The organism is Thermodesulfobacterium thermophilum DSM 1276, from assembly GCF_000421605.1.
GTDB classification, from domain to species: Bacteria; Desulfobacterota; Thermodesulfobacteria; order Thermodesulfobacteriales; family Thermodesulfobacteriaceae; genus Thermodesulfobacterium; species Thermodesulfobacterium thermophilum.
In genome coordinates, this window is record NZ_ATXI01000004.1 from 1 (window position 1) to 57,671 (window position 57,671).

A 57,671-nucleotide genomic window follows, 5' to 3' on the forward strand; every position below is an offset into this window, starting at 1 on the left:
GCATCTTAACTGCGATGATATACAATACTATTCCTATAACTTTTTTAACCTGAGGAGCAGTTAACCTTTTTCTCATAAGATAGTTTCCAAGCAATGCACCAGCTATTGAACCTATGGCGCATAAAACAAGAAGATAAGGGTCTATGTTCCCCACAGAAATATGCCCTAAAAATCCTGAAAAAGAAGAAAAAATTACGATAAAACTGGTGGTGGCTGAGGCTTTTTTAGGGTCAATACCAAGCCAAACAAGAGCTGGAACTATAAGATTCCCTCCACCTACTCCCAAAAGCCCTCCTATATAACCCGCAAATCCACCAACCGCAACTCCATAAATAATAAGCTTTTTACTATCTGAAATCTCCCTTTTTTTGGGTTTATACCAAAGCATCATAGACCCTGCAAAAATTAGAAAACCAACAAAAAGCCATAAAAGCAGGGTTCTTGAAAGATGTTCTGCTGTGATAGCACCAACTGGAGAAAACACCGAAGCAAATACTAAAATAGGTAGGGCTGTTTTATAAACCATTAAAAGCCCTGAGAGGCCTTCTAAAACCTCTCAGGGCTTAAGTTTTTAGATATTAACTAAATCTTATCCGTGAGAAGAAGGAAAGAAGGTATAACTAACCCAAACTAAAACAATCAAAAGTACTATTCCTAACCCTATAGTCCATTTTACCAGTTTGCTTTCTATAGGTAACCATGGATCATATTGCATCTTCTGAAGTTCTTCTATCAACCTTGCTTCTTTTTCTTCTGCCATAATAACCTCCTTTAGTAAAGTTTTTCAACCAAAAACTACTGTCCTATTATAGGTGGTTTAACTCCATGGAAGAAAATATAAGAAATCAACAATCCAATCCAGATGATAAATCCAAACAAGCATACCAGATAAACTACTGCTAAACGCCCTATTCCTTCTTCCCAGAGTTTTCTGAAGTCAGAGATAATACCGATAGTAAAGAAAGTAAGTAGGAACATAATCTTTCTCAAGTTATTCAAACCACTAGTAGCTGTTTTGGTTTGGTCAACTATCTTTTTGGAATCTTTTATACTAGCTTTTAATTCATCAATTTCAGCTTTTTTGGTAGCTATTTGCTGAGCTAACTGCTCCTTAATGGCAGGGTCGATAGCTGTAGCAGCTTGTTTTTCAAGCTTTTCTAATTGTTTCTGAATAGCTTTGATTTGATGTTCCGCTGTTCCTACTTTAGGAGCATGAGGAGCAGAAATGATTAAGAAAATCACAAAGCCAAGGGCATAAGCTAAAACAAATTTGGGGAATCTATGCCAAATCTCTTTGGCGGTAACTGTTTGCCCTTCTTTACACTCTATGTGTGCGCACCAAATATAAGCTAAAATAAAAGCCCAGATACTTATAAAAATGTCGATGAAAAGTTTGGTGGTAGCGGCAGCCATCAGGATCCAACCAGGTTCATATTTAATACCAGCTACCGCTTCAGCCTTACCTCTTATTAAAGCATCCACTATAGCACCAGAGGCAAAAGCTGCTCCATCAGTCTTAACCGCAAGCCCCATCCAAGCACCAGCAACCATAGGTTCTTGCCATAAAAATTCACGAGCTAAGAAAGGTAAAATAAGCAACTCAATCACAGCAAAGATAACTACTAAAGAAGAAACCATAACAGGAACAACAGGTCTTGCTTTAATGGCACCTCCTGTGGCAATAGCTGCAGAAACACCACAAATAGAGATACCTGAAGCTAAAGGAGCTGCCCACTCTTTACTAAATTTAAAATATTTTCTTGCAAGCCAATATACAAGAGCCCAGTAAATAAGATAAGCCTCAACTATAGCACAAAGTCCTCTGAAAAGAACTGCAGAGGCAAGACCAAAAGCTTCAGCTGATTTTAATCCCAAAACAGCTCCCATCAAACCAATACCTGTCTTAACATAAAACTCTGGTAAAACCGCTTCTTTTATAAAATTGGCAAAACCTCTAAAAAAGTTACCTATAATCAAACCTAAAATTAAAGCAAAAATAAGTCCACCTTCCCCGGTAAGTTTGAGAGACCAGGGAATTTTGTGTTTAGTTGGGTCTGTAGCAGCAAAATAGGCATAATGTCCTAACAACCAGCATGCATAACTAAGCCAAAAAACAAAAAAGAACCCAACTATAAACCTTCCTACATTAAGGCCTAAGAAAGCTGCTCCAATAGCAAAAAATACCGTTAAAAACAACCAGGTTAAGATTAAAGATACACCACCTGAAATACCCACTTTTTTACTAAGTGGAGCGAGAGCTTTATCAAAAGATAGCCACTCGGAGGTCTTCACCGTCCAACCAAAAGGATCTATCCCTAAATAAGATAGAAAAGAAATTATTATTAAAGCCACAGCTAAATAAAAGGCTAACCAATCTTCATTAACCAGCCCCTTCTTCTTTCCTTCTACCATACAATCTCCTCCTTTTTGTTAATATTTTTAAAAATAGAGGCAAACAATTCCTTAAACTTCAACCTTTTTTCATAATCTCACCCCCCCTAATTTGTCTTTATTCTGTTGTAAAAATTGCAAAAACTATACCAATTATTTTGTTATTTTATTTTTTATAAATATGTAGAAAAATCTAAAGTTTAAGACCCTATTAATTTGTGACCTAATTTTGCATGTTACCTAATGGTAACATATTTTGAAGATTGTGTTTCTTTTGGGTAACTCAAAGTTAAAAAACTAAGAGCTACTCTTCTGATTGGATTGCATCCTCTGAGTGATGGTAAAGAAGGTTAAATTTTTTGAGTTTTTGCCATAGGGTTTTTCTACTGATACCTAATTTTTTGGCTGCTTCGGTTTTGTTCCAGTTGGTTTCTATTAAAGTTTTAAGTATAAATTCTTTTTCTATAGATTCCTTAGCAAGCTTATAATCCGAAACATCTTTTGCTTCTGATTTAAAACTCTGGCTTATTTCCTTAGGTAGATGGTCAAGAGTAATCTTACCGTCTACGGCTAATAAAACCGCCCTTTCTATGGCGTGCTTGAGTTCCCTTACGTTACCAGGATAATCATATTTTATCAAAGCTTGAAAAGCTTCTTCTGTTATCTGAGGTAAAGATCTTTGAAACTCCTCAGAAAAATATTTTAAATAATAATTAATTAAGATGGGAATATCTTCTTTTCTGTCTCTAAGGGGAGAGATCTCTATAGACATTACGTTTATTCTGTAGTATAGATCTTCTCTAAATTTGCCTTCTTTTACCAACTGTTTTAGGTCTTTACTGGTTGCATAGATGAACCTTACATCAACCTTAATAGGTTTATCTCCTCCTAATCGATAAACTATTTGGTCTTCTAAAACTCTTAGAAGTTTAGCTTGTAGGTTCTGAGGTAGTTCTGCTATTTCATCCAAAAAAAGCGTTCCTTTGTTAGCCAGTTCTAACATACCTTTTTTGGAATTATGAGCACCGGTAAAAGCCCCTCTTTCATAGCCAAAAAGCTCTGCTTCAAATAGATTTTCAGGAATGGCTGCACAATTGATTTTAAGATAAGGATTTTTTGTTCTTAAGCTTAAAGCCTGGATACAATCTGCTACCAACTCTTTTCCTGTGCCACTTTCTCCCAAAATAAGCACAGGAACGTCTGTTTTGGCTACAAGCTCTATTTTATTGATTACCTCTTTTATAGCCTTACTTTCTCCTACTATTTGCCTTAAAGCCTCTTTTTCTCTTAATTTTTCTCTTAGTTCATCTACCTCTTTTCTTAAATTTTTAAACTCAAAAAACTTTTCAACTACAACCATCAATTCTTCATTACTAAAAGGTTTAGCTAAGTAATCGAAAGCCCCTTCTTTTATAGCCTGTACCGCACTTTTAACCTCAGCAAAGGCAGTAATCATTATTATCCCAGTTTGTTCTTGTTTTTCTTTAATTTTCTTAAGTAAGGAGATACCGTCTATGTCTGGAAGTTTAAGATCAAGGATGCACAGGTCAAATTTTTGTTCTGCTATTTTCTTTAAAGCATCTTCTCCTTTCTCACAAGTATCTACTTCAAACCCCTGATCTTTAAGATAATGAGACAAACCAAACAAAATTATTGGTTCGTCGTCTACTATCAGTATTCTACCTTTCATGTATCCTTCGCCCCTCTAAAGGTATTTCCACTACAAAGGTAGTTCCTTTTTCAGAGGTAGTAAACCATATTTTTCCTCCATGTTGTTCCACAATAGACTTGGAAATAAATAAACCAAGCCCGGTGCCTTTACCCAAAGGTTTAGTAGTAAAAAAAGGATCAAAAACTTTTTCTGCTACATGTGGCGGGATACCTGAACCTGTATCTGACACCTCAATAAACATTTTACTATCTTTATGATAAACTTTTATGGTTAAAACTTTTTCTTCAGAATTTTCCATAGCATCTACCGCGTTTAAAATCAGGTTAAGTAAAACTTGTTCGATTTTGTTTGAATCTAAATAAACGGGACTTAAATTTTGTTCTAATTCTATCTTTAGTTTTATACTTTTTTCTTTTAAATAATAATTTATCAATTTTAAAACATTTTCTATCAAGTCTTTAACCTCACAAACTCTAAGATTTAGCTCTGTTGTCCGAGAAAAATCAAGTAATACCTTTATTATGTTTTGAATACGGGACAATCCCTGGTTTATAAGTTCTATATGTTGATTTTTGGTTTTCTCATCCATAGAACTTCTAATAACATTATCTAAACATAAAATAATTCCACCTAAAGGATTATTTATTTCATGAGCTATGCCTGCGGCAAGTTGCCCTATAGCAGCCAATTTTTCAGTAATAGCCATCTGTTCTTCTATTCTCTTTTTTTCTGTCACGTCTTCTACGTAGTGAACTACCTTTATCACTTTACCGGTTTGATCAAATACCGGATAGAGATGGGTATAATAATAACCTCCTTCAGGTGAGCTGATATACTCTGACACAGGGTGTTTAGTTTCAATCACCTTTCTTATCAGAGCTATAGGGCAGGTTTTATTTTTGTCTGCTTTAAGTGGATCACATTCCGTATTAAAAACTGGTCCTTTTTTTTGACTTATCCATTCTTGATAGGCTTTATTACTAACCTCTACTTTACAGTTCAGATTAACCAACGCTAAAGGGTCTGTTATGTGGTTAAATATGGTCTGTAAGGTTTGAGCATAGGTTTTGATAGCTTCTTGTGCCTCAAAAAGATGATTAGCTAACTGATTAAAAGATTGAAGAAGTTCTCCTATTTCGTCCCCTCTTTCTACTTCTAATCTTTGGCTTAAAGGAGCATTTCCAGAAATAATATTTTTAAAATGGACTGTAAGTTTTTTTATAGGTCTACCTACTATAGCCCAAAAAACTCATTCTATGGTTACTAACAACAAAATAACGGTTAACATTCCAGAAATAAAAGTGATAATTGCAATGTGTTTTATTTCTAACAACCAATTTTCAAGAGGTACATAAATAGCCTCTAATCCCATCAAATCCCCAACCCTCCAGAGGAAATCTTCTTTCCGGGGATAGATCTTAAGAAGACTTTTGGGGGCGTCTTTTGTTTTACCATGACATACAAGGCATTCCCTTTCCACATGGATAGGTTTTATAACCACAAGATATTTATCTTTGTTGAAATCTACAATATTTTCCCAACGTTTAATCTCAGGATTCTGCATAAAATTTTTTAAAATTTTTCTTTCAAAATCGTTAGGTAAATGTTGTGGATTTATAGGTTTTAGAGAAACCCTTCTATAATCATAATCAACAAACTTAGTTTTAAACCTTTGCATTACTTTTGTCCTAATATGAGTGGTAGACATGGCTTCTAAAATAAAATCTTCTTTTATGTTTGATTCTTTAAAAAATCTAAAAAGAGAAGGTCTTAACTCCTCTTTTACATAATCCCCCAAGGCATCTATTTGAGTAATTAATAGTTCAGCCTCCCTTCTTGCCTCCTCCAGTGCTTGATTTTTTAAAAAGTAATAAATTATCGTAGAAAAAAGAAAACAGAAAAGAGTAATAACAAACAGAAGATACAGGATAAACTTTGTACTTAAACTTAGATTTTTAAAAATGAATTTGATTTTTTTCATCTACATATTTGATTTTAAAAGTAATGCTCCTTTTTTCAAGTAGATTATACAAACTTAATAAAAAACAACCTTGCCAAACTGAAGAAATAATTTATAATTCTATCTTATAAAAAGCGGGCGTAGCTCAGGGGTAGAGCACCAGCTTCCCAAGCTGGGGGTCGCGGGTTCGAATCCCGTCGCCCGCTCTTATTTTATTTTTAAGGATAAAATGATAGAAAAGGACTTAAAAGAAAAAATTAGAGAGCTTATTGAGACCCCTATCCTAAAAAAGGGGATAGAGCTTGTAGACCTTGAATGGAAAAGAGAAAGAACAGGTTGGGTTTTAAGGTTGTTTATCGACAAACCTGGTGGAGTTACCATAGGAGATTGCGCTAAGATTAGTGAAATGGTAGGTAAGATTTTAGATAAAGAGGACCTGATTCATCGTTCATATAATTTAGAGGTTTCCTCTCCAGGGATTGAAAGACCACTGGTAAAAAAAGAAGATTTTGAGCGATTCCGTGGAGAAAAGGCTAAAGTAGTTTTAAAAACTCCTTTAGAAGGAAGAAAAAATTTTTCAGGCATTATTTTAGGGATTGAAGAAGAATTTTTGTTGTTAGAGGTAGATCAAAAGGTTTGGAGATTGCCTTTAGGTGAGATTAAAAAAGCTAATCTTCAACCAGAGTTAAAATTTTAAAAAGGAGCATACCTTTATGCAACAAGGAGAACTAAAAAAAGTTATAGAAACTTTAAGTAAAGAAAAAGGCCTTTCTAAAGAGATTTTAATCGAAGCTCTGCTTGAAGGGATAAAAACTGCAGCCAAAAAAAAGTTTGGTAATAAAGCTAAGATTGAGGTAAAGTACAACGAGGAAAACGGAACGATCGACATTTATAGATTAAAAGAAGTGGTATCTCAGGTTTCTAACCCTGAAACTGAGGTGTCTTTAGAAGAAATACAAAAAATGGGATTAGACGCAAAGATAGGAGATTTGATAGGAGAAAAAATAGAACTTCAAGAACTTGGAAGGATTGCTGCCCAAATAGTAAAACAACTCTTTTCTCAAAAGGTAAGGTTAGCAGAAAAGCAAATCGTATATGAAGAGTTTAAACATAAGCTGGGAGATATTGTAAGTGGTTATGTCCACAGGTTTGATAAAAGAGGGGTGATCCTTTCTGTGGGTAGAGCTGAAGCCCTTTTACCTGAAGAAGAACAAGTCCCAGGAGAAAAGTACATCAGAGGAAACCGTTTAAAAGCACTTTTGATAGAGGTTTACAGACAACAGGAACCTCAATTGGTAGTGTCCCGTTCTCATCCTGCTTTTGTAAAAAAACTGTTTGAAAAAGAGGTCCCTGAAATACAAGAAGGGATTGTAAAGATAGTAGCTGTGGCCAGAGAACCTGGTTCAAGAACTAAAATTGCTGTTACCTCTAACAATCCTAACATCGACCCTGTAGGAGCTTGTATTGGGGTTAGAGGCTCTCGTATTTCGGTAATCTTAGAGGAAATAAACCTTACCTCAAAAGGAGATAAAAGAGAATATAGAGAAAAGATTGACGTAGTACTATGGGATCCAGACCCAGCCAAGTTTGTCTACAATGCCTTAGCTCCAGCAGAGTGCAGTAAAGTTATAGTAGACGAAAAAAACAAACTTTTAGAGGTAATAGTCCCTGACGATCAACTTTCTCTTGCCATAGGAAAAAAGGGAGAAAATGTTAAACTTGCCTCTAAACTTGTAGGATGGAAGATTGACATACTAAGTGAAACCCAATTTTTAAGAAGACAAGAGCCTGAGTTTTTAAAGCTTCTTAAAGTAACGGGGCTATCTGATGAAATTGCCGGAAACTTGTACGAGGTAGGAATAAAGGATCTTAAGACCCTTTTAGAAACCCCTGCTGAAAAAATAGCAGAGATTACTAAGTTAAGTTTAGACCAAGTAACCCAGATTTTAGAAAAGGCTAAAAAAGAACAAGTTGGTTAAAAAAGGACACATCCCTGAAAGGACCTGTGCCTTTTGTAAAAAGAAGGCACCTAAGTTTGAGCTTTTTAGGTTTGTAAATAAGGGAGGGGCTTTGGTTTTTGACCCTGAAAAAAAGCTTCAAGGTAGAGGTGCTTATTTGTGTAAAGAATGTTTTGAAAAGAGGGATAACCGGAAGATTATAACTAAACTTTTAAGGTCATTAAGGATAATCTCTTCTTAAAATGGATAAAGAAGAGCTAAAAAAACTAAGGCAAAAAATAGATAAGATTGACGATCAACTGCTTTACCTGCTAAAAAAACGTTTAGAGTTAGCTAAAACCATCGGCAAGATAAAAGAAGGGATTGGATCTCAAAGCTTTGACCTTAGCAGAGAAAAGGAAGTTTTAGGAAGAATTCTTAAGCAAAACCAAGGTTTTTTCCCTGAAGAAGCTTTAAAGGTAATATATTCTGAAATCATAAAAGCCTGTAGAAGCGTTCAAGAAAAAATCAAGGTAGCTTATCTTGGGCCTGAAGCTACCTTTAGTCATATCGCTACCTTAGAATATTTTGGCACCTCTGCTGAACTCATACCTGTTGAAACCATATTAGATGTGTTTGAAGAGGTATCAAGTGAGAGGGTAAAATTTGGAGTAGTTCCTATAGAAAACTCCATCGAAGGAGTGGTAGCTACCACCCTTGATGCTATCTATGAATACGGTCTAAAAGTCTGCGGAGAGGTCTATCAGTCGATTTCGCACCATCTGTTAAATCAAACCGGAAGACTTGAAGATATTAAAAAAGTTCTTTCCCATCCTCAAGCTATAGCTCAGTGTAGAAAATGGTTAAGAAAGAAACTACCCTCTGTACCTGTAGACACTGTACCATCTACAGCACTTGCTGCTAAATGGGCAGCGGTAGACGAAAAAGTTGCCGCCATAGCAAGCCTTATGGCTGCTAAGTTATACCATCTTCAGGTGGTAGCTAAAAACATCGAAGACATAAAAGGAAACTCTACCAGGTTTTGGATTATCGGAAAGGAAGAAGTTCCCTTTACTGGTAAGGATAAAACTTCTCTGATTTTTAGTGTTTCAGACAGACCTGGAGCCTTGTTTGAGGTGCTGGGGTGCTTTGCTAAAAGAAAGATAAACTTAACCAAAATAGAAAGCAGGCCTTCCAAAAATGAACCATGGAAATATATCTTCTTTCTTGATTGTGAAGGTCATATCCAGGAACCAGTGGTACAAGAATGTATAGAAGAGATGAAAAACTACTGTTTACAGGTAATCTGGTTAGGTTCTTATCCGAAAGGGAAAAGTTAAGTGTTTTATGAAGAACTTATCTATCTTTGGATAGGTTTTATACTTTTTGAACTCTTTCCAGAAACGAAACTAAGTCTTTCTCCCTTTATCTTTATTTTAAAGGAATTTCTCTTTTTTTTTAGCATTATCATCTTAAAAAAATTTTTAAAACCTCAAAGAATTTCTGGGTTTTGTATTAATTTTTTTAATATAGTTGTGTTGGTTTTATTTGTAGTTGACCTGGGATTGTTTGGTTTTAAATCCTTTTTAAATCAGTATTATTTTTCTTCTTTTTTAGGTTTCTTATGGTTTTTACATTATGTAGTACTAATAAGGGTTTTTCTTCTTGGTTTCTCTTTGTCTTATTTAAAAATAATTCTTGGTATGATGAGCCCTATAATCATTTTGGTTTTGATAGAAAGTGTTTTGGATATGCTTAATCTTAAACTGGAAAGTTATGCCTATCCTTTAATCTTTCTTCTGGTACTTTTTATTTCTCCGATTTTTATGATTAGATTATTTCCGGTAAAGGTATTAGAAGATATAAGAATAAGAGAACTAGTTTTTAGGTTTTTTCAAACCTTTGGGGTTAAAATAAAGGAAATTTATGTACTCAAAGACTTTGGCAAAAAAGTTTATACAGCTGGAGTAATAGGATTTTTTCCTAAGTTTAAGTATATTTTCTTTTCTCAACCTCTGTTAGACCTTCTAAACGAAGAAGAACTTATAGGAGTTTTAGCCCACGAACTTGGGCACATAAAAAATAAACATGCTTTTTGGTTACTTTTAGTTTTATTAGGACTTCCTTTGTGTTTAACGTCGATTTTTTGCCTGTTTTCTTTTTTTGACCAGCTTTTAGGTTTAAAGGTTTTAGCCTATCTAAAAAGTTTACCTTCTTATCATACAGAAACCCTTAGCGCCTTGGTCTTGGTTTTTTCTTCATATCTTTACTTAAGATATGTATTCGGTTATTTTTTAAGACAGCTTGAGAGAGAAGCTGATTTTTACGCCTTAACCATACTTAGTAACCCAAAAGGATTAATTGCCTCTCTCCTTAAAATAGGAGAAATTTCAGGACAGCTTTATAAAAAAAGCTGGCATCATTATGGTATCTTTGAAAGGATCTGTTTCTTACAACAGGCCTCTTTAGAGGAATTTGATTTTAAAAAATTTTGGATAAAAAACAGAGTACAAATATTCAGTTTTTTGATAGTAAACGTTACCTTAATATCTGCTTTCTTGGTTTTTGATTAATTAGATTTAAAAACTTTTTTAAACATTAAACGTAAGGATTTGAAAATATGCTAAAAGGAAAACATAAAAAATATAAAGATCTTTATACCTATATGGTTAAACCTTCCCATCCTGACTTACATCAGGTTGAGGATGAAGATTTTATAGGTTTTTGGGAAGAAGATGGAATGGGGATCTTATTTTTTCATTGTCCTAAAGAGCAATTGATAGATAATTTAGCTAAAAAATACGAATTTAAAATTTATGATAAGCAAGTTATCCCTTATAAGGAGTGGAATGAAAACAGGTTCCCTAAGCCTATAAAAGTAGGTAATATTACCATAGCTCCTGTTTGGGTTGAGGGAAACTGGGATTTAGTCTTTGACCCAAGTGTGGTTTTTGGAGAGGGGCAACATCCTACCACCGCCATGATGCTTGAGTTGAGTTGGGAGCTTTATCTCAAGTTTGAAAAACCTAAGAAGGTCTTAGACATAGGTTGTGGAAGTGGTATTTTAACACTTTTTTGGACAAAGTTAGGTGCTAACGTCACCGCGGTTGACCTTAATCCTTTATGTGTAAAGGTTACCGAACATAATTTAGAACTTAACGGTTTAAGAAATCAGGCGGAGTTAAAACAAGGAAATATTTTGGACTTGTTACCTATAAAAGCTGATTTGGTATTAGGAAATCTTTATCGACTTTTATTACTTAAACTCTTTGAAAACGAATATTTTTGGCAGGCAAAGTATTACCTACTTTCAGGGTTTAGCTTGGATATGGAAAAAGAACTTTTAGAAAAAATCTCAAACCTTCCCCTTGAAATGGTTATAAGGAGAACCTCTCAAAACTGGGTTTGCTGGTTGGTAAAAAAACTTACTTAAAGGAGGTAAGAGAGACCATGCTTCTTACCGTAGACATAGGTAACACAGCAACTACCTGTGGAGTTTTTGAAAAAGACGGACAACTAAAGGCACTTTTTAGTTTTAAAACCTATGTTCCGGTTTCTGGAGAAGAACTTTTAGTAAAGTTAAAGGCTTATTTGGACCTTTATCAAATAGAATTTAAAGAATTAGAAGGAATATCGATAGCTTGTGTAGTTCCCCCTGTGCTAAACTGGTGGGTCGAAGTAGGTAAAAGGTGGTTAGCCAAAGAGGTTTTGATTGCTAACCACGAAACGGTCAACATTCCTTTAGACCTTCTTTATCCATGTGAGGTTGGAGCAGACCGGTTAGTTAACGCTTTAGCAGGATGGAAAAAATATCAAGGTCCTTTGATCATAGTTGATTTTGGTACAGCCATAACCTTCGACTGTATCTCTTCAACGGGAGTTTATCTTGGAGGTGCTATTGCTCCAGGGATTTTTATCTCTACTGAAGCCCTTTTTAAAGGCACTGCCAAGCTTCCTAAAATAGACTTAAGTGAACCCCCTTCTCAGGCCATAGGGAAAGATACCATTTCAGCCCTAAAAAGCGGACTTTTGATAGGTTTTGCCGGACTCACAGATGCCTTGGTTAAAAAACTTTTTGAAGAGATGGGTAGCAATCCTAAGGTTATAGCCACGGGTGGTTTAGCCAAGTTTTTAGTACCTTTTACTACCACCATAGAAAAAATCGACCCTTACCTTACGTTAGAAGGCCTTTATTTCCTATGGAAAGCCCGGTTAAAATAGCTATCTTCTCTCCAGCAAGCCTTCCTACCCCAGAAGAATATAAGAAAGCTCTGGAATTTTTAAAAATTAATGAAATTGAGATTCAATCTTTTGTTGATTTTAATTCAAAAACTCCTTATGAAAAAGCTAAAGAAGTAGCTTTATTTCTTACCGACACCAAATGGGACTACCTATGGACAGTAAGAGGAGGTTTCGGATGTCTTAAGCTTCTTCCTTATCTTGATGAATTTTTGTCAGACAACGAAAATCTGTTACTTAAGCCTTGTTTAATAGGTTTTAGTGACCTTACCGCCCTTCATGTTTATCTTTATAAAAGATTTAAAAAATCAGGTATACATGCTCCCAATGTGGTTAGTTTAAACAAACTTAACCCAAAGGCCTGGGGAGAACTTTTAGATTTAATTTTGCGAAAAAAAACTAAGTTAGTTTTAGAAGGAAAGGGTTGGGTTGAAGGGGAGGCTGAAGGGGTGGTATTAGGAGGGAACTTAGCTACGTTAGCCAGTCTTTGTGGAACTCCTTATTTTCCTCTTATGGAAGAACCTTTCATTCTTTTTATAGAAGAAATCAACGAAAAACCTTATCGTATAGAAAGGTTTCTTCTTCAGTTAATTTTTACCGTTAGTAGGAAAAACCTAAAAGGTTTAGCCTTGGGAGATTTGGGAATAACAGACATAAAACCTATTTTACAGACTCTCTCTCTTTATATAAAAAAAGACCTTCCTATAGGCTATGGATTTTCTGTAGGACATATCCCAGACAATTTTCCTTTTATTTTAGGAAAAAAAGGAAGATTAAAAGTTCTTAAAGATAAGGCTATTTTTTCACAAGAACCATGGCCGTAAAAACAATTATTACAGCTTTAGTTCAACCCCCAAAAGGCTCAAAAAAATTTTTTCTCCTAAACCTTTATCACGCCTGAATGGAAAAACTTACTGTTTTAGTGATGGTTTGATTTATTTTTTAGCCTGTGGTATAGTTTTTAAATATGAAACATAAAAAATATGATGTGGTGATTGTTGGAGCTGGACCGGCAGGGATTTTTACAGCCTTAGAGCTTTCAAAAAACGAAAATCTAAAGATCCTTATCATAGAAAAAGGAAAAAGTATAGAAAAAAGAAAGTGCCCTACCCTTAAAGTAGGAAAATGTGCAAAGTGTATCCCTTGTAATATCATAAGCGGATGGGGAGGAGCCGGGGCTTTTAGTGATGGAAAACTTAATCTTTCGAGAGAAATAGGCGGATTTCTAAACGAATATTTAGACCCTAAAGAACTCTTAACCCTTATAGACTATGTAGACCAAATCTATCTCCGTTTTGGTGCCCCTGAAATGCTTTATGCTCCTGATGAGATAACCATCAAAAAAATTACTACTGAGGCTACCAAACACGGACTTCTCTTTATTCCTTCTAAGATAAGACATATAGGCACTGAAAAATGTAGAGAGGTGTTAACTAACTTTCAAAACTACCTAAAAGATAAGGTAGAACTTCTTTTTCAAACTGAAGTAGAAGAAATTCTTGTTTCTAAAAAACAGGTGAAAGGAGTAAGATTAAAAGACGGAACACAGGTGTTAGCCTCTTTTGTAGTTATAGCTCCTGGTAGATCTGGTAATGAATGGGTACAAAAGGAATGTAAAAGACTAAAACTCTCTACGGCTATCAACCCTGTAGATATTGGGGTAAGGGTGGAAGTTCCTGCTGCAATAATGGAGGACCTTACGTCCAAAGTTTATGAGCCTAAGTTCGTTTATTTTTCAAAAACTTTTGATGATAAGGTAAGAACCTTTTGTGTGAACCCCTATGGGGAAGTGGTTATGGAAAACATAGACGGCATATGGACGGTAAACGGCCATAGTTATGCTAATCAAAAAACAGAAAACACCAACTTTGCTATCCTTTGCAGCACATATTTTACCGAACCTTTTAAAGAACCTGTTTTATACGGAAAAAACATCTCTAAATTAGCCAACTTTTTAGGAAACGGGGTCTTAGTACAGCGCTTAGGAGATATAAAAAGAGGGAGAAGGTCTAACGAAAAAAGGATAGCTAAAAACTTAGTACAACCTACCTTAAAAAGCGCAACCCCTGGAGACTTAAGTTTTGTACTGCCTTATCGATACCTGGTAAATATTTTAGAGATGTTAGAAGCACTTGATCAAGTCATACCAGGTATAGCCTCTCCATATACGCTGCTTTACGGAGTAGAAGTTAAGTTTTATAGTCTAAGGATAAATCTTAGCCCTGTTTTAGAAACAGAGATTAGAAATCTCTTTGCTGCAGGGGATGGAGCAGGTATTACCAGAGGCTTAATTCAAGCTTCAGTATCAGGGGTGGTAGTAGCAAGAGAAATCTTAAGACGTTTTTCTTAAAAAACTGCAAACAACTAAATTTATGTTATAATAAGAGCAAACTTGAAACAGGGGGCACATATGCAGGTTAAAGTAGATACCTCCAAGTTAGAACGAGTTCTTAAAAACATAGAAAAAGTATCAGATAAAAAGGCTTCCATGGCAGTACTTTCTATGGTTTTAATCGAACCAAACTTAGAGGAAAACACCCTTTACTTTACGGCTACCGACCTTGAGATAGGGTATAAAGGTAAAGTTTTTGCGGAAATAGAGGGAGATTCAGCTCCTTTTTGTGTTTCTGCTAAAAAATTATACGAAATAGTCAAAAATTTTCCGGAAGACACCCTTTATCTTATAAAAGAGGAAAACAAACTGGTTATAAAAGATGAAGAAGAAAAAATTTTATATAATCTTAGCATCATGGATGGAGAAGACTTTCCGAGTTTACCAGAGTTTGGAGAGGATCACACAGTAGAAATTCCTGGAAAAACCTTGGCAGAACTTATAGATACTACAGCTTTCTGTACTTCTAAAGAGGATACCCGCTTTGTTTTGGCTGGGATTTATTTAGAACCTTTAAAAGAGGAAGGTAAACTTAGGGCTGTATCTTCAGATGGTCATAGATTAGCCCTCTTAGACAGAGAAGTTAGTGGGATAGAAAACTTTCCAGAGGGTTTTATCATAGCCAAAAAGGCAGCTAAACAAATAGAAGAGATAGCAGAAGAAGAGCTGTTGGTAAGGTTAGGATTTACTAATAACTATGTGGTTATCTGGACCTCAACGGCACTTTTTTTTGCAAGAACCATAGAAGGACCTTATCCTGATTACCGAATGGTAATACCTTCTGCATACCAAAACATTTTAAAAATAGACAGAAAACTTTTTATAGAAGCCTTAAAAAGGGTTTCGTTGGTAGCTAACGAACGTTTTAAACCTGTCACCTTAGAGTTGCTACCTAAGGAGGTTATTCTTACTTCGCAGGAAACTGAAATGGGTAAAGCTCAGATAAGGATCCCCGGAGAATATGAAGGAGAACCTATGGTGGTTAACTATAACGCCGACTACCTACTTGATGCCTTACAAATAATGAAGTCCGAAGAAGTAGAAATGAAAATAGGTGCAGGGAAAATCCCTGCTATCTTAACCGGTTATAGAGACGAAGGGTTTTTGTACCTATTGATGCCTATGGTTTTATAGTTTTAGTAAACTTCAAAAATTATCTAAAGGTGTTGTAGAGGCTATGGAGACAAAGAGAAACATGCAGTATGAAGCTCAAAGTATTAAGGTTTTATCAGGTTTAGAAGGTGTTAGGACAAGACCTGCGATGTACATAGGGTCTACTGATGTTTCAGGATTTCATCATCTGCTTTGGGAAGTCTTAGATAACGCCATAGATGAGGCCTTAGCAGGATTTGCTACTGAAATCTGGATCAGAATCCATCCTGACGGTTCTGCCAGTGTAGAGGATAACGGAAGAGGGATCCCTGTAGACCTTCATCCAGAAGAAAAAGTGCCAGGGTTGGAACTGGTTATGACCAGACTTCACGCAGGAGCAAAGTTTGACCATGGAGTTTATAAAGTCTCGGGTGGACTTCATGGAGTAGGAGTTTCGGTAGTAAACGCCCTTTCAGAATGGTTGATAGCTGAGGTTTACCGAGATGGAAAAATTTACAAACAGACCTATAAAAGAGGAATCCCAGACGGTCCTGTACAGGTAATAGGGGAAACCAAAAAAAGAGGGACTTTAGTTAGGTTTAAGCCTGACAGAGAAATCTTTGGAGATTTAGAGTTTGACTTAGATATAGTAAAAAGAAGGGTAAAGGAATTAGCCTATTTAAACCCAGACATAAAACTTTATCTTGTAGATGAAAGAATAGGTTATACAGAAAAATTTCACTATAAGGGAGGTATCGTAGAGTTAGTCAAGACATTAAACGCTAAAAAAAATCCTGTTCATTCTAAAGTAATATACATTGTAGGAGAAAAAGAAAATATAAAAGTAGAGGTAGCACTCCAATATAATTCAGGCTATACAGAAACCATTTACAGCTATGTAAACAACATCCTTACTAAGGAAGGGGGCACCCATGTTATAGGGTTTAGAACTGCTCTTACCAAAGCCATAAATCGCTATATTTCAGACGATAAAGTTCCCAAGCAGTTTAAGATAAAAATAGAGGGAGAGGATGTAAAAGAAGGGCTTTGTGCAGTAATCTCCCTTAAAGTGCCTGACCCACAGTTTGAAGGACAAACCAAAATGAAACTTGGAAACAGTGAAGTAAAACCTATCGTAGAATCAATAGTTTATGAAGGACTCTTAAAATTTTTCGAAGAAAATCCGGGAGAAGCTAAAAAAATTATCCAAAAATTGGTAATAGCTGCCAAGGCGAGAGAGGCATCAAGAAAGGCTAAAGAACTTGTCAGGAAAAAAAGTGAAATAGAAGATTTTATCGTAGCTGGTAAACTAGCTGACTGTTCAGAAAAAGCTCCAGAAAAAAGAGAACTCTTTATCGTAGAGGGAGATTCTGCAGGAGGGTCTGCCAAACAAGCAAGAGACAGAAGATTTCAGGCTATCCTTCCTTTGAAAGGGAAAATTCTTAACGTAGAAAAAGCTAACATGGAAAAAATGCTTTCTTCTGAAGAAATAAAAGGCTTGATAGCAGCTTTGGGAACTGGGATAGGTCCTGAAAGTTTTAACCCAGATAAATGTAAATATCATAAAATAATCATCATGACTGATGCCGACGTAGATGGAGCCCATATAAGGACCCTTTTACTAACCTTTTTTTACAGACAGATGTTTGAGTTGATAGAAAGAGGCTGGATTTTTATAGCTCAACCTCCCCTTTATAGGGTGGTTGATGGCAAAAAAGAAGTTTACCTAAAAAACGACGAAGAGTTAGATAAGTATATCATGAATAGGTTGGCAAAAAACGTAAAGATCTCCTTTACTAAAGATCAACAAACCTTTTTATTAAAGGATTTCAAATCTTTCTTCCTTAGTTGTGCTAAACTTGATAGACAGCTTCTTAACTTACTAAAAAAAACCTATCCCCCTCAGGTAGTACTAATTTTACTTCAGGCAGGTTTTGACAATCTTACCTATTTTGAAGATCTAAACAAGATAGAACAAATAGCTACAGATTGTCAAAAAGCAGGATTTAAAGTTTCCAGAATAAAATCCAGTAGTTATAATCCAAAATATTATGAATTTTTCGTGTTTTCTGAAAAAGAAACGACAGTTTCCTGTTTGGTAGGACCAGAGCTAATCTTAGAAAGAGACTACAGGGAGGCTTTAAAAGTATTTTCTCACCTTAAACCTAATCTGGGACAGACGATTAACATAGAGTATAAAGGAGAAAAGAAGTCTTGGAATAACTGGTTCTTCTCTATTTCTGAAATCCTTTCTTATCTTAGAGAAGAGGGAAGAAAAGGTTTATTTGTACAGAGATATAAGGGATTAGGAGAGATGAACTCAAAACAGTTGTGGGAAACCACGATGGACCCTCAAAAAAGGGTTTTAAAACAAGTAACCATCAAAGATGCTGAAAAGGCAGATGAGCTTTTTTCTATCCTTATGGGAGAAAACGTAGAACCAAGAAGAGAATTTATCTATAAACACGCCCTAGAATACAGAGAATTAGACATATAACGAGGGGCTAACATGGAAAAACCTCAACTAAAACTTGTTATATCTGAAAAAGAAATTTTACGCAAAATAAAAGAGTTATCCGATAAAATTGATAAAGATTTTAACGAAGAACCGATAGTATTTATAGGTACGTTGAAAGGAGCTTTTATGTTTCTTTCAGACCTTATAAAGCACATCAGAAATCCTAATGTAGAGGTTGATTTTGTTCGGGTTAAAAGTTACGGACTTTCTGACAAATCTTCTGGAAATGTTGAATTGGTAAAAGATTTAGAATTACCTGTAGAGGGTAAAAATGTAATCATCGTAGAAGACATTGTTGATACCGGACTTACCTTGAAATTTTTGTATGAAAGGATTAAAGAGTTAAACCCTAAAACCCTTAAAGTGTGTGCTCTCATCAACAAAAAAGAAAGAAGAGAAGTAGATGTGCCGGTAGATTACATCGGTTTTGAAGTAGAAAAAGGGTTTTTAGTAGGATATGGTTTAGACTTTGCTGAACGCTACAGACATCTCTCTGAGGTTTATGAGGTAGTAAAAGATGAATAAAAAGCAATTTATCTGGAATTATCTTAAAAACAGCCCCTGGTATTTATGGGTGATAAGGATATCAGGGGCTGTTTTTCTTGCTTATACCTTGATAAAACTACTAAAGTTAAAATAAACCACTTCAAATATAATAACGCTTTAACAACTTTTTGGTTTTGCTGTTCCACCAACTAAAAGTCAACCAGAAACCTAACACCACCAATGAGATTAAAAGAGCCCCTGAATAACCAAAATAATCTGGCAGATAAATGTTTAGATCTTTTAGTGGTCCTTGTAAGAAAGAAAGAGAGATGGTTGAGTTTAAAGCTTTATAACAGCTTAGTAAAACCCCTAAGGTAATGAAAGACTTAAGATCTCCCTCTCCTGATTTTGCAAAGAGACTTGCTCCACAAGAGCCTGCTAACAACATACCTAATCCAAAGATTATCCCCCCGACAAGACCTAAGATTCCAAAATTTGGTAAAACATAGGTATAGGGTTCTAATACCTGGTAAAATTTGAGTCCCCATATACCTAAAACCGCTAATCCTAACGTTAAAACCACAGCTTGGGTATTGATGTTTTTTTCTGAAAAGAAGGGTTCTTTTAGCGTATTCACCATACACCAGTTGCTTTTTTGTAGAACCATTCCTATAGCTGCCCAAAAAACAAGATCCCAGGATTTAAAACACAACCAAACCAAAACCCCAAGGCTTAGTAAAGCCAGCAGAGGATTTAACTTGGTAAATCTTATTTGTATCGCTCTAACCTGTTGCTTTTTTTCTAACTCTTTTAGCTGATATTTTATCCCTATAAAACCCCCTATCCACAAACCAACCAGTACCACCAAAGAACCTGCGGAAAGGTTAACAAAGGGCATTACAAAAGAGGTAATGTTGTCTCCTGTCGCTAAAAAAGCCCCTATACCCATTAAAATACCTGCCATAAAACTTTTTATCAGTTCTTGATTAGATGGAATTCTTAATCCACACTCTTTAAAAAGATTGGCAGAAAAAAATGCTCCTAACCAAAGAACAAATAAATTAAAAAAAGGTTGGTTAGTAATACCCCAGGGAGCACCAAAATATTCTCCCAAAACCAACAAGAGAGCTAATAAAATACCTCCTACCCTTACATCCATAAAAACCCTCCCTCTTTCTAAAATTTAGCCACAAACCGTTGATAAAACGCAAATTTTTCTTTAAGTGTTTCAGGTTGAGCCTTTAGCCAGTCCTCAAAAAAACCTTGAAAAATTATCTTCTGGTTTTGGACCTCTGTTAAAAAATCAGCTAAAAACACAGCCAACGGGTTTGTCTCTAAGATAATAAAAGTCACAGGTTTTGCAACCATCTTTTCTATCCACTGATAAAGCCTGTTTATATCTTCTAAATGTAGCCCTTCGAAGGGAAACTCCAAAAAAACATATTCCACCTGTTTTTTTTCAGTTAAATTTTTTATTAAAGAAAGCCTACTTTTTTCTCCTCCAGAAAGGGTCTGAACTTCTTGAGAAAGTTTTAGATACCCTAGTCCGATGTCTATTAGATGCATCAACTTTTCTTTTACCTTAGGTAGGTTTGAAAAAACCTGAAAGGCCTCTTCTATGGTAAAATCTAAAACTTCAAAAATTTTAAAACCTTTGTATTCTAAGTTTAATACCTCTAAACTTAATCTTTTACCCAAACATTCTTCACACAAAACTTCTATCGCAGTTTCTTCTTTATATATCTTTTTCCCTTTACCCTTACAACCTACACAAACTCCTTCTTTGGAAGTGAAACTAAAATGTTTTTTGCTAAGGCCTTTTACCCTTGCCGAAGGAAGTTGAACCAAAACTTCTCTTAACAAGTCCCAAAGGTTTAGATACTGGATAACCCAATCCTCTTTTTTTCTAAAAACTGAGAGATCACTGAAAACCACCTGTTTATCCTGATTGACTAAAAACTCGAAAAGTTGGTTAAACACTTTGGTTTTACCACTCCCAGGCCTTCCATAAATGAGATTTATCCGGTTAGAAAGAATCTTAACCCGACCCAAAGATAAGGAGAGATCAAGCATCTCTGCTTCTCTTGTCTTTTCTTTCTTGACAATCCTTTTTTCTCCTGAAAAATAATCTGAGGTTAAGGTGCGATTTTTTTCAAAGTATAAAGGATTAAAATCTGCTTTTACTAAGTATCCCCCTTTCTCTCCCCCCCCAACACCTAACTCGATGATAAAATCAGCTTGATAGATGAAAAAAGGATCATGTTCTACGACTAACAAAGAGTTTCCTTTTTTGACAAGATTTTTCAAAAATTCTAACACTTTAAACCGCTGTTCTACTTCAAGCCCTAAAGTAGGTTCATCAAGGATAAAAAGACAGTGAGTAAGATCTGCGGTTAAAACCTGTAAAACCTCTATCAGTTTTTTCTCCCCTACAGAAAGCTTAAACACAGGGGTGGAAGGGCTAAGATAGGCTATTCCTAAAAATTCAGCCTGTTCTAACTTATATAGCAAAAACTTTATGAAAGTTTCTAAACCTTTAATTTTAGAAAATCTTGATAAAAAATCCTTAAAAGTTTTAAGGTCTAACCTTAAGATTTCTTCTATACTAAAATCCCCTATCCTACTTTTTAAAACCTCTTCTCTTAACTTTAATCCGTTACAAGTCTCACAGGCTACCTTTTGTTTATAACCTCTACCTCCGCAGGTTTTACAATAAAACCAACCTACCGGTAGGATACTCCCGCAACGAAAACAAACAGGCCTTAAACTAAACTGAGCTTGAAGACCTTCGGTAGTTTTTAAGAAGAACCTTCCGTTACTAAGGGAAAAACTAATTCTTATGTTTTCAACCAACCTATCTCGGCCATTCCCTTCTTTAACCATCCTATCTAAAATCAAAAAAACTTCATTAAAACTTTGAGGCAGTTGTTCTTCTGAGAGGTCTATTTCTCTGTCATCTATAAGATATTTTACAAAACCCTGAGAAACTAAATATTCGATGGCTTTAGGAGTAATTTCTAAAAGTGGAACTAAAAAATAAAATTTAGTTCCTTCTTTTAAAGTTTCATACCAAGAAATAACCTGGGAGATAGAATGTACCCGGTTAAAAGCCCCACAGGAAGCACAAAAAACCTCTCCTTCAAGTAAAAATAAAACCTCTAAAACCTTAACCAATCCTAAAAACTCTCCCACAGTTTTATAGGGGAACCAATTTCTTACGCCCTGAGCTAAGGCAAAGACAGGAGGTATAGAAGAAGAAAACATAGCTTGATAAGAAGTAGTTACATAAAATTCTTTATCATAATTCAAAACTTTTAAAAGTCGACTCTTCCCTTCTTCGGCGATCGTATCTATAGCAAGGGAACTCTTTCCAGAGCCTGAAGGTCCGGTGATAACGACCAAAGAGTTTAATGGAATTTGAAGGTTAAACCCCTTGAGATTATGGGTTGAAACCTGTTGTAACTCAAGATACTCCTTTTTCACCTACGGTCTTAACCTCTTTAACCAAGATATAAGCTCTGAATAAGAAAGAGTATTTAAAACATGTCTTTTTTCACACCAACCTCTTCTTGCGGTAGCTGTCCCCAGATGTAAGTAGTCCATCTGATCTATAAAGTGTGCATCAGTACCTATGATAACAGGAACTCCCTTTTCTATGGCTGCTCTTACGTTGACATCATTTAGGTCTAACCTTTTATAATAAGCGTTTATTTCCAAAGCTTTTTGGTATTGAGCAGCTACTTCTATTACTTTGAGAAGGTTTATGGCATAAGGTTCTCTTTCTCCGATGACCCTACCTGTAGGATGGGCTATCGCATGAACTAAAGGATGTTTTAAAGCAGAGATAATCCTTTGGGTAATCATTTCTTCAGATTGCTGAAAACCTGTATGGATAGCAGCAATCACAAAGTCTATCTCTTTCAACACCTCATCAGGATAGTCTAAAGAACCATCTGAAAGTATGTCTACCTCTGCTCCAAAAATAAGTTTAACCTTTTTGGATCTTTTGTTTATTTTTTCTATTTCTCTTTTTTTCTTAAAAAGGTCTTCTACAGGCACCCCTCCCGCCACTTTTAATCCTTGAGAATGATCGCAAACTATCACCCATTCAAGCCCCATCGCTTCAGCTTTTTGAACGATTTCTGGTAAGCTTGCCGTGCCGTCACTATATTTTGAATGTACATGTCCATCTCCTTTTATTTCTTGGTACTCTACCAATTTAGGCAATCTTCCTTCAAAAGCTGCTTCTATTTCCCCGCGGTCCTCTCTAAGTTCAGGAGGTATAAAAGGAAGACCTAACACTTGATAAATCTCTTCTTCAGTCTTTCCAGCAATTTTAGTCTCACCTTTATAAACTCCATATTCATTTATTTTTAAACCTTTTTCTAAGGCAAGTTCTCTTATCCTGATGTTATGAGCCTTGGAACCTGTAAAATAAGCTAAAGCTGCCCCCCAAGAATCAGGAGCCACTACCCTTATGTCCATTTGAACACCTATTTTTAACCTAACGCTTGTTTTAGTTTCTCCAAAGGCTATTACCTCTTCCACTAAAGGTAGTTCAGTGACCTTTTTCATTACCTGCTCTGGCTTTTGAGACGTAATAAGCACATCGATGTCTTTGACAGTTTCTTTTCTTCTTCTTATACTTCCGGCTATAGCAATCTGCTCCACAGGACTTATAGTTTTAAGAGTTTGGACTATCTCTTCTGCTATAGGCAAAATCTCTCCTAAAGGTCTTCTTCCTCTTTTTTCTTTAAAAAGTTTAATTCCTTTTAGAATATTTTCTTCAGTTTTTATTCCAAAACCAGGAAGTTTAGCCAATCGATGCTCTTTACAGGCTTTTTCTAACTCGTCTAAGCTTAAAATGTTTAACTTTTCATAAAGTACTTTTACTTTTTTAGGACCAAGTCCTGGGATTTCTAAAAAAGTAAGAAGCACCGGTGGTATTTCTGACTTTAGCTCTTCATAAAGTTTTAACGTTCCTGTTTGCAAAATCTCTTTGATTTTACCTGCTAAATCTGCACCAATTCCAGGAAGTTTTTCCAACTTATTTTCTTGAGCCAGCACTTCTACATCCTGAGATAAAGACTCTATCACTTGAGCTGCCCTTTGATAAGCCCTAATCCTGTAAGGATTATCTCCCTTTATTTCTAAAAGCGCCGCTACTTTATCTAAGATATCAGCTACTTCTTTGTTTTTCATAACCAGAAACTCTAAATAATCGTAATAATATAGTAATTTATTTAAATAAACCCTGTTTCTTATTAAATTTTAACCATTCTTTGTTTTTTTTAAAGTTTTATCGTTTTTTAATATTTGACTTTTTCGGTTTTTTATAGTAATTTTAGAAAAATCTTAGAAGTTTTGACTATTTTTTTAAATCTTTTAAAATTTTTTAAGTTGTAGCGTTAAATTTAATTAAAATTTTAAAAGAAGGAGGAAACAAATGAAAAAAAACATAAAAAAATTTTTAGGATTGATTTTGTTTTTTTGCTTAATCCTCTTTGGGAAACAAGGATTGGCTGAAGACATAAACAGTTTATCTGAAATAAGTGCCATAACTGCGGTTACTTTAGATGCAACCACAGGAAAAGTTCTTTTTGCCAAAAATCCTAACCTTAAAATACCTCCTGCAAGCACGGTAAAATTAGTTACAGCAATGGTAGTTTTAGATAAGTTATCCTTAAACAAAAAAGTAACCATTTCTAAAACCGCAGCTGAAACTCCGAGTGTGGCTCCTCTTTTAAAAGAGGGGGAAGTTTACACGGTAAAAGACCTTTTGTATTTAATGCTTATGAAATCTTCCAACCAAGCTGCGGTAGCTCTGGCAGAGAAAATGGCAGGTTCTGAAGAAAACTTTACTTTTTACATGAACCGAAAAGCAAAAGAATTAGGATTAAAGAATTCTCATTTTACTTCTGCTTCCGGATTACCTGCTCCTGGACAGTATACTACTGCCTATGAACTATCCTTGATTCTTTATCATGCTCTTAAGTATCCTTTAATAAAGGAAATCATCCATACACCTACGAAAATCATATCCTCGGAAAATGGAAGGGTGCTTGTACTTAAAAACACTAACAAACTTTTAGAAGACCCAGAAGTAAAAAATTATGTGTTAGGTGGAAAAACGGGTTTTACCAGAGCTTCTAAACACTGTTTGGTAACAGCTTCTCAGGTTAACAATCATTTAATCATAACCTCTGTACTTGGAGCTCCTTCAAGAAAAAGCTTATGGCGTGATTCTAAAGAACTGATTAAGTTTAGCAGATTTGTTTTAGAAAACAAAGCAGAACCTTTATACCTTACCACGGTGGTAACCTCACAAATTCCGATGCATCATGTATCTAAAAGCAAAATTTTCAAAGCAAAATCGGTAGTTAAAAGTTCTAAAAAATCTAATAAATTCGCTAAAAAAACTTCTAAGCTAAAAACAAAGATGGCTAAAACTAAGAAAAAAAATACCAAAATAACGGTTAAGGATTCTAACACTCAAAAAAAACGTTCATAATTTAAATTACTGACTTAAGAGGTAAAAGATGCACATTACCATCATAGGGACAGGATATGTAGGGTTAGTTTCTGGTGCAGGGTTAGCAGACTTTGGTATGAAGGTTTTTTGTGTAGATAAAGACCAAAAAAAAATAAACAAATTAATAAATGGAGTTATACCTTTTTATGAGCCTGGCTTAGAAGAATTGGTAAAAAAGAACGTAAAGGCAAACCGACTGTTTTTTACTACAAACTTAGAAGAGGCAGTTAAAAATTCTTTGGTAGTCTTTATCTGTGTAGGAACGCCTCCTAATCCTGATGGTTCTGCAGACCTTTCCCAAATAAAAGAAGTAGCCCTATCTTTAGCTGAGATCATCGATGAATATAAGGTTATCGTTACCAAAAGTACGGTACCGGTAGGAACCAACAGATGGATCAAAAACTTGATAGATTCAAACAAAAAAACCTCTGTAGCTGTGGATGTAATTTCTAATCCTGAATTTTTAAGAGAAGGCTCTGCTGTAGAAGATTTTATGCATCCAGATAGGGTGGTTATCGGAGGGGAAAGTTCCTATGCCATTGCTATCATAAAAGACATTTATCGTCCTTTATATTTAGCAGAAACTCCTTTTATCATAACCAACCTTGAAACAGCTGAGCTTATCAAGTACGCAACCAACGCTTTCTTGGCTACTAAAATCTCCTTTATCAATGAAATCGCCAATTTTTGTGAAAAAGTAGGAGCTGATGTTACTACTGTAGCCAAAGGTATAGGAATAGACCCAAGAATAGGGTCTAAATTTCTAAACCCAGGGCCTGGGTTTGGAGGCTCCTGTCTACCTAAGGATGTAAAATCTCTTATCCATCAAGGAAGAAAAGTAAGTTCACCTTTTAGACTCCTTGAAGCAGTAATAGAAGTTAACGAAAAACAGAAACTAAGAGTAATAGAAAAATTAGAAAAATTTTTAGGAGACTTAAAGGATAAGACTATAGGAGTTTTAGGACTCTCTTTTAAACCTAACACAAGCGATGTCAGAGAAAGCCCTGCTTTATCTATCATTCCCGTACTTTTAGAAAAAGGAGCAAAAGTAAAGGTTTATGACCCTGTAGCTATGGAAGAGTTTAAAATAGCTGCCAAAGGACTTAACATAGAATATGCCTCTGATCCGTTAAACTGTGCTACTCAAACAGATGGGTTGGTACTTCTTACCGAATGGAATGAATTCAGGTTTTTAGACCTCTCTCAACTTAAAAAGGTAATGAAAAATCCTTTGATCATAGACATGAGAAATATTTATGAACCTTCGGTGGTAAAATCCTTAGGGTTTAGCTACGAAGGAATAGGAAGATTATAAAAGTTCTTCTAAGAAGGGATTGTTATTCTTTTCCTCTCCTATCGTAGATACAGGTTTAGATCCATAATCATGTCCTGGAAAAATAGAGGTTTCCTCAGGTAGGGTTAAGATCTTTTTTTTGATAGAGTCCATCATCTGAAAAAAATTACCCCCAGGTAAATCTGCCCTCCCCACCCCTTCCACAAACAAAGTATCTCCTGTAAACAAAACCTGTTCTTTTTGATTATAAAAACATATCGACCCAGGAGAATGTCCAGGCGTATGTATGACCTTTATTTTCTCCTTTCCAAAAACAATTTCATCACCTTCTTTTAACCTAAGGTCTGCTTTTGGATTCTCTGGAAAACCCCAGGACCTAAAAAAAGAAAAATTGTTTTTATCTTGAAAAAACCTGTCGTCTTCCTCATGCAACCCAAATGGAACGTTTAAAGCTTCCTTCAAAAAGGAAACACCTACTACATGATCAGGATGTCCGTGGGTACCTAAAATAACTTTTACCTTAATACCCAAAGTCTTAATTAACTCTAAAATTCTTGGGTCTTCTGCCCCAGGGTCTATGATAACTCCTTCTTTGGTGTCTTCACAATAGACGATATAACAGCAAACCTCAAAACTTCCTACAATTAACCTTTCTATCTTCATATAATTTCCCCTACCATATTTTGGTTTTTCAATTGTTTAAGGATTAAATCCAGTATCTCTTTTGGAGACTTTTGCTCAGTATCTATACTTAAGTCTGCAACCTCACGATAGAGCGGTTCTCGAGATTTTAAAACTTGAAGAACCTCTGAAGTTAAATCTTCAGAGGTAAGCTTAGGTCTTTCTTTTAGGGTTTTTTCATCTTTAAGCATTCTTTCTATAATGGTTTCAGGTGAGGCTTTAAGCCATACAACCAATGCTTTTGATTTTAAAGCTTTGATTTCTTGTTGATGTAAAATTCCTCCCCCACCTAAAGCAATCACTATTTCTTTTCTATCAACCAACCTAACCAAAACCTCTTTTTCAATACTCCTAAAAGTCTCCCATCCTTCAGTTTCGACTATCTCTTTTATCGTTTTCCCGGAAAGGCTTTGAACCTCTTGGTCTGTGTCTATAAAATCCCAATTTAAAGCTCTACTAAGGAGTTTACCTACGGTAGTTTTACCTACCGCCCTAAAACCTATTAATAACACCTTATCCATAAAGAGCTTCCAGATATTCCCAAAAATCAGGAAAAGATTTGGTTACACATTCAGGGTTTATTATTTTAATCTTTCCGGTCTTTAACCCTAAAAGGGCAAAGGACATAGCTATTCGGTGGTCATCATAAGTTTCTATCTCTGCGGGCTGAAAATCCTGGGTACCTTCTATCACAGCTCCGTCAGGAAGTTCTTGAGCATTAACTCCTATCTTCTGTAATTCAGTCACCATAGCTTTTATACGGTCTGTTTCTTTAAACCTAAGATGTGGAGCCCCTTTAAGGATCGTTTTGCCTTCAGCTACAGCCCCTAAAACACACATCGTAGGAAAAAGGTCTGGGGTATCCTTTAAGTCAAGTTCTACGGCCTTAGGTCTTCCTTTAAAAGCTACCCTTACACCTTTAGGATAAAGAGGTTCTACGCAAGCTCCCATCTTTTTGATAAACTCTATAAACTTAGTATCTCCTTGTTTAGAAAAATAATTATAGTTTTTGACTACTACCTCTCCTTCACCTAAAATCAAAGGTAAACCTAGAAAATATGAAGAACTTGAGGCATCAGCCTCAACTTCATACACCGATGGTTTATACCTACCAGGACTTACCTTAAAATATCTTTCTTCAGCATAAACCTCAACCCCAAACTCTTTCATAACCTCTAAGGTAATCTCTACGTAAGGACGTGAAAAAAACGGTCCTTCTATTAAAATCTCTACACCGTTAGGAAGATAAGGCCCTATTAACAATAACGAAGACACAAACTGACTACTCACATCTCCTGGTAAGACGATGCTTTCAGACCTGAGAACGTTTGATTTTACCCGTATAGGAAAATACCCTTCTTTTTCTAAACATTCGATTTTTGCGTTTAATTTTCTTAAAGCCTCTACCAAATGTTTTACCGGTCTTTCATGAAGTCTTGGCTTTCCGTAAACATCTATAAAACTTCCCTTCCCTAAACAGGCATAACTTAAGAAAAATCTTGAACCTGTACCATTATTCCCTAAATAAACCTTTACACCCGAAAGTAAAGGAGGAAAACTTCCCTTGATCTCCCAAAGTTTTTCTTCCTCAACTACTTTAACCTCTACGTTAGTAGCAACCAAAGCGTCTTTTAAAAGCAAGGTATCTTCACTTATCAAAGGATTTACCAGTTGAGACTTCCCCTCTGCTAAGGAAGCACAAATCAAAGCCCTTTGGGTTAAACTCTTAGAAGAAGGTAATTCTATCTCAATTTTTTTTAAACCTTTTAGAGGAAGTATCGGTTTAACACTTTTCATTAAGCTTGTCTCCTCTGTACTTCGGCATAAAGTTCTTTTTGAATAATAGACAAACTTTCTTGAGATAAACTTTTTTTAGTCCAAAGTCTAAGTTGCTCAATACCTTGATAAAATAACATTTGAAGGCCGTCTATGACCTTACAACCTTTTTCCTCAGCATAGGTCAAAAAAGTGGTTTTGAGGGGTGAATAAACTAAATCCATCGCAACCTTAAACCTTAAAAGTACCTCTGGTCCAACTACACTTTCTTTGGAATTTAATCCTACACTTGTGGTTTGGATGATAATCTCTCCTTCAGCCTTGTTTAACTCATCCCAAGGTTTGGGTACACCACCAAATTTTTGAGCAAGTTCAACCGCCTTTTGATAAGTCCTATTATAAATCACTATTTCTTTTGCACCAGCCTCTTTTACCGCATAAACTACCGCCTTAGCCGCTCCTCCTGCACCGATTACCACTACTTGTTTGCCTTTCAAACTTATCCCATTCTCCTCAAAAGCCTTTAATACCCCTATCCAATCTGTGTTAAAACCTAAAAGCCTCCCTTCTTCTACCACAACCGTATTTACAGCCCCTATTTCAGAAGAAGTTTTATATATTTCGTCTAAGTATTTCATAATGCGTTCTTTATAAGGAACTGTTACAGATAATCCTTGAATTCCTAAGGCTTTGATTCCTATGACTGCTTGTTCAAAGTTTTCAGGAGAGACTTCAAAAGTGCCGTAAACTGACTTAAGTCCCAAAAGTTTAAACCCTAAGTTATGAATAACCGGAGATAGAGAATGTTTAACAGGATATCCTATTACTCCATATACATCATACATTAGGCTTATCCTCAAGAAGGTTTAGGTAAATGGTCTAAAAGGTTAGAGTATATAGTTTTAGCAGTTAAAAGGTCGATTTGTCCAGGTGCTACTGCCTCTTCCTTAGAAGGTGCTACATAAGTAAAAGGTGATCCAGCAAGTAAACATAACACCCGACTTAACCTCCCGGCCTCTCCCATACCAAAGGTTACAAGCTCTATCCCTAACTCCTTGGCAAATCTTATTACGTCTAAAAGTCTTAAACTGTCTTCAAAAACCTTAGCCATGGTCACAATCTTGGCCTTTTTAACTCCTTTCTCCCCCATCTCACGTAACATCCTCTTTAGATACCCCTTTTCAGGGGTTCGGTTAAAGTTATGATAGGAAACTAAAATTTTATCATATTTATCATAAAAAGAAGTAGTTAAATTAAATTTTTCATAATATCTCTTAAAATAACGCCATTCTACATCTATCAGATAAAAAGGTTGTTGTAAGGCCCATAGAATCCAATCTATATAAGACTGAGGGGAAAGCTGTGCTTTTCCCCCTTCTCGATAAGTTCTTAAAGTAAAGATAAACCTAAAGGGATAGGAAAAAACTTTTAGAATTTCATCTCTTGAAAGATTTTCTAAACTATCAATTCTTATTTCAAAAAGGTCTGTTATTTCTGAAAATTTTTCTATCTGTTCGCAAACTTGACTAATGTTTGGTTTAGCTAAAGAAACGCAAAACATATTTATTTTATACACTAAACCTTGAAAGGTAATCAAGGATGGTTCTATCATAACGACTGGTTAAAGCAAACACCTTCTTAGCAAGCTCAAATCTGGTTTTAAGGGTGGTGTTACCATAAGTTCTTATTTCTTCAAGAACCTTTTCATAATCTTCTGGGTCTACCACTACCGTAACATATTTAAAATTTTTGGCAGAAGCCCTAAGTAAAGTAGGACCTCCTATGTCTATGTTTTCTATAGCCTCTTCTAAGTCTCCTCCTTTTTCTACCACTTTTTCAAAGGCATAAAGGTTTACCACCACCAAGTCTATAGGTTTTATCTGAAGTTTTTTGATAGTTTCTACATGCTCTGGGTTATCTCTTTTAAAAAGAATTCCTCCATGAATATGTGGATGTAACGTTTTTACTCTTCCTTCTAAGATTTCAGGGAAACCTGTAACTTCGCTAATCTCTACCACTTTAACCCCAGCTTCTCTCAAAACTTTAGCAGTACCACCTGTAGAGATGATTTCTATCCCTAAGTTTTCAAGCTCTTTAGCTAACTCCACTACTCCCTTTTTATCTGTTACGCTTATCAAAGCCCTTTCTATCTTATTCATAAATTTCTCCTTAGGTAGATTTTAAGCTATACCTATCTCTTCGTCAGTTAGATAACAAGCTGGGTCAGGGGCCCAAACATCTCCTGTTACTGCCTCTGCCCTCACCCTAAAGTTTCCGCCACATACTTTCAAAAACTTGCAAGCAGCGCATCTCCCCTTAACATGCTTCTTTTTCTCTTTAAGTTTAGCCATCAACGGATCTGATAGATCTGTCCAGATCTGACTAAAAGGTCTTTCCCTTACGTTACCAAAAGAATAGTGCCTCCAAAACTGGTCTGCATGAACCTCTCCGTCCCAGGAAATACATCCTATACCTACCCCACTATTGTTACCTCCGTTCATCTTAAGAAGTTCATAGACCTCTTCTGCCCTGGGATTTCCTTCTCTTTTCATCCTAAGATATAAATAAGGACCGTCGGCATGATTATCTACGGTTAACACCTCTACTTTATGTCCTTTATCATGCAACTCTTTGGTGCGATCTATGATGTAGTCTACCCAATATCGAGTTTCCTCATGGTCTAAATCCATATCAATCAAAGAGCTACCTCTTCCGGCATAGACTAAATGATAAAAACATATCCTTGGAATAGAAAGTTCCTCAACCAAATCAAAAACCTTAGGAATCTCTTGGGCATTAAGTTTATTGATAGTAAATCTTAAACCTACTTTTATTCCTTCTTTTTTACAATTTTCTATAGCAGAGATAACTTTGTCAAAACAGCCCTTTACTCCTCTAAACCTGTCATGCACATCTTTCCATCCGTCAAGGCTAATCCCTACGTAGGAAAGCCCTATTTTTTTAAGTTCCTTGGCTAAAGGTTCATCTATCAAAACTCCGTTGGTAGAAAGCACAGCCCTCATCCCTAACTCTACAGCCTTTCTTATCAAATCTAAAATATCTGACCTTACCAGAGGTTCTCCCCCAGAAAATAAGACCACAGGTACTCCAAATTGAGCTAAATCCTCAAGCAAAGCCATACCTTCTAAAGTGGTAAGTTCTTCTGGATGGGGCTTGTTGTCTGCCTTAGCATAACAGTGAATACACCTAAGATTACAAGCCTTAGTTACGTTCCATACTACCACTGGCTTTTTATCTGCTGAAAATTGAAGAAGATGGGATGGAAGGTTTTTCGAGTGCCTTCCATACCTTAAAGGGTCTGAAGCCTCTATGGTGCCACAATAAAGTTTAGAAATCCCTATCATTACCTTTCAACCTCTATTTTTTTATATATTTTAATACTTTGTTTAAAAATTCCTCTTCTTTAAAAGGATAAACCAAAATATCGTCACAACCACAATCCTTAGCCCTATGTTCTTCCTCTTTTAACGGAACTTTACAAACCCCGACGATAGGTATGGTTTGAGTTTCTGGGTTAGACTTTAAAAGTAAAGTCGTAGCAAATCCATCTAACAAAGGGATATCTTTTTCCAAAATAATTAACCTAGGTTTTTCCTTTTTAGCTAATTTAAGTAGGGTCTCTCCGTCTTCTATTAATTTATATCTAATTTTATGTTTTTCTAAAGCCTCTTTTAACTTCTTAAACAAATCTTCCGAAAGGGCTAAGTAAATCATATAACCATACCCTTTAATTTTTTAGAGGTTTGTTTATAAAATCTCTCTGGATTTTTAAAAGCAAGTGAGGTTATGGTAATCTCTTCTATATCCCAAAAATCTTTTAAATAAATTAGTTCATCTTTTAAACGAGACATAAGTTTTTCACAAATACTAAAAACACCCGTTTCTTTTTTTATAGCTCTTTCCATGATGAAGTCTATCGCATCATCTGAAAAGCAAATCTTTAAGTTATACCTATTTTCGAAAAATTTTTCATAATTTTTAACTTGTTGCCATACATAACAAAGTTTTTCCCATCCCTTGTTTAGTTCAATAGCCCCGTTCAAATAAAAGTCAAAAAGTAATTCAACCCTTTTAAGGGTTAACTCAAAAAAACTCTCAGATTTTAAAATACCTTTTGAATTCAGATAACGTTTAAACCTTTCTTCTTCCTCTAAAAGACACGCCCTAAAGATTTCTTTCCAACGGTCACTTTTAGGAGAGTTTAACATAGCTTGAAGGACCCCTTCAGGGTCTTTTACCATCTCTTCGGTTACCCCAAGATGTTTAAACCCTTTAGAAGGTAAGAGTCTTTCATATGGGGTTAAAACTCTCTCCAATACCATCACCAAGGCTCTGGCCCCGGTATTTTCTTTAGCACTAACTTCGGCAATTTTTCTTAAAGCTCCATCGGAAAAAGCTAAGGTTATTCCATAAACGTTAAAATCTTTTCTCTTATTTAAAACCATAGGGTTGTTAGGATTCGCAAGAATTTCAAAAAGGTCTTCCTCAGAAAGAGGATCAAATACAACAATAACAGGGAATCTCCCTACAAACTCTCTTTCAAAACCATAAACCACAAGGTCTTCTGGTGAGACAAATTTTAAATAGTTTAATTTTTGTTCTAATCTATCTTCTATTTCAGAAAGAAAACCCATCTTTTGTTTTTTTAGCCTTTTTTTAATGATATCTTCTAAACCCTGGAAAGCACCACTCGCTACAAAAAGAACATGCTTAGTGTTTAGAATTATCTTTCTTTTACGAGTTTTATCAAAAATATCTTTACGATCAAACCCAGAACCTGCCTCAGGTGGGAATTTTATCTCTACCGTTGTTTCCTCTAAAGGTTTTAACAAAGCCCTTTGTACTCCTGTACGAGAAACGTCTGGTCCTATGGTTTCTCCGGTAGAGGCTATCTTGTCTATCTCGTCTAAAAAAATCATTCCATAATGGGCTTTCTCAAGATCTCCTTCTGCTTCCCAATAAAGTTCTCTAATTAAATCTTCTATATCACCTCCCACATAACCTGTCTCGCTAAACTTGGTTGCATCCCCTTTTACAAAAGGAACTCCTATTTTCTTGGCTATTAACTTCATCATATAGGTTTTACCAACTCCAGTAGGTCCTATGATAAGAAGGTTGTTTTTCACAAAATCAAAATCTTCGTTTCTTTTTAAAACGTAATGTTTAATTTTCTGAAAGTGAGTACATATCTTGGTAGAAATAATCGCCTTGGCCTCTCTTTGTCCTACTATATATTCGTCTAAAAAACTTTCCAACTCAAGAGGTTTAAGGTCAAATTGATATACTGAAGAAAACCGCTCAGAAGACAGTTTTTCTATCTTGACTTTTGAAGTTTTTATCATATCAACTTTTATAATATATGCCTTTTTTAAAAAATGTAAACCTTACCTATAGTTTTACTTTTTAACTTTAAAAAGTTAAAACTTTATCTGCCTCTTTAACGAGTTCATAAAGATTTTAACATAAAGGATACCGGACAAGCGGAAGAAGGCTTAAGCCCATGAGCCTTTAAACATACACCTCAGACATAAAAATCTCTTTGAAAAGTGTTTATTTGTTTCATTATGTTAAACTGCTTATTAGAAAGCTTTTCAAATAAAACAGCTTTTTCTAACATAAAAACCGAAAACTCACCACTCTTTTGATAAACAATATTTGCTAAATTTCATAGCATTGTAGATAATTTCAAGATCGCTATTGGTGATTAGGTACATATATCTTTTATAAAAGGTCTTCTGGGTCTATATCATGATTTATCTTTAAACCCTTGAACATAAACCTACCCAAAAAAATTTGTAAAATTTGATTAATTTTTTTATGACTTTCTGATTTGATAAGAATATGCCACCGATAAAAACCTTTTAACTTTCTAAAAGGGCAAGGAGAAGGCCCTATTACCCAAACCCCTTCCAACCCCTCTTCCTCTACAATTTTTTCTAAAAATTCTTTGGCTTTAATGCTTCCTTGCTTAACTATTTCTTCTTTTATACCCTCTATTCTTATAACTGCTAGCCTTACAAAAGGGGGAAACAAAAAAGCCTTCCTTAAAGCTATTTCCTCTTTATAAAAACTTTCGTAGTCCTGGGTCAAGGCATACTTTATGACATAGTGTTCCTCTAAAGAGGTTTGGAAAAACACCTTACCTCTTTCAGTCTTTCTTCCAGCCCGACCTGCTGCCTGAGTAAGAAGATGGAAGCTTCTTTCTGCGGCTTTATAAGAAGGAATAAACAACCCCTCCTCTGCCCTTAAAACCCCTACTAAACTTACCTCTGGAAAGTTGTGCCCATGAACCCCCATTTGAGTTCCCACGATAATTTTCGGAATAGGCTGGTAAATTTTTTCCATGATCTTTAAAAACTTCCTTTCTGTATTGATACTATCCCTATCTAATCGTATTATCTCTACTTCTGGAAAAATCTTTCTTAACTCTTCTTCTACCCTTTCTGTTCCTGCACGATAAAACTTTAAGTTAGTCCCTTTACAAACAGGACAAACTAAAGTTTTGTTTAACTCAAAACCACAGTAATGACACAAAAGGCTGTCTTCTTCTTTATGATAAGTTAAAGGTATACCGCAATTAGGACATCCCCAAAGATGATGACAATCTTCACACCTAACCAAAGGGGCATATCCTCTCCGGTTAAGATATAAAAATACCGATTTACCTTTGGCAAGTTCCTCATCTATAGCCTTTTTTAAAGATGAAGTAATCAGCTTAAAACCTGGATGTTTTATAAGACGAACCTCTGGAAGTTGTGTATAAGGACGTTCTTTTAAAACCAAAAGTTCATACTTCCCTTCAACAGCCTTATAAAAAGTTTTTATACTTGGGGTAGCTGAACCTAAAATTACCGGTATGTTTTCTAAGTTCCCTCTTACCAAAGCAAGATCTCTCGCATTGTATTTACAGGAAAGGTTTTCCTCTTTATAAGAAGGGTCATGTTCTTCATCTACCACTATCAATCCCAATCCTTCTATAGGAGCAAAAATAGCAGACCTTGCTCCTACCACGATTTTAACCTCACCCTTAACAATTCTTTGCCACTCTCTAAATCTTTCTCCTGCTGAAAGACCACTATGAAGAATCGCTATGTCTGTTTTGAAATGTTTAAGCAACAACATTTCCATATAAGTGGTTAGCACGATCTCAGGAACCAGAACTAAGACTTTTTTTCCCTGATTTAAGACCTCCTTTATCGCCTCTAAATATATTAAAGACTTGCCACTTCCTGTAACCCCAAAAAGCAAAATAGGATAAAAACCCCCTTTATCAAGCCTTTCCTTAATCTTAAAAAAAACCTCCCTTTGTAAAGAGGTCAAACGATAATCCTCTGGAACAGACATAAACATAGAAATCTTTCTCATTTTTAAATACTCTACCCGCTCTAAAAATCCTTTTTTGATCAACTTGTTTACTTCTTTAGAAGAAAAAAGATTTTTTAAAACTTTCTCAGGAACTTCTTTTAATCTATTGACATAACGTAATATTTCTTCCTTTTCTATAAATTCTTCTGACAAATTAGGTTTTAATCTAAGAAAAGTTTCTGTAGGTATTTTTACTTCAGGAAAGTAGTACTGGATCTCTATCAATCCCTGTTTTTTCAACTTAAGTAGTTCTTTTGAGGAAAGTTTTGCCTTTCTAAGAAAAGTCTTAAATTCATATCCTTTTGTTTTTATAAGAGAAAAAACCTCAGGAAGGTCTCCTTTTTTTAAAGCCTCTTTCCCTTGATAGGTAAGAAAGATGCGTTTTTTAGGAAGACTAAAAGTCCCAGAAGGAAGGGCGATTTTGTACACCAAACCTAAAGCACATAGATAATAATTTGCTACCCATTCAAGAAAAGAAAACATCTTTGGAGGAACGATAGGTTCTTTGTCTATTACTTCTTCTACTTCTTTGTAGGTAAAAGGAGAATTTTTGATGAGGTTTTCCTCGGCTAACTCACAGTTTAGAACAATCCCTATTAACCTTGAATTTCTAAAAGGGACAATACACCTTACCCCAGGAAGGATAAACCTATCACTTAGGTAGGAAAAAGTTTGGTGTAACGGTAAAGGAAGGACTACCTCAACAAGATACATTTAAGGTTTAAATTTTTAATCTTGAAACCGTTCTTGGTAAAAATTTTTTAAAACTGCCTCAAGCTTGGGGTCTTTACAGGCGTAATGAAGGATAGTTTGAAAAAAACCCTCTTTGTTTCCTGTATCAAACCTTTTTCCTTTAAATAAATAGGCGTATACCTCGTGTCCTTCATCTATCATAAGCTGAATGGCGTCGGTAAGCTGGTATTCTCCATTGACCTTAGGTATTCTTTTAAGATAATCAAATACTATAGGACTAAATATATAACGCCCTATGATAGCAAAATTAGAAGGAGCCTCTTCGGGTTTAGGTTTTTCTACCACCTTTCTTATCTTTATAAGGTCTGTGCTTACCCTTTCCCCCTCGATAATCCCATACTTAGAAACATCTTTCCAGGTTACCTCTTCAACTCCTATAAGGCTTATTTCAGAACTCTCGGGAGATAAACTTTGATAAACCTCTAACATCTGCTTAATACAGGGGGGATCTGCATCTACCAAGTCATCTCCTAATAACACAGCAAAAGGTTCGTTTCCTACCGCCTTTTCTGCCATCAAAATAGCATGTCCTAACCCCTCAGGCACCTTTTGTCTAACTTCTATAAGATGTTTGATCTTTTCTTCTACCTCTTGTACCTTTGCTAAAAGTTCTGTCTTTCCTCTTTCTTTAAGAAAACTCCTTAAGTTTAAATCAATATCAAAATAATCTATAATCTTACCTTTACCTTGAGAAATGATAAAAACCAAGGTATTAACTCCAGACTGAATTGCTTCGTCTATCACATATTCTATCGTAGGTCTTTCTATCACAGGTAAAAGCTCCTTAGGGACTACTTTAGTAATCGGAAGCATCCTTGTCCCAAGTCCTGCTACAGGTAGCACCGCTTTTTTTATCATCATACCCCTCCCTCAAGACTTTTTTCAAAAAAATATTTTTGAGTTTTCTTAAAATGTTTATAAAGATCTTCCCAATAGGAAAGACCCTTGGTATAAATGGTTGAAAATTCTGATAAATGCTGAGGGTTTAAAACTAAATTAGCACTCCATAAAAAAGTAGTTTTTGGGTCTAAAGTTTGTACCTGAGGACTTACATATATCACCTCAAGCTCTCTTCTTAGTTCAACAGAGATTTTAAAATCTAAAAATTGTTTGATCTCATAAGCTTCTTCTAAAGAATTAACCCCTATCACTAATACCTTTAAAAGTCTGTTTTTAATCAAAAATATTAAGTCTTCCTTATCTTTAATTTCTCTTACAACATAATCTTTATTAACTTCAAACCACTCTGCTATAGGACTGAAAGAATCGGAAAGTTTCCAAAAAAAACCGACGACTAATTTTTGTAAAAATAAATCTGAAGAATCAACTCTCATAAAAAAAACCTCTTATTTTACCCCTTTGCCTCCAAGCTCTAAGTTAAGTGCCTCTTCTTCAACCCTTCTTTTTTTCTTGATAAGGTCTATTTGTCTTCCCACAACATCTTTTCTTAATGCATGATAAATAGCCAATTCTTCTTCTATAAGATTTTTTTCGTAAAGCTCTATCAGATGTTGATCAAAGGTTTGCATCCCAAAGGGTTTACCCTGGGTCATAACGTCATAAAAGGTTTTACCCTCTGATTCTCCTGTAAGGATAATTTCCTTGGTCCTTAAGTTATTGTAAAGAATATCAAACACTGGGATCCTTCCTCCTCCTATCTTAGGAAGAAGTTTTTGCCCTATCACCCATTTTAAAGAGGCTGCTAATCTTTGTCTGATAAAATTTTCTTCATCAGGAGGATAAAAACCTATAACCCTGTTTATCGTTTGGGAGGCTCCTATCGTATGCAAAGTAGAAAAAACTAAATGTCCTGTTTCAGCTGCCATAAGTGCAATATCCATAGTTTCTCTATCTCTTATTTCTCCTACTAAGATCACGTGAGGAGCTTCTCTTAGGGCTGCCCTAAGCCCCTCTGCATAAGAGCTAAAATCTGTACCTAATTCTCTTTGATTAATGGTAGCTTTAATTGGTTGATGGATATATTCTACAGGGTCCTCTAAGGTTAAAATATGGACCGGTTGAGTCTTATTTATTTCATGAAGGATAGCAGCTAAGGTAGTGGTTTTCCCCTGACCTGTAGCTCCGGTAACCAACACAATCCCAAATTTTTCCTTAGCTATTTTATAAAAAACCTCAGGGAGGCCCCATTCATCTATACCCTTAACCCTCCCTTCAAGTTTTCTCATGATGATGTTATAGTTTTTTTGACGAGAAAAGACGTTTACCCTAAAACGAGTTTCGTCATCTAAAAAATAAGAAAGGTCTGCATATCCGTCTTTTAAAAGTTTCACAAAAAGTTGAGGGTTTTCTTTTAAAAGGTTGAACGCAATGTTCTCGGTTTGATGAGGAGTTAACCTTTCTACATAAAAATCCTCTAAAAATACATTTTTCATCTTTCCATAAACCATAACCTGAAAAGGATAACCTGAAAGGATAAAAATATCAGAAATACCTGGTTCTATGTTAGCTAACTTGTAAAGTAGCTCTTTTATATCAAAATCTGTTAGCATGGATTTACTAACCCGGCATTTCGGTGAAGTCTAAAATTTCTTTGTTTTGGACAAAAGGAATAAACCTACTTTTATCAACTGCTTTGATAAAGGCCTCTTCAGGACTTATCCACTTGTTGTTAAGATATTCCATAATACAGTCATCAAGAGATATCATCCCATACTTTTTACCCATCTGAATCATCGAAGGTATTTGATGGATCTTATTTTCTCTTATAAGGTTTCTGATCGCAGGGGTAGCTATCATGATTTCCATGGCCACAATCCTACCAGGTCTGTCTATCCTTTTAAACATCGTCTGAGAGATAACTGCTCTTAAAGCCTCTGATAAAGAAACCCTTATCTGGTCTCTTTCCTCCGGAGGGAAAGCATCCACAATTCTACTTACAGTTTGAGCTGCGCTGATGGTATGAAGGGTAGCAAATACTAAATGTCCGGTTAAAGCTGCTTCAAGAGCTAAAGAAATGGTTTCTAAATCTCTCATCTCACCTATCATGATAATATCAGGGTCTTCTCTCAGAGCAGCCCTAAGGGCATTAGCAAAACTTTTGGTATGGATGCCAAGCTCTCTTTGGTTTATCAGACAATTCTTAGGTTCATGCACAAATTCTATAGGGTCTTCTATGGTAAGAATATGGTCATAACGCATTCTGTTAGCATAGTCTATGATAGCAGCTAAGGTGGTAGACTTACCTGACCCTGTAGGACCAGTAACCAACACCAAACCTCTTGGCAAAAGGGCTAACCGATTAAGGATGGAAGGAAGGCCTAACTCTTCTACGGTTTTTATCTTGTTAGGAATAAGTCTAAAGGCTGCAGCAACTCCCCTTCTTTGACGATAATAGTTAACCCTAAAACGAGCTAAACCAGGAATTTCATAACCCCAGTCTACTTCTCCTTGTTCCTCAAACCTTTTGATGATTTCTTCTGGGGCTATCTCATAGAGCATTTCTCTAAGTTCTTCATCTTCTAAAACTTTATATTTAACTCTTTGAAGATCTCCGTGAATCCTGAGTAGAGGAGGGTTACCTGCAGAAAGATGCAGGTCAGAAGCTTGGGTGTCAACCATCAATTTAAAAAAAGCGTCTAACTTTGCCATTGTCTAATAATTATGATAAATGTTACCAAAAAGTCAATAGACCCTTAAGTAAAACTTTCTACCTCTCTTTCTACATGGACCTCCATGGCTTTGGTGATACAAACTGCCACACAAAACTCACAAGCTGTGCATTTTTCAGGGTTAAACCTTATATAAAAGGTATCTTTTTCCACATAAAGAGCCCCTGTTGGACATGCAGCAGTACAATTTCCACAATGAATACATTTTTCCTCATTCTTGATGATCTGTTGTTCTAAAGATTTGACTTCAACCCCTACTTCCTTAAGATAGTTTAACCCTTCTTTTAGTCTTTCAGGTGTACCCTCTAATTCCAAGATCATGATGCCTTCTTTACCAGGGGTGATTACCGCTCTAAGAATGTTAAAAACTAAATCATAATCCTTTACCAGCCTATATACTATAGGCTGGTCTACTATCTCTGGGTTAAACTTAAGATATAAACCCTTTTTGTAGACCACCTTTACCCTCCAAGGATTAGTTTTGGTTGTTTAAAAACTTTCCACAATATTCTAATCCCATTTTAGCAACCGTCAAATCAGGATTAAGCTCTAAGGCTTTTAAGAAAAAAACCTCTGCAGTAGGTAGCTGGTTTAACGCCTTTAAACAATAGCCTACATTGGCATAGTCTATAGCTGAACCTGGATTTAAATCTATAGCTTTAAAAAAGGCATCCATGGCCAGAAAATATTCTTCTAACTTATAATAAGCCCTTCCTAAGATGTTGTAAAGCTCAGGTACCTCTTCTAAAGAAAGGCCTTGTAAAGCAGTTTCCACCGCTTTTTTATACTGTTCATCCTTTAAATAAGCATCGGCTAAATGTGTATAAAGGGCTATTTTGTCGTCGTCAAAATCGATCATTTCAAGTGCCTTTTGATAGGCTGAAATTGCTTTGGTAGTGTCTTTTAACTCTTTATAAACATTACCCAAAAAAGCCCAAAGAAAATATCTGTCTGGTACCTCTTTTATCAACTCTTCTAATATTGATTTTTGAGACTCAAGAGGAAGATAAAGGCTTAAAGTTCTTACAAACTGATAAAGATAGGAAATCTTAGTTCTTTCTCTAAAAAGTATTCCTGGAATCACCGCATAAACCGCAGGAATTTCTAAATCTGGGCGAGTTATGTCTATCAAATAGGTTTGATATTCTAACTCTTTTAGTCTATCAGCTAAGACCTCAAGTTCTTGAATATGATCTTCAGAATAAAAATTAGGAAGATCTTGCAAACTAACCTCTCCGTTGGTAGCCAATACCTGAGTAGCTTCTTCTAAGGTACGAAACTTTGGAAGCCCACTTTCTAAATATTTACCCTCGGTATCAAAATCTCCAGCCAGCTGAGCTACTTCTGTCAAGGCCCTTATTAAAGCCCTTTCTGGTGAAGTACCTGTACCAGCAGCATAAACGATTTCACTTCTGTGAGGATAGGTAGAGGGATCCATCGCCATCACCGCTATCGTTGGAGCAGGCATTCCAAAGGTCATATCTCTTATCCATACCTTTATCCCCAATCTCTCATAACAAGAAAGCAGTCTCTCTCCTTCCCCTGAAATTGAACTTCTTTTTATTTCAGCCATTGGTATACCCTTTCTCACCGAAAGAGCGTTCACATGTCTTTCTATCAACTCACAGATAGCCTGAGTAGCTGCCTCAGGATAGGTATTCCCCCCAGCAGACCCATTATATTCATAAAGCATCCAAAACCAATGAAAAGGTAGATATTTAACTTTTTTAGTAGTAACCTCTAACCCAGGAACAAACCACATAGGAGTCTTTTTTATATAACGATAGGCTATTTCTCTAACCTTATCTTGTTCGTCATCTTCTACAGACCTCAAAAATACCTCCCAGGCAAGGGCATCTTCTCCCAACTCCTCGAACGTTGTTAATCTTCCTACCTTTTCTACCGATCGATAATAAGAAAACAGAGAAAACCTTTCTACCAACTCCATAAGTGCACTTGCTTTAGCTAAAACCTCAGTAGAACCTTTACCCATCTGTTTAAAATTTCCGGTAGTTCTCTGCCCATCTATATCATAAAGACTTATATAAACAGGGATTCCAAGCCTTCCCTTATCTATCCTCTGAACTCCTTTATAAACCTTAAGCCCCAGGCTTTTAAGCCTATTTTCTACCCTCAATACCGTCTCTTCAGGAAAAGCTGCCTTGTCAGCTATTACTTTTTTAGAAGGTTGAAAAAATTTTTTTAAAAGGCCTTCCATATTCCACTCCTTTTGTTTATAATTTAAAAAATTTAATTACTTTGGTAAACTTTATTTTACCATAAAACATGAAAATCGCCATTTGTCTAAGCGGAGGAATTGATAGCGCTATTTCTGCCTATCTTTTAAAAAAACAAGGGGCCTCTTTAGTCGGAATCACCTTTAAGCTTTTTAAAAAACAAAAAGAAGTAGAAAAAGCTAAATTTATAGCCCAAACCCTTGACATACCCCATCACACCATAGACCTTACCCAGGAATTTCAAGAACAAATCATCTCTTATTTTATAAACACTTATGCCCAAGGCCAAACTCCCAATCCATGTGCTCTATGTAACGCAAAAATAAAATTTGGGAAAGTCCTTGACTGGACGTTAAAAAATTTAGAGACCGAAAAGTTAGCTACCGGACATTACGTGGATTTAGGGGAATACCAAGGAGAGCTCCTGTTAAAGAAAGCAAAAGATTCTAAAAAGGATCAATCTTACTTTTTATCTTTGATCAACAAGGATGCTTTATCTTTTCTAACATTTCCTCTAAGTGGTTACTTAAAAGAAGAAGTTAAAATGATGGCTAAAGAAGTTTTTGGGATAGAAACCTCGCAAGAATCTCAGGACGTATGTTTTTTAAAAGGAAGTTCAGTTAAAGAGTTTTTATCTATGTTTTTAAAACCTAAAAAGGGGCCTGTGGTTTATAAAGATAAAGTAGTTGGGACCCATGAAGGGATATTTTTCTATACCGTAGGGCAGAGAAAGGGCTTAAGGCTTCCGTTAGGCAAACCTCTTTATATAACCTGTTTAGACCCGCAAACTAATACCATCTTTTTAGGAGAAAAAAAAGACCTTGCAGCTAAAGGTCTTGTACTTGAGAGTCTAAATCTACACCTTCCGATCGAGAAATGGACCTCTCCTGAAGCTCAGATAAGATACCGTAGCCCTATGGCTAAGGTTAAAGAGGTAATAACTGAAGAGGGGAAAACAAAGGTTCTTTTTGAAGAGGTTGTTTTTGGTGTAACCCCTGGTCAGGTTTGTGCCTTCTATGAAAAGGGTTTTTTGTTAGGAGGGGGAATCATCATAGACAAGATATAATCTCAGGTTATAATCAACCTCTATGGAGTTTAAGCTCACCCAAGAACAACAGGAAGTTTTAGCTACCCTTCAAGATGCAATCGTAATAGCAGGTCCTGGAACAGGGAAAACCTATACGCTTGTGGCTAAGCTAAAACAACTTATCGAAAAAAACGAGGTTTCACCAAAAAAAATTTTAGTTCTCACTTATTCTGTTAAAACCTCAAAGGAATTAAGGCAAAGATTGATTCAGGCAGGTTTAAAAGAAATAAAGGTTGATACCTTCCATGGTTATGCCTATGATTTATGGTGTGAACATCACCAAAAACCTCCTAAACTGCTTACAGAAAAAGAAAAAAAGGAAATTTTAAAAAAACTCTTTGGTAGAACCCCAAAACCTTTAACTCAGTCAACAAACAAACTAACTTTTTTTGAATACCTCAAAAAGAACCAGCTTTTAGACTTTGAACTTTTACTTTATGAGGCCTCATCCATTCATAACCTAAACTTTTCAGGTTATCATGTAGTTATAGACGAATTTCAAGACCTTTCAGAAGATATTTTAGAATTTTTAACCCTTTTTAAAAATGCAACCTTTACTTTGTTTGGTGATCCTAATCAATCTATTTATGGTTTCCGAGGAGTAAACCTAAAAAAAATTAAAAACTTTTGGCATACCTTTAGACCTAACCTTAAGGTACTAACTCTTTCTCAGAGTTTTAGATGTCCAGAAAAAATACTTAAAATAGCTGAACGGTTTAAATGTTCACCCTGGGAACAAGCATCCTACAACAGTCTAAAAACCGGAGGGAAGGTTCAGGGGCTTTTTTTTGAAAATTCTTTTCACGAAAGAGAAATTTTAACTGATTTGGTAAAAGACCTCTTAGGAGGATTACAGTTAGAACACCAAAAACAGGGAGGGATTCCTCCTAAGGAAATCTTTGTTCTTGCAAGATTAAAAGAGGTCTTTCAACCCTTAAAAGAAGCCTTCCTCAAGGCTGGGATACCGGTTAACCTGGTAGAAGAAGAGGCTAAAGCTGCTTATGAGACTCTACAAAAGTTTATATCTGAAGCTCAATCTTCGGTTTTTTCTATAACAGATCTGATAAAAAAAGCACCTTCCAAGATCAAAACCTATCTGGAAAATCTTTGGGAACTTTCAACCCAACATAAAGAAAGATTTTTAGGCTATCTTATCAGCACTCAACCTTCTGACCTTATAGACACAGACCGAGAGGGGGTTAACTTTCTCTCTATACATGCCTCAAAAGGGCTTGAAGCTGAAGTAGTTATCTTAGTGGGCGCAGAGCAAGGACTTATTCCCCTTACAATTTTTAAGGACACAGACGAAGATGAAGAAAAAAGACTGGTTTACGTTGCCCTAACTAGAGCTAAAAGAGAATTTTATTTTTCTGGAGTAAAGGAAAGAAAAGTCTATAATTTTTGTCTAACCCAAGGGTTATCTCCCTTGTTTAAAGGAATCCCTCTTCAAACCTTTAAGCCAAAACCACCTAAACCTAAGCAATCAAGCCTTTTTTAATCTCTGATGTCAAACTTTTCCTTTTGAGCAAGTTGTCGCATCTTGTAAAGCGCCTTTTTTTCTATCTGCCTAATCCTTTCTCTTGAAACCTTAAACATATACCCTATTTCTTCTAACGTATATCCCTCATATTCTCCAAGACCAAACCTCATGCGAATGATTTTTTCTTCTCTGGGAGAGAGGGTGGCTAAAAACCTTTTTATCTTGTCTGAAATATCCTTTTTTCTGGCTGTATCATAAGGAGAAGGGCTTTTTTTGTTTTCTATAAAGTTCCCTAAGGTGCTGTCTTCATCTCCGATCGGAGTTTCTAAAGAGACAGGTTCTTTTGAAGTTTCAAAGATTACCAAGATTTTTTCATAAGGAACCCCAGTTCTTTGAGAAAGCTCTTCAGGAGTAGGCTCCCTTCCTAACTCTTTAGAAAGCTCATAAAAAACCTTAAAAACATAGTTTCTAAGCTCTAAAAAATGTACAGGAAGCCTTATGGTTCTTGTCTTATCAAGGATAGCTCTGGTGATAGACTGCCTTATCCACCAAGAAGCATAGGTGCTAAACTTATTACCTTTTCTATAGTCAAAACGATAGACTGCCCTCATCAAACCAAGGTTTCCTTCTTGAATAAGGTCAGCCAAAGACAACCCCTGTCTTACATACTTTTTAGCAATAGATACTACCAACCTAAGGTTAGCCTTTACCATTTCATCTTTAGCCTTTTCTATACGAGAGATATTCTTTTTTATATCAACACAAAAATCTTTTATACCTTTAGGCTCTATCTTTTGTTTCTTATTTTTTATATATCTTTCTTCTAATTCCTTAACCATCCTTTCAAGATAATTAACGTAAGTTTTTTTAGGTTTAAGATTAGGGTCTCTTCGCTCCCATTCCTGAACTACCGCTTTTACCTCTAAAATCTCTTTACAGTCTATCTGAGTTTCTCTTATAATCTTTAATATATTATCAAACCCCTCTCTTATCTCTCTTGACAACTCCTCCTCTCTTTCTGGGGTTAAAAGGTCATACTTACCCATCTCTTTAAGATAAAGAGATAATAGCTCCTCTGAACCTGGCTCTGAGATAGTCTCTTCTTCAGTCAATTCTCCTTCGGTAAAAGTGGAAAGCTCCTTAATCTTATCATGGACCTTCTTCTCTATATATTCCTCTCTTTCATAAGGATCCATGTCTTTTAACTCTATCCCATAACTCTCAAGAAGGTCAAAAATCTCTTCCATCTTGTCAGGGTCGCTATACTCTTCAGGTAAGATCTTGTTTAAAATTTCATAAGTAAGCTGACCGGTTTTCCCTAACTCTAAAATCTTTTCGTTAAGGTCCTTTTGTGCCATTTACCTCAACCACCCCTTTTCTTTTTAAATTATTTTGTTAAATTTAAGTTTAAATAAAATAATTATTAAACTTTCATCTTCAACCATGCACGATCCACTTTTGTTAAAAACTTTAATCTATATGCTCAGCTATCACCCCGATGAGTTCAGTCTTATTCCTGATAATAATGAATTTTTCAAAATAAAGGAAATTTTTCAAGCTCTAAATTTTACTAAAAAATTTAAAAAACTAAACTTAAACATATTAAAGCAGCTATTTTCTTACTATTATAGAGATTTTTTTGAATTTTTAGAAACATCAAACTTAGTAAAGCCTAAAGAGAAAAAATTCACTCCCCCCTTTAAGGTAAGTTTAACCCAAATTTATAATTTTAAAAAACTTTGGACATTTGTCAAGCCGAGGTTGTGGTATCAATTGTGTTTAGATGAAAAATGGAGTCCTAAAGAAGGACGTTTCCCTGTATTTACTGAAAAAGAATTGGCAGAAAATTGGGCTAAAGCTAAAGGTGCACTGTTAATAGAAGTTTTACCCTATAAATTCTACGAAGATCTTGAGATTTACCAGTTTGGAGAAAGGGTTTTGTTACTCTCCTATCTTCATTATGCCTTCTTAAAAGGGCCTCCTATCGATCAAAAGTTCATACGTAAATACTTACCTCAAGAAAAACCTACTGAAAGGCCTGCTCCTATCACCCCTTTTAATCAACCTGGTTTTACAGAAGACGTTTACCAACCTGACCAAGACTTGCCTTTTAGAAAGCTTACTCACGGAAAGAAGAAAGAAAAACCCTGGAAAAAATATCAGAAAAAAAAGGCAAGGTTAAGAGAAGAATTAGAATAGGGTTAATCCAAAATATCTTGTAAAATACTTACTAATTTTAGAATTTGATGAAAATAAGTTTTTTTTCGTATTTTTTTAGGAAAAGGTTGGTTTTTTTGAGCAAAATAAATTCCTTTATAGACATCTCTTAATAAATCCATAGACCGTTCAAACAACCCTCGATTAAACCTAAACGTAAAAAACAAAGAGAAAAACAAACGCAATAACTCTTTTCTTTCAAAAACAGGCACCGGTTGAAAAGGTAAAGGAACATAGGTTTTACCTATCAACGGTAAAAAAACATAGGCAAAAAGGCAAATCCGTTCTTCCACAGCTAAGCTCTGGTCTTGAGAAAGTTTGGTCAAAACCAGCCTAAGAAATTTTTCATCTAAGGATTTTTCTTCGACCATTTTCAGATAAAAAGGATATATCTGATAAAGTAACCCAGACTTTTGTAGAAGTCTAAACCAGTCCAGCACCCAAAAACCCATAAGGTCTTTTAAAATTTCATCCCTCAACCTTTCCCAAACAACTTTTTTAATAAGATGAGAGTTTCTAATAATTGCTTCCCAAGCCATTGATTCTATGTTAAATTTTAATCTTGATGTATGTCTTATAGCTCTCAACATACGAACAGGATCGTTTAAAAACCTTTGATCAGGGTTTCCTATAACCCTTATTATACCTTTTTTTAGGTCTTCTAATCCTCCGACATAATCTATGATCTCTTTTGAAAAAACGTCATAAAAAAGGGCATTTATGGTTAAGTCTCTTCTTAAAGCATCCTCTTCTGGGGTTCCGTAGTTTTCCTTTACTTTACCGTCGTATTCCTCTTTACCTCTAAAGGTACTAACTTCTACATACTGATCTTTGGTTATATAGACATGAACTATTGGAAACCTTCTTCCTATGATAAAAGCCCTCTTAGGAAAAAGAGAGACCACCTCTCGAGGAGTGGCGGTAGTTCCGATATCATAATCCTTAGGGTCTAATCCCAAAAGTAGATCCCTTACACACCCCCCTACCAGATAGGTGGTGTATCCCTTTTGTTTTAAACGCTTGATGATCTTTAAGATTGGTCTTGGGATAGAAAGGTCTAACACTTTTTCTTTAGATATACCTGGATCGCTGAAATAGCTGCAGGGGTAGCTCCTGGGATCCTTAGGGCCTGACCTAAAGAAGTAGGTCTTATCTTACTAAATTTTTCACGAACCTCGTTGGTAAGCCCAGGAATTTCGTAATAATTTAGGTCTTCTGGCAGTTTTATGTTTTCAAGTCGTTTAAATCTTTCTACCTCTTTGAGTTGTCTTTCTATATATCCACTATATTTTATCTCTGTTTCCACCTCTAAGAGAACTTCTTGGTCAAACCTTTTTAATTCTGGGAGGAACTCTACAAGGTCCTCTATATCTATTTCTGGTCTTCTTAAAAGGTCGTAAGCCTTGGTAGTTTGTTTGATAGGAGCTATACCTTTACTTTGAAGGTAACCGTTTATTAAATCAGGGGAAACCCTAATTTCTCGAAGAAGGGTCTCTAAGGTTTCTAATTTTTGCTTCTTATCAAGGTATCTCAACCACCTTTCCTCATCGATTAAAGCTAACCTTTTTGCCTTTTCCGTAAGTCTTAGGTCCGCGTTGTCTTCTCTTAGCAACAACCTGTATTCTGCCCTTGAGGTAAAAATTCGGTAAGGTTCATCTACCCCTTTGGTGACCAGGTCATCGATCAAGACTCCGATATAAGCCTCTGAACGGTCCAGAATAAAAGGTTCTTCTTCCTTTACGTAAAGGGCTGCGTTTATACCTGCTATAAGACCTTGGGCTGCAGCCTCTTCATAACCTGTGGTTCCGTTGATTTGTCCGGCTAAAAACAACCCTGAGATGAGTTTGGTTTCTAAAGAGGGTTTAAGTTGAGTTGGGAACACAAAATCGTGTTCTATCCCATAGCCTGGCCTTAATATCTCAGCCTTTTCCAAACCAGGAATACTTCTTACCATCTTCCATTGAACGTCTATAGGAAGGCTGGTGCTTATCCCGTTAGGATAAACCTCAACGGTATCAAGACCCTCAGGTTCGATAAAAACTTGATGTCTCTCTTTGTCTGGGAAACGGAAGACTTTATCTTCTATCGAAGGACAATACCTAACCCCTCTCCCTTTAATTTTTCCTGTAAAAAGGGGAGACCTGTCTAAAGCACCTTGGATAATCTTATGGGTCTCTTCTGTGGTATAGGTTATAAAACATGGGACCTGAGGAAGGGGAGGACGTTTTCCTAAGTTTTTAAAAGAAAAAAGAGGTGGGGGGAAATCTCCCCATTGGATTTCCATTTTAGTATAATCTATCGTACGGGCATCAAGCCTGGGACAAGTTCCGGTTTTAAACCTACCAAGCTCAAAACCCAGTTCTTTCAGATGTTCTGCCAGTTTGTTGGAAGGAGGGTCTCCAAGCCTTCCTGCCGGAAAGCTTTCAAGCCCGATGTGTATAAGTCCATGAAAAAAAGTTCCTGGGGCTATTACCACAGCTTTGGCCCCAAACTCTTCTCCCGCTTTAGTCCTAACTCCTATTACCCTTTTATCTTTTACCAAAATTTGAGTAACCAATCCCTGTTTGATAAAAAGGTTAGGTACCCTTTCTAACCTTTTTTTCATCCTCTCTTGATATCTAAAGCGATCTGCCTGGGCTCTGGTAGCCCTTACCGCGGGTCCTTTCTTGGTGTTAAGTTTTCTAAACTGAATACCTGTTTCGTCTATAGCTAAAGCCATCTCCCCACCAAGGGCATCTATCTCCTTTACCAAATGGCCTTTACCTATTCCACCTATGGAAGGATTACAACTCATAGCCCCTATTCTTTCAAGATTGATGGTAATTAGAAGGGTTTTACATCCCATCCTTGCAGAGGCTAAACAAGCCTCAATTCCTGCATGGCCTGCTCCTATGACTATCACATCAAAGGTATCAAGAAAAATCATCCTAACCTTCCTTAATATTCTGATTTAATCAAAATTAAAACTCTCAGGTTTTAATATTATACCACATTAACCCTTCCCTTAAATCCCTTATCCCTAAGAATACCATCTTTTTCTACCAACCTACTTTTTAATAAACCTAATTAGATATTTAATAGCTAAAACGATAGTGGTTTTTTTAAGTTATGTTAAAATTAGAAGTCACATAGCTTACTTAAAAAGGAGGCTTTCATTATGGATTGGAAAGATACTTTGAACCTTCCTCAGACTGAATTTCCGATGAAGGCTAATCTCGTAGAAAGAGAACCAAAATTTTTAGAGTTTTGGGAAAAAGAAAAAATCTATAAAAAAATGCTTGAAAAAAGAAAAGATGCTCCTTTATACATCCTTCATGACGGGCCTCCTTATGCCAACGGAAATATACATTTAGGTACAGCTTTAAACAAAATCTTAAAAGATATTATCGTAAAAAGCAAAATGATGGCTGGGTACAAGGTACCCTTTGTTCCAGGATGGGATTGCCATGGATTACCTATTGAATTGAAGACAGAACAAGAATTAGGGGTAAAAAGAGGAGAACTCCCTCCTCTCACAATAAGAGAAGCCTGTAGAAAATATGCAGAAAGGTATATCAACATCCAGAGAGAGGAGTTTAAAAGGCTTGGAGTCTTTGCTTTTTGGAATAAACCTTATCTTACGATGGATTACAAATATGAAGCTACGATTGCCAGAGAATTTTTAAGGTTTTTAGAATCAGGCCAGGTTTATAGGAAAAAAAAGCCTGTTTTTTGGTGTCCAACCTGTGTAACTGCCTTGGCAGAGGCTGAGGTAGAGTATGGACCACATAAGTCTTATTCTATTTTTGTAAAATTCCCCTTTACCGAAGACCTTAAAGAATTTATCTCTAAAGAATATCAGGTAACCTTAGACAAACCGGCTTATGTATTAATCTGGACCACTACTCCGTGGACATTGCCTGCAAACTTAGCTTTAGCCTTAAACCCTGAATTTGAGTATTTACTGGTAGAGTGGGAAGGAGAATATTATTTAGTAGCTGAAGGCCGTGTTTCAGGTCTTTGTGCTGAACTTAACAAGGATTTACCCAAAATCGTTGCTAAGATAGACCCCAAAACTTTAGAAGGCAAAAAAGCTCTTCATCCCTTTTATAACAGAGAAAGTCTTATCATCTTAGCTGACTTTGTAAGTTTAGAAACTGGAACAGGAATAGTGCACATAGCCCCTGGACACGGAGAAGAGGACTATCAGGTAGGGCTTAAATATGGATTAGAGGTTTATGTGCCTGTTGATCAGGAAGGGAGATTTTACAAAGATGTAGAATTAGTTGGTGGACTTTCTATCTATCAGGCTAACGAAAAAATCTTAGAAATTTTAAAACAAAAAGGGCATTTACTTTTCTCGGATAAAATAGAGCACAGTTATCCTTTTTGCTGGAGATGTAAAAAACCGGTTATTTTTAGGGCTGAGGACCAGTGGTTTATTTCTATGGAACTAAAGGGTTTAAGGGAAAAAGCTTTACAAGCAGTAGAAAAGGTAAAATTTATCCCTTCCTGGGGGAAAAACCGTCTTTACAGCATGTTAGAAAACAGACCTGATTGGTGTATATCCAGACAAAGGGTATGGGGTGTCCCGATTACCGTGTTTAAATGTGAAAACTGTGGAGAAATCTTAAAAGATTTTAGATATTATGAAAAGGTCATAGAGATTTTTGAAAAAGAGGGTTGTGACCCCTGGTTTGTAAAACCAGCAGAAGAGCTTTTACCAGAAGGTACAGTCTGTCCTAATTGTGGTCATAACCGGTTTTCTAAGGAAAAAGATATTTTAGACGTCTGGTTTGATTCAGGGGTTTCTTTTGCAGCAGTGCTTGAAAAAAGAGAAGAGCTTTCCTTCCCTGCAGACTTATATTTAGAAGGATCAGACCAACATAGAGGTTGGTTTCATAGTTCCCTTCTCTGCTCGGTAGGAACAAGGGGGGTTCCTCCTTACAAAGCCTTACTTACTCACGGGTTTGTGGTAGACGGACAGGGAAGGAAAATGTCTAAAAGCTTGGGGAATGTTATCCATCCTCAGGATATAATCACAAAACATGGAGCAGAAATTTTAAGGCTTTGGGTATCGGCTGAAGACTACCGGGATGACATAAAAATCTCTAAAGAAATCCTTTCAAGGTTGGTTGAAGCCTACCGTAAGGTTAGAAATACCTGTAGGTTTTTGATAGGTAATCTCTATGACTTTGATCCTAAAAAAGACTTGATACCTTTTGAAAAACTTCCCTCCTTCGAAAAATACATTCTCTACAGGTTAAGCAAAGTAATAGAAAAAGTAAAAAAGGGATATGAGGACTTTGAATTTCATGTAGTCTATCATGAGATCTATCGTTTTTGTGTAATCGAACTTTCCTCCTTAATCATAGATATCAACCGTGATTATCTTTATTGTGAACCTCGAGAAAGTTTCAAACGTAGGGCTACTCAAACGGTCTTTTACTATGCGTTAGATTCTATAGTAAAACTTATAGCTCCTATCTTTTCTTTTACCGCAGAAGATATTTGGCAGAACCTTCCCTATCCTAAAGAAGAAATTTCGGTTTTTCTTACCGAGTTTCCTGATTACAGGTTTGATCTTTCTCAAGATGAGGTTAAGAGATGGGAAACCATACTTAGCCTTAGAGAAGAATTTCTAAAAGCCTTAGAGATAGCCAGAAAGGACCACAAAGTTATCAGCACCTTTTTAGAGGCTGAAGTCTATGTAGAGGCTCCAGAAGATATAAAAGAACTCTTAAAAGATAACTCTTTTTGGGAATACTTTTTGATAGTAGCTAAGTTTGAATTGATAGAAGCATTAGACCCAGTATCTAAACCTCAAACCTTTGTTTCTGAGGAAATATCAGGACTTAAGATTTTGGTGAAGCCTACCGAATATAAAAAATGTGAAAGGTGCTGGCAAAGAAAGCCTGAAGTTGGTAGGCTACCTAATCCTGAGCTTTGTGAAAGATGTTATCAGGTGGTAGGTGGTTAGATGAAAACCTTTTGGATATGGGCTAATATAGTTTTTTTATTAGACAGATTAACCAAGTTTTGGTTTATAAACTTGACCTATCCAGGTCATCAAGACGTTTGGCAGGTTTTACCTGGTGTTAATCTGGTTAAGGTGTGGAATAAAGGAGTAGCTTTTGGGCTTTTTGCTAAAAATAGCTTTTTAGGAACCTTAGGGTTGATTTTTCTAAACCTAATCCTCCTTTCACTGATATTTTTTTGGGCTAAACATAAAGCTTATAAGCCTGAAACTAAGACAGAAATCATCGGCTTAGGGTTGATATTTGGGGGAGGGGTTAGTAACCTTTTAGACCGATTGGTATTTGGGGCAGTTTTCGATTTTATAGACCTTTATGTAAAGAACTTCCATTGGCCTGCTTTTAACATAGCCGATATAGCCATAACCTTAGGACTTTTTATCTTAATTTATAAACAAGTAAAACATGTTTCTTAAGATTGTTGAAGTCCAGAGATTAAAACATTTCTTGTTTAAAACCTCTTATCAAGAGGTAGACTATAACATAGAAGAGTTTTTAAAAAAGACATATAAAGTAGTATCCCCTAATCTTTACCAGATTGCACCTAAAAACCTGGTTTATCTCAACGAGATCCTTTACAACCTGAAAGAGCGGTTTAAAAAATTTTTAGGTTCTTCCCCTTTACCGTTTTATGTAATCCTCTCAAAAGAAAGGAACTTTTCAGAAAAACCTCGATATGTAAGGGCAGGAAAAATCTATTTTCAAGAAAACCTAAAAAAAGAGGTTTTACAGGAATTTGAAGGTGTAAATCTTTTTTATAAGGTTCAGGACTGGTTAGACGACTGGAAAGAGCTAACGCTGCCTGCTACTGTTGACCCTAAAATCGATTTTTTTTATAAAGACTTCTTTTTTACCGGACCAAACCCACCATGTTTTTTCTGTGGAAGCACCCATCACCCTTACCACAAATGTCCTGGTCTTTTAGAACCTCAACCAAGATCGGTGTTAGAACAAGCCTTAGACCTTCCTTTTTCAGAGACTTCTCAAATTATATGGCAGGGCTTGATAGAGGAAAAACCAAATTATTTTAATATAAGGCACTTTTATCTTTTACCTGAATTTTTAAAGATAGTTTTTTACCGAGGAGAAGGGTTAACTTCCTGGTCTCAGTTAAAACTTTCGATAGAAACCCCTGTAAGAGGAGGAAACATCGGGATAGGTTTGGATGCTCTCATAAAAGGAGATTTAAACGTGGCTGAAAGTCGATTTCTTGAAGAAGAAAGTGATTTAAAGGCCTGTATAGGGTTGACCTTTGTAAACCTGTTAAAAAATAGATGGGATAGGGCTCTATACTTTCTTGAAACCGCTCTAAGTCAAAACACTTCTAATTTTACCAAAAGTTATATAATTTTTTTAAAAGGATATCTCTACGAATATCAAGGAAACGACCTGACAGCCAAAGAACTATATCAAAAAGCTTTTGAGTTAGATAAAACCTTTTTACCTGTCTTTTTCAGATTAAGAGTTTTAGATTATTTAAATGATGAACCAATTGATAAGTTTATGGGTTATTTTGGACATCCCCTTCTTATTTTCTGGGCTTTTACCGAGCCTCTGTTTATTAGAGATCAGGAGGAGTTAGAAAATTTTATAGAAAAACGAATCCTTGAGAAAAGAGAAAATGCCTTGCAAAGACTTAAAGAAGCTGAAGACCTGTTTCATCGGTTAAAACACGTAATGACCAAAGATGAGATCAAAGAATACGAAGAATTACTTAAAACCTTAGCGTATGACATTTATCACAGAGGTATGGGAGCAATAGATAAAGCCTCAGACCGAGCACTTGACCTTACCCTTGAATTGCAGGCTTTGGTTTATAACAAAGTAAAAGAAATAAACCATAAAATAACAGAGTTAAAAAAACAATATGAAGTTCTTGCGACCTTTTGGTCAAAATATCCTTATAAAGAAGAAGATATAATCTTCGGAAAAGAATTAAAAACCCTAAAGAATTTACTTGAAAAAAACTTAGAAAATACCAAAAAAAGAGATATATCACAGATTTTGACCCTGATGTTTTCAGAACTAAACTTAGCAGAAGAAAAGGTTCAGCTATTAAAAGACCTTAAAGATGACCTTAAGAGAAAATGGGTGTTTAGAAGAAGGCTGACAGACTTTTTAAGAAATTTTTTACTGTTAGAAACCCTTTTGGTAACCTTCTATGTAATCGGATATCTTTTTGAAGATTCTTTTTTAGAAAGCCTGCTTACTATTCCCGTGTTTTTAATTATCTCTGTTGTTATCTTATTCCTTTGTTTGATCCTTGCCTATACTAAAAATCCTGAATGATGAAATTTATTTGGGTTAACGCAGAAAAATTTCCCTATCAGGTTTTATCTTTCGAAAACCCTTTAGAAGTTATCAAAATAGATGATCCTTCTAATCTATCTCTTTTTTTTGAAAAACTCCAAAATTTTATCAAAAAAGGTTTTTATGCCTGTGGTTTCTTATGTTATGAGACAGGATACTTATTAGAAAAAAGACTTAACAAGTTTTTTAAAAAACCTAACCTGCCACTTGGTTATTTTGGAATCTATCCTCCTCCTCGAAAATTTTTTATCAACCCCCTTGAATTAGCTAAAACGGAAAGTTTTCTGTCAATCGAAAACCTTAGTTTTTCTGTATCTAAAGAAATCTATCAGAAAGACATTAAAAAAATAAAAGATTACATAGCTTCTGGGGATGTTTATCAGGTTAACTACACCTTTAAGGTCAAGTTTTGTTTAAAAGGCCATCCATCTGACTTATTTTATCGGCTCCTCTTTTCTCAGCGCTGTAAATACAGTTTTTATTTAGAAGAAGAAAATTTCTCGATAGCCTCTTTATCTCCAGAACTTTTTCTCGAAAAAGATGGTTCTTTCTTATTAACCTCCCCGATGAAAGGAACGATTAAGAGAGCCCACTTTTTCTTTTTAGACCAAAAGAGAAAAAGGGAACTTTTTGTGGATGAAAAAAATCGGGCAGAAAACGTAATGATAGTGGACCTTTTAAGAAATGATTTGGGAAGGGTTTGTGTGCCAGGAGAGGTTTGGGTAACCCATATTTTCAACATAGAAACCTACCCTACCCTTCATCAGATGACCTCTTCTATAAAGGGGAGACTTTTCACCGAAAATTTGTTTGAAATCTTTAAGGCGCTTTTCCCCTGCGGTTCAATTACCGGAGCACCTAAGATAAGGGCGATGGAAATTATCGCTGAGGTTGAAAAAGAACCCAGAGGAGTTTACACAGGAGCGATAGGGTATATAGACCCAAACTATAATTTTCTATTTAACGTGGGGATAAGAACCTTGGTATTCACTAAAAAAGATTTAGAAAGTTATCTTGGAGAAGCAGGTATTGGAAGTGGAGTGGTTTGGGATAGCAAATCTGATGAAGAATATGAGGAGTGTTTGCTCAAAGCTAAATTCTTTTTAAATCCCTTGCCTTATTTTCAACTGATAGAAACCTTCTGGTTTAAGCCCCATACCCTCAACCCCCTTCTAAAACTCCACTATCAAAGGTTGATATTTTCTGCCAAATATTTCAGGTTTAACCTACCCAAGGTTTTACAGAATTTTTCCAGTTTCCAAAGGTTTATCGAAACCCACATACCTGACCAAAAAAAATATAAAGTAAGGCTTCTTCTTTATCCTGAAGGAAGGATAGAGATATCTCTTCTTCCTTATGAGGGCTGGAAAAAAGGGCTAAAAATAGCCTTTATGAAGCGAGATTTTGATTTATCTAATCTTTTCTATCACAAAACTAACGTAAGATCTCCCTTAGAAAAAGCCCTGCAAAAAGTAAAACAGTTGGGATTCGATGAAGTAGTGTTTTTTGATGAAAACGGTAAAATTCTCGAAGGATCTTTTTCTAACTTTTTCGTCAAAAAAGAGGGGAAACTCTATACTCCACCTTT

The 57,671-nt window shown here is 35.7% G+C and carries 50 protein-coding genes and 1 tRNA gene (1 of these 51 running past the window's edge); 23 read left to right on the forward strand and 28 right to left on the reverse strand.

Annotated elements, in window-relative coordinates; translation table 11 throughout:
• From H529_RS09840 to H529_RS11675, 6 genes are all read right to left on the reverse strand, one after another.
• A partial coding sequence (locus H529_RS09840; RefSeq protein ID WP_022854966.1) for a sulfite exporter TauE/SafE family protein occupies positions 1 to 526 on the reverse strand: 526 nt, incomplete at its 3' end.
• 63 nt (positions 527 to 589) lie between these two features.
• Positions 590 to 760: a hypothetical protein gene (locus H529_RS11765; RefSeq protein WP_022854967.1), complete on the reverse strand. Its 171-nt coding sequence runs from the start codon at positions 758 to 760 to the stop codon at positions 590 to 592.
• A gap of 35 nt (positions 761 to 795) precedes the next feature.
• Entirely contained in the window at positions 796 to 2,412 is a 1,617-nt protein-coding gene (locus tag H529_RS0102385; RefSeq protein ID WP_022854968.1) for a putative sulfate exporter family transporter, read from the reverse strand.
• 283 nt (positions 2,413 to 2,695) lie between these two features.
• A complete protein-coding gene (locus H529_RS09845; RefSeq protein WP_022854969.1) occupies positions 2,696 to 4,081 on the reverse strand; it encodes a sigma-54-dependent transcriptional regulator in 1,386 nt (461 codons plus the stop codon).
• Positions 4,071 to 5,300, reverse strand: a complete 1,230-nt coding sequence (locus H529_RS11665; RefSeq protein ID WP_340371396.1) for an ATP-binding protein — start codon at positions 5,298 to 5,300, stop codon at positions 4,071 to 4,073. Before H529_RS11665 ends, H529_RS09845 begins: the two co-directional genes overlap by 11 nt.
• Before the next feature lie 12 nt (positions 5,301 to 5,312).
• Positions 5,313 to 6,044 carry a Tll0287-like domain-containing protein gene (locus H529_RS11675; RefSeq protein ID WP_022854971.1) on the reverse strand — a complete coding sequence of 244 codons (732 nt, stop codon included), beginning with the start codon at positions 6,042 to 6,044 and terminating at the stop codon, positions 5,313 to 5,315.
• A gap of 113 nt (positions 6,045 to 6,157) precedes the next feature.
• Between H529_RS11675 and H529_RS0102405 the strand changes: the two genes are divergently transcribed.
• The 14 genes from H529_RS0102405 to H529_RS12060 all read left to right on the forward strand — a co-directional run bounded on the left by H529_RS0102405 (position 6,158) and on the right by H529_RS12060 (position 18,841).
• Positions 6,158 to 6,229, forward strand: a tRNA-Gly gene (locus H529_RS0102405).
• Positions 6,230 to 6,252: 23 nt separating this feature from the next.
• The gene (locus H529_RS0102410) at positions 6,253 to 6,720 is read left to right on the forward strand and encodes a ribosome maturation factor RimP (protein ID WP_028843002.1); all 468 of its coding nucleotides are present in this window, start codon (positions 6,253 to 6,255) and stop codon (positions 6,718 to 6,720) included.
• Between the two features lie 16 nt (positions 6,721 to 6,736).
• Positions 6,737 to 8,002, forward strand: a complete 1,266-nt coding sequence (nusA, locus tag H529_RS09855; protein ID WP_022854972.1) for a transcription termination factor NusA — start codon at positions 6,737 to 6,739, stop codon at positions 8,000 to 8,002.
• Positions 7,995 to 8,222 carry a YlxR family protein gene (locus H529_RS09860; RefSeq protein WP_022854973.1) on the forward strand — a complete coding sequence of 76 codons (228 nt, stop codon included), beginning with the start codon at positions 7,995 to 7,997 and terminating at the stop codon, positions 8,220 to 8,222. Before nusA ends, H529_RS09860 begins: the two co-directional genes overlap by 8 nt.
• Position 8,223: 1 nt before the next feature.
• Positions 8,224 to 9,300 (forward strand): prephenate dehydratase, encoded by a 1,077-nt coding sequence (pheA, locus tag H529_RS0102425; RefSeq protein ID WP_022854974.1) that lies wholly within the window; start codon positions 8,224 to 8,226, stop codon positions 9,298 to 9,300.
• Complete coding sequence (locus H529_RS0102430; protein ID WP_022854975.1) at positions 9,301 to 10,533, forward strand: M48 family metallopeptidase; 1,233 nt, start codon at positions 9,301 to 9,303, stop codon at positions 10,531 to 10,533.
• A 47-nt stretch (positions 10,534 to 10,580) separates the two neighbouring features.
• Entirely contained in the window at positions 10,581 to 11,393 is an 813-nt protein-coding gene (locus tag H529_RS0102435) for a 50S ribosomal protein L11 methyltransferase (protein ID WP_022854976.1), read from the forward strand.
• Positions 11,394 to 11,410: 17 nt separating this feature from the next.
• A complete protein-coding gene (locus H529_RS0102440) occupies positions 11,411 to 12,181 on the forward strand; it encodes a type III pantothenate kinase (RefSeq protein WP_028843003.1) in 771 nt (256 codons plus the stop codon).
• Positions 12,160 to 13,023, forward strand: a complete 864-nt coding sequence (locus H529_RS0102445; RefSeq protein WP_022854978.1) for a S66 peptidase family protein — start codon at positions 12,160 to 12,162, stop codon at positions 13,021 to 13,023. Before H529_RS0102440 ends, H529_RS0102445 begins: the two co-directional genes overlap by 22 nt.
• A gap of 143 nt (positions 13,024 to 13,166) precedes the next feature.
• Positions 13,167 to 14,549 carry an NAD(P)/FAD-dependent oxidoreductase gene (locus H529_RS0102450; RefSeq protein WP_022854979.1) on the forward strand — a complete coding sequence of 461 codons (1,383 nt, stop codon included), beginning with the start codon at positions 13,167 to 13,169 and terminating at the stop codon, positions 14,547 to 14,549.
• Between the two features lie 60 nt (positions 14,550 to 14,609).
• Positions 14,610 to 15,725 (forward strand): DNA polymerase III subunit beta, encoded by a 1,116-nt coding sequence (gene dnaN / locus H529_RS0102455; protein WP_022854980.1) that lies wholly within the window; start codon positions 14,610 to 14,612, stop codon positions 15,723 to 15,725.
• A gap of 43 nt (positions 15,726 to 15,768) precedes the next feature.
• Positions 15,769 to 18,180 (forward strand): DNA topoisomerase (ATP-hydrolyzing) subunit B, encoded by a 2,412-nt coding sequence (gyrB, locus tag H529_RS0102460; RefSeq protein ID WP_028843004.1) that lies wholly within the window; start codon positions 15,769 to 15,771, stop codon positions 18,178 to 18,180.
• Between the two features lie 12 nt (positions 18,181 to 18,192).
• Positions 18,193 to 18,726 carry a hypoxanthine phosphoribosyltransferase gene (gene hpt / locus H529_RS0102465; RefSeq protein ID WP_022854982.1) on the forward strand — a complete coding sequence of 178 codons (534 nt, stop codon included), beginning with the start codon at positions 18,193 to 18,195 and terminating at the stop codon, positions 18,724 to 18,726.
• Positions 18,719 to 18,841 (forward strand): hypothetical protein, encoded by a 123-nt coding sequence (locus tag H529_RS12060; protein ID WP_022854983.1) that lies wholly within the window; start codon positions 18,719 to 18,721, stop codon positions 18,839 to 18,841. The genes hpt and H529_RS12060 overlap by 8 nt, the downstream gene beginning before the upstream one ends.
• 6 nt (positions 18,842 to 18,847) lie before the next feature.
• Here H529_RS12060 and H529_RS0102475 read toward each other — a convergent pair whose 3' ends face one another.
• From H529_RS0102475 to polX, 3 genes are read right to left on the reverse strand one after another with little or no spacing between them, the layout of a single operon-like run.
• Positions 18,848 to 19,846, reverse strand: coding sequence for a YeeE/YedE thiosulfate transporter family protein (locus tag H529_RS0102475; RefSeq protein WP_022854984.1), 999 nt, complete (start codon positions 19,844 to 19,846; stop codon positions 18,848 to 18,850).
• Positions 19,847 to 19,863: 17 nt separating this feature from the next.
• Complete coding sequence (locus tag H529_RS0102480; protein WP_022854985.1) at positions 19,864 to 22,170, reverse strand: hypothetical protein; 2,307 nt, start codon at positions 22,168 to 22,170, stop codon at positions 19,864 to 19,866.
• Entirely contained in the window at positions 22,171 to 23,889 is a 1,719-nt protein-coding gene (gene polX / locus H529_RS0102485) for a DNA polymerase/3'-5' exonuclease PolX (protein ID WP_022854986.1), read from the reverse strand.
• A gap of 244 nt (positions 23,890 to 24,133) precedes the next feature.
• Between polX and H529_RS11140 the strand changes: the two genes are divergently transcribed.
• Entirely contained in the window at positions 24,134 to 25,198 is a 1,065-nt protein-coding gene (locus H529_RS11140; protein ID WP_022854987.1) for a D-alanyl-D-alanine carboxypeptidase family protein, read from the forward strand.
• Between the two features lie 28 nt (positions 25,199 to 25,226).
• Complete coding sequence (locus tag H529_RS0102495) at positions 25,227 to 26,534, forward strand: UDP-glucose dehydrogenase family protein (RefSeq protein WP_022854988.1); 1,308 nt, start codon at positions 25,227 to 25,229, stop codon at positions 26,532 to 26,534.
• Here the strand turns inward: H529_RS0102495 and H529_RS0102500 are convergent.
• The 16 genes from H529_RS0102500 to H529_RS09880 form a co-directional block, all read right to left on the reverse strand.
• A complete protein-coding gene (locus tag H529_RS0102500; RefSeq protein WP_022854989.1) occupies positions 26,529 to 27,176 on the reverse strand; it encodes an MBL fold metallo-hydrolase in 648 nt (215 codons plus the stop codon). The two genes, H529_RS0102495 and H529_RS0102500, sit on opposite strands and share 6 nt — an antisense overlap.
• Positions 27,173 to 27,715, reverse strand: a complete 543-nt coding sequence (locus H529_RS0102505) for a shikimate kinase (protein ID WP_022854990.1) — start codon at positions 27,713 to 27,715, stop codon at positions 27,173 to 27,175. The genes H529_RS0102500 and H529_RS0102505 overlap by 4 nt, the downstream gene beginning before the upstream one ends.
• Positions 27,708 to 28,991 (reverse strand): 3-phosphoshikimate 1-carboxyvinyltransferase, encoded by a 1,284-nt coding sequence (gene aroA, locus H529_RS0102510; protein ID WP_022854991.1) that lies wholly within the window; start codon positions 28,989 to 28,991, stop codon positions 27,708 to 27,710. Before aroA ends, H529_RS0102505 begins: the two co-directional genes overlap by 8 nt.
• The gene (locus tag H529_RS0102515) at positions 28,991 to 29,815 is read right to left on the reverse strand and encodes a shikimate dehydrogenase (RefSeq protein ID WP_022854992.1); all 825 of its coding nucleotides are present in this window, start codon (positions 29,813 to 29,815) and stop codon (positions 28,991 to 28,993) included. Before H529_RS0102515 ends, aroA begins: the two co-directional genes overlap by 1 nt.
• An 11-nt stretch (positions 29,816 to 29,826) precedes the next feature.
• A complete protein-coding gene (gene aroD, locus H529_RS0102520; RefSeq protein ID WP_022854993.1) occupies positions 29,827 to 30,582 on the reverse strand; it encodes a type I 3-dehydroquinate dehydratase in 756 nt (251 codons plus the stop codon).
• Entirely contained in the window at positions 30,539 to 31,129 is a 591-nt protein-coding gene (locus H529_RS0102525) for an IMP cyclohydrolase (protein WP_022854994.1), read from the reverse strand. Before H529_RS0102525 ends, aroD begins: the two co-directional genes overlap by 44 nt.
• A 21-nt stretch (positions 31,130 to 31,150) precedes the next feature.
• The gene (gene ahbC / locus H529_RS0102530; protein WP_022854995.1) at positions 31,151 to 32,335 is read right to left on the reverse strand and encodes a 12,18-didecarboxysiroheme deacetylase; all 1,185 of its coding nucleotides are present in this window, start codon (positions 32,333 to 32,335) and stop codon (positions 31,151 to 31,153) included.
• A gap of 13 nt (positions 32,336 to 32,348) precedes the next feature.
• Positions 32,349 to 32,705 carry a response regulator gene (locus H529_RS09870; RefSeq protein WP_022854996.1) on the reverse strand — a complete coding sequence of 119 codons (357 nt, stop codon included), beginning with the start codon at positions 32,703 to 32,705 and terminating at the stop codon, positions 32,349 to 32,351.
• Positions 32,702 to 34,333: an AAA family ATPase gene (locus H529_RS0102540; protein WP_022854997.1), complete on the reverse strand. Its 1,632-nt coding sequence runs from the start codon at positions 34,331 to 34,333 to the stop codon at positions 32,702 to 32,704. The genes H529_RS09870 and H529_RS0102540 overlap by 4 nt, the downstream gene beginning before the upstream one ends.
• 379 nt (positions 34,334 to 34,712) lie before the next feature.
• Positions 34,713 to 37,070 carry a replication restart helicase PriA gene (gene priA / locus H529_RS09875; RefSeq protein ID WP_022854999.1) on the reverse strand — a complete coding sequence of 786 codons (2,358 nt, stop codon included), beginning with the start codon at positions 37,068 to 37,070 and terminating at the stop codon, positions 34,713 to 34,715.
• Positions 37,071 to 37,085: 15 nt separating this feature from the next.
• Positions 37,086 to 37,967 carry a UTP--glucose-1-phosphate uridylyltransferase gene (locus H529_RS0102555; RefSeq protein ID WP_022855000.1) on the reverse strand — a complete coding sequence of 294 codons (882 nt, stop codon included), beginning with the start codon at positions 37,965 to 37,967 and terminating at the stop codon, positions 37,086 to 37,088.
• Positions 37,967 to 38,443, reverse strand: a complete 477-nt coding sequence (locus tag H529_RS0102560) for a hypothetical protein (protein ID WP_022855001.1) — start codon at positions 38,441 to 38,443, stop codon at positions 37,967 to 37,969. The genes H529_RS0102555 and H529_RS0102560 overlap by 1 nt, the downstream gene beginning before the upstream one ends.
• 12 nt (positions 38,444 to 38,455) lie before the next feature.
• Complete coding sequence (locus H529_RS0102565) at positions 38,456 to 39,619, reverse strand: type IV pilus twitching motility protein PilT (protein ID WP_022855002.1); 1,164 nt, start codon at positions 39,617 to 39,619, stop codon at positions 38,456 to 38,458.
• 7 nt (positions 39,620 to 39,626) lie between these two features.
• Entirely contained in the window at positions 39,627 to 40,718 is a 1,092-nt protein-coding gene (locus H529_RS0102570) for a type IV pilus twitching motility protein PilT (protein WP_022855003.1), read from the reverse strand.
• 44 nt (positions 40,719 to 40,762) lie between these two features.
• Positions 40,763 to 41,197 carry an NIL domain-containing protein gene (locus tag H529_RS0102575; protein WP_022855004.1) on the reverse strand — a complete coding sequence of 145 codons (435 nt, stop codon included), beginning with the start codon at positions 41,195 to 41,197 and terminating at the stop codon, positions 40,763 to 40,765.
• A gap of 16 nt (positions 41,198 to 41,213) precedes the next feature.
• Positions 41,214 to 42,956, reverse strand: coding sequence for a YcaO-like family protein (locus H529_RS09880; protein WP_022855005.1), 1,743 nt, complete (start codon positions 42,954 to 42,956; stop codon positions 41,214 to 41,216).
• A gap of 68 nt (positions 42,957 to 43,024) precedes the next feature.
• On the opposite strand from H529_RS09880, the gene mnmA reads away from it, so the two are divergent.
• Positions 43,025 to 44,041 carry a tRNA 2-thiouridine(34) synthase MnmA gene (mnmA, locus tag H529_RS0102585; RefSeq protein WP_022855006.1) on the forward strand — a complete coding sequence of 339 codons (1,017 nt, stop codon included), beginning with the start codon at positions 43,025 to 43,027 and terminating at the stop codon, positions 44,039 to 44,041.
• Between the two features lie 22 nt (positions 44,042 to 44,063).
• Positions 44,064 to 45,560 carry a UvrD-helicase domain-containing protein gene (locus H529_RS0102590; protein ID WP_022855007.1) on the forward strand — a complete coding sequence of 499 codons (1,497 nt, stop codon included), beginning with the start codon at positions 44,064 to 44,066 and terminating at the stop codon, positions 45,558 to 45,560.
• Here H529_RS0102590 and H529_RS0102595 read toward each other — a convergent pair.
• A complete protein-coding gene (locus H529_RS0102595; RefSeq protein ID WP_022855008.1) occupies positions 45,557 to 46,900 on the reverse strand; it encodes a sigma-70 family RNA polymerase sigma factor in 1,344 nt (447 codons plus the stop codon). The genes H529_RS0102590 and H529_RS0102595 overlap by 4 nt on opposite strands.
• 403 nt (positions 46,901 to 47,303) lie before the next feature.
• On the opposite strand from H529_RS0102595, the gene H529_RS11550 reads away from it, so the two are divergent.
• Positions 47,304 to 47,741: a hypothetical protein gene (locus tag H529_RS11550; protein WP_162138221.1), complete on the forward strand. Its 438-nt coding sequence runs from the start codon at positions 47,304 to 47,306 to the stop codon at positions 47,739 to 47,741.
• A 2-nt stretch (positions 47,742 to 47,743) separates the two neighbouring features.
• On the opposite strand, the gene H529_RS11145 is transcribed toward H529_RS11550, so the two are convergent.
• Together H529_RS11145 and mnmG are read right to left on the reverse strand one after the other, a co-directional pair.
• Positions 47,744 to 48,823, reverse strand: coding sequence for a CCA tRNA nucleotidyltransferase (locus H529_RS11145; RefSeq protein WP_022855010.1), 1,080 nt, complete (start codon positions 48,821 to 48,823; stop codon positions 47,744 to 47,746).
• Positions 48,817 to 50,685, reverse strand: coding sequence for a tRNA uridine-5-carboxymethylaminomethyl(34) synthesis enzyme MnmG (gene mnmG / locus H529_RS0102610; protein ID WP_022855011.1), 1,869 nt, complete (start codon positions 50,683 to 50,685; stop codon positions 48,817 to 48,819). The genes H529_RS11145 and mnmG overlap by 7 nt, the downstream gene beginning before the upstream one ends.
• A 231-nt stretch (positions 50,686 to 50,916) precedes the next feature.
• On the opposite strand from mnmG, the gene ileS reads away from it, so the two are divergent.
• The 4 genes in view from ileS to pabB are tightly spaced (each overlapping or abutting the next) and all read left to right on the forward strand, a layout consistent with a single transcriptional unit that may run on beyond the window.
• A complete protein-coding gene (gene ileS, locus H529_RS0102615) occupies positions 50,917 to 53,718 on the forward strand; it encodes an isoleucine--tRNA ligase (protein WP_022855012.1) in 2,802 nt (933 codons plus the stop codon).
• On the forward strand, positions 53,719 to 54,189 hold the full coding sequence (lspA, locus tag H529_RS0102620) for a signal peptidase II (RefSeq protein WP_022855013.1): 471 nt from the start codon (positions 53,719 to 53,721) through the stop codon (positions 54,187 to 54,189).
• Entirely contained in the window at positions 54,179 to 56,062 is a 1,884-nt protein-coding gene (locus H529_RS0102625) for a tetratricopeptide repeat protein (RefSeq protein WP_022855014.1), read from the forward strand. The genes lspA and H529_RS0102625 overlap by 11 nt, the downstream gene beginning before the upstream one ends.
• A protein-coding gene (gene pabB, locus H529_RS09890; RefSeq protein ID WP_022855015.1) for an aminodeoxychorismate synthase component I crosses the window boundary here: on the forward strand, positions 56,062 to 57,671 show its 5' portion. The gene runs 166 nt beyond the window's last position; 1,610 of the gene's 1,776 nt are visible here — the first part of the coding sequence; the start codon lies at positions 56,062 to 56,064; its stop codon lies off the right edge, out of view. Before H529_RS0102625 ends, pabB begins: the two co-directional genes overlap by 1 nt.

What these genes read in the sequence shown, in the direction of transcription:
- H529_RS11765 (WP_022854967.1), bottom strand. Translation starts at nt 760, where the DNA reads ATGGCAGAAGAAAAAGAAGCAAGGTTGATAGAAGAACTTCAGAAGATG.
- H529_RS0102385 (WP_022854968.1), bottom strand. Translation starts at nt 2,412, where the DNA reads ATGGTAGAAGGAAAGAAGAAGGGGCTGGTTAATGAAGATTGGTTAGCC.
- H529_RS09845 (WP_022854969.1), bottom strand. Translation starts at nt 4,081, where the DNA reads ATGAAAGGTAGAATACTGATAGTAGACGACGAACCAATAATTTTGTTT.
- H529_RS11675 (WP_022854971.1), bottom strand. Translation starts at nt 6,044, where the DNA reads ATGAAAAAAATCAAATTCATTTTTAAAAATCTAAGTTTAAGTACAAAG.
- H529_RS0102410 (WP_028843002.1), top strand. Translation starts at nt 6,253, where the DNA reads ATGATAGAAAAGGACTTAAAAGAAAAAATTAGAGAGCTTATTGAGACC.
- nusA (WP_022854972.1), top strand. Translation starts at nt 6,737, where the DNA reads ATGCAACAAGGAGAACTAAAAAAAGTTATAGAAACTTTAAGTAAAGAA.
- pheA (WP_022854974.1), top strand. Translation starts at nt 8,224, where the DNA reads ATGGATAAAGAAGAGCTAAAAAAACTAAGGCAAAAAATAGATAAGATT.
- H529_RS0102435 (WP_022854976.1), top strand. Translation starts at nt 10,581, where the DNA reads ATGCTAAAAGGAAAACATAAAAAATATAAAGATCTTTATACCTATATG.
- H529_RS0102440 (WP_028843003.1), top strand. Translation starts at nt 11,411, where the DNA reads ATGCTTCTTACCGTAGACATAGGTAACACAGCAACTACCTGTGGAGTT.
- H529_RS0102445 (WP_022854978.1), top strand. Translation starts at nt 12,160, where the DNA reads ATGGAAAGCCCGGTTAAAATAGCTATCTTCTCTCCAGCAAGCCTTCCT.
- H529_RS0102450 (WP_022854979.1), top strand. Translation starts at nt 13,167, where the DNA reads ATGAAACATAAAAAATATGATGTGGTGATTGTTGGAGCTGGACCGGCA.
- dnaN (WP_022854980.1), top strand. Translation starts at nt 14,610, where the DNA reads ATGCAGGTTAAAGTAGATACCTCCAAGTTAGAACGAGTTCTTAAAAAC.
- gyrB (WP_028843004.1), top strand. Translation starts at nt 15,769, where the DNA reads ATGGAGACAAAGAGAAACATGCAGTATGAAGCTCAAAGTATTAAGGTT.
- hpt (WP_022854982.1), top strand. Translation starts at nt 18,193, where the DNA reads ATGGAAAAACCTCAACTAAAACTTGTTATATCTGAAAAAGAAATTTTA.
- H529_RS12060 (WP_022854983.1), top strand. Translation starts at nt 18,719, where the DNA reads ATGAATAAAAAGCAATTTATCTGGAATTATCTTAAAAACAGCCCCTGG.
- H529_RS0102475 (WP_022854984.1), bottom strand. Translation starts at nt 19,846, where the DNA reads ATGGATGTAAGGGTAGGAGGTATTTTATTAGCTCTCTTGTTGGTTTTG.
- polX (WP_022854986.1), bottom strand. Translation starts at nt 23,889, where the DNA reads ATGAAAAACAAAGAAGTAGCTGATATCTTAGATAAAGTAGCGGCGCTT.
- H529_RS11140 (WP_022854987.1), top strand. Translation starts at nt 24,134, where the DNA reads ATGAAAAAAAACATAAAAAAATTTTTAGGATTGATTTTGTTTTTTTGC.
- H529_RS0102495 (WP_022854988.1), top strand. Translation starts at nt 25,227, where the DNA reads ATGCACATTACCATCATAGGGACAGGATATGTAGGGTTAGTTTCTGGT.
- H529_RS0102500 (WP_022854989.1), bottom strand. Translation starts at nt 27,176, where the DNA reads ATGAAGATAGAAAGGTTAATTGTAGGAAGTTTTGAGGTTTGCTGTTAT.
- H529_RS0102505 (WP_022854990.1), bottom strand. Translation starts at nt 27,715, where the DNA reads ATGGATAAGGTGTTATTAATAGGTTTTAGGGCGGTAGGTAAAACTACC.
- aroA (WP_022854991.1), bottom strand. Translation starts at nt 28,991, where the DNA reads ATGAAAAGTGTTAAACCGATACTTCCTCTAAAAGGTTTAAAAAAAATT.
- H529_RS0102515 (WP_022854992.1), bottom strand. Translation starts at nt 29,815, where the DNA reads ATGTATGATGTATATGGAGTAATAGGATATCCTGTTAAACATTCTCTA.
- aroD (WP_022854993.1), bottom strand. Translation starts at nt 30,582, where the DNA reads ATGATAGAACCATCCTTGATTACCTTTCAAGGTTTAGTGTATAAAATA.
- H529_RS0102525 (WP_022854994.1), bottom strand. Translation starts at nt 31,129, where the DNA reads ATGAATAAGATAGAAAGGGCTTTGATAAGCGTAACAGATAAAAAGGGA.
- ahbC (WP_022854995.1), bottom strand. Translation starts at nt 32,335, where the DNA reads ATGATAGGGATTTCTAAACTTTATTGTGGCACCATAGAGGCTTCAGAC.
- H529_RS09870 (WP_022854996.1), bottom strand. Translation starts at nt 32,705, where the DNA reads ATGATTTACTTAGCCCTTTCGGAAGATTTGTTTAAGAAGTTAAAAGAG.
- H529_RS0102540 (WP_022854997.1), bottom strand. Translation starts at nt 34,333, where the DNA reads ATGATAAAAACTTCAAAAGTCAAGATAGAAAAACTGTCTTCTGAGCGG.
- priA (WP_022854999.1), bottom strand. Translation starts at nt 37,070, where the DNA reads ATGTATCTTGTTGAGGTAGTCCTTCCTTTACCGTTACACCAAACTTTT.
- H529_RS0102555 (WP_022855000.1), bottom strand. Translation starts at nt 37,967, where the DNA reads ATGATAAAAAAAGCGGTGCTACCTGTAGCAGGACTTGGGACAAGGATG.
- H529_RS0102560 (WP_022855001.1), bottom strand. Translation starts at nt 38,443, where the DNA reads ATGAGAGTTGATTCTTCAGATTTATTTTTACAAAAATTAGTCGTCGGT.
- H529_RS0102565 (WP_022855002.1), bottom strand. Translation starts at nt 39,619, where the DNA reads ATGCTAACAGATTTTGATATAAAAGAGCTACTTTACAAGTTAGCTAAC.
- H529_RS0102570 (WP_022855003.1), bottom strand. Translation starts at nt 40,718, where the DNA reads ATGGCAAAGTTAGACGCTTTTTTTAAATTGATGGTTGACACCCAAGCT.
- H529_RS09880 (WP_022855005.1), bottom strand. Translation starts at nt 42,956, where the DNA reads ATGGAAGGCCTTTTAAAAAAATTTTTTCAACCTTCTAAAAAAGTAATA.
- mnmA (WP_022855006.1), top strand. Translation starts at nt 43,025, where the DNA reads ATGAAAATCGCCATTTGTCTAAGCGGAGGAATTGATAGCGCTATTTCT.
- H529_RS0102590 (WP_022855007.1), top strand. Translation starts at nt 44,064, where the DNA reads ATGGAGTTTAAGCTCACCCAAGAACAACAGGAAGTTTTAGCTACCCTT.
- H529_RS0102595 (WP_022855008.1), bottom strand. Translation starts at nt 46,900, where the DNA reads ATGGCACAAAAGGACCTTAACGAAAAGATTTTAGAGTTAGGGAAAACC.
- mnmG (WP_022855011.1), bottom strand. Translation starts at nt 50,685, where the DNA reads ATGATTTTTCTTGATACCTTTGATGTGATAGTCATAGGAGCAGGCCAT.
- ileS (WP_022855012.1), top strand. Translation starts at nt 50,917, where the DNA reads ATGGATTGGAAAGATACTTTGAACCTTCCTCAGACTGAATTTCCGATG.
- lspA (WP_022855013.1), top strand. Translation starts at nt 53,719, where the DNA reads ATGAAAACCTTTTGGATATGGGCTAATATAGTTTTTTTATTAGACAGA.
- H529_RS0102625 (WP_022855014.1), top strand. Translation starts at nt 54,179, where the DNA reads ATGTTTCTTAAGATTGTTGAAGTCCAGAGATTAAAACATTTCTTGTTT.